General features: G+C 69.1%; 45 protein-coding genes. 15 read left to right on the top strand and 30 right to left on the bottom strand.

All coding sequences use genetic code 11. The features are described 5' to 3' along the window. A partial coding sequence (locus FJV41_RS16925; protein ID WP_181790697.1) for a PPC domain-containing protein occupies positions 1-330 on the top strand: 330 nt, incomplete at its 5' end. A gap of 145 nt (positions 331-475) precedes the next feature. Here the strand turns inward: FJV41_RS16925 and FJV41_RS16920 are convergent. Further along, positions 476-2,485: a serine hydrolase gene (locus FJV41_RS16920; protein ID WP_246137245.1), complete on the bottom strand. Its 2,010-nt coding sequence runs from the start codon at positions 2,483-2,485 to the stop codon at positions 476-478. A 153-nt stretch (positions 2,486-2,638) separates the two neighbouring features. Between FJV41_RS16920 and FJV41_RS16915 the strand changes: the two genes are divergently transcribed. Then, positions 2,639-3,676, top strand: coding sequence for a PA0069 family radical SAM protein (locus tag FJV41_RS16915; protein WP_141643529.1), 1,038 nt, complete (start codon positions 2,639-2,641; stop codon positions 3,674-3,676). Between the two features lie 21 nt (positions 3,677-3,697). On the opposite strand, the gene FJV41_RS16910 is transcribed toward FJV41_RS16915, so the two are convergent. The 3 genes from FJV41_RS16910 to serC form a co-directional block, all read right to left on the bottom strand. Next, positions 3,698-3,949: a GlsB/YeaQ/YmgE family stress response membrane protein gene (locus tag FJV41_RS16910; protein ID WP_141643528.1), complete on the bottom strand. Its 252-nt coding sequence runs from the start codon at positions 3,947-3,949 to the stop codon at positions 3,698-3,700. Between the two features lie 185 nt (positions 3,950-4,134). Next, a complete protein-coding gene (locus tag FJV41_RS16905; protein ID WP_141643527.1) occupies positions 4,135-4,695 on the bottom strand; it encodes a chalcone isomerase family protein in 561 nt (186 codons plus the stop codon). 40 nt (positions 4,696-4,735) lie between these two features. Further along, on the bottom strand, positions 4,736-5,824 hold the full coding sequence (gene serC / locus FJV41_RS16900) for a 3-phosphoserine/phosphohydroxythreonine transaminase (RefSeq protein ID WP_141643526.1): 1,089 nt from the start codon (positions 5,822-5,824) through the stop codon (positions 4,736-4,738). Between the two features lie 165 nt (positions 5,825-5,989). Here serC and FJV41_RS16895 point away from each other — a divergent pair, with 165 nt between their 5' ends. The 4 genes from FJV41_RS16895 to FJV41_RS16880 are packed head-to-tail and all read left to right on the top strand — an operon-like array spanning position 5,990 to position 10,138. After that, positions 5,990-6,565, top strand: coding sequence for an RNA polymerase sigma factor (locus FJV41_RS16895; protein WP_141643525.1), 576 nt, complete (start codon positions 5,990-5,992; stop codon positions 6,563-6,565). A 6-nt stretch (positions 6,566-6,571) separates the two neighbouring features. Beyond that, positions 6,572-7,384 carry a hypothetical protein gene (locus FJV41_RS16890; protein WP_141643524.1) on the top strand — a complete coding sequence of 271 codons (813 nt, stop codon included), beginning with the start codon at positions 6,572-6,574 and terminating at the stop codon, positions 7,382-7,384. A gap of 10 nt (positions 7,385-7,394) precedes the next feature. Then, a complete protein-coding gene (locus tag FJV41_RS16885) occupies positions 7,395-9,041 on the top strand; it encodes a caspase family protein (protein ID WP_141643523.1) in 1,647 nt (548 codons plus the stop codon). Next, the gene (locus tag FJV41_RS16880; RefSeq protein ID WP_141643522.1) at positions 9,041-10,138 is read left to right on the top strand and encodes a carboxypeptidase-like regulatory domain-containing protein; all 1,098 of its coding nucleotides are present in this window, start codon (positions 9,041-9,043) and stop codon (positions 10,136-10,138) included. The genes FJV41_RS16885 and FJV41_RS16880 overlap by 1 nt, the downstream gene beginning before the upstream one ends. Positions 10,139-10,163: 25 nt before the next feature. On the opposite strand, the gene FJV41_RS16875 is transcribed toward FJV41_RS16880, so the two are convergent. The 6 genes from FJV41_RS16875 to FJV41_RS16850 all read right to left on the bottom strand — a co-directional run bounded on the left by FJV41_RS16875 (position 10,164) and on the right by FJV41_RS16850 (position 14,936). Then, entirely contained in the window at positions 10,164-10,889 is a 726-nt protein-coding gene (locus tag FJV41_RS16875; protein WP_141643521.1) for an HvfC/BufC N-terminal domain-containing protein, read from the bottom strand. After that, on the bottom strand, positions 10,886-11,731 hold the full coding sequence (bufB, locus tag FJV41_RS16870; RefSeq protein ID WP_438616744.1) for an MNIO family bufferin maturase: 846 nt from the start codon (positions 11,729-11,731) through the stop codon (positions 10,886-10,888). Before bufB ends, FJV41_RS16875 begins: the two co-directional genes overlap by 4 nt. A 117-nt stretch (positions 11,732-11,848) precedes the next feature. Beyond that, entirely contained in the window at positions 11,849-12,118 is a 270-nt protein-coding gene (locus FJV41_RS16865) for a hypothetical protein (protein ID WP_141643519.1), read from the bottom strand. Between the two features lie 194 nt (positions 12,119-12,312). Then, the gene (locus tag FJV41_RS16860) at positions 12,313-13,734 is read right to left on the bottom strand and encodes a M61 metallopeptidase family protein (RefSeq protein ID WP_141643518.1); all 1,422 of its coding nucleotides are present in this window, start codon (positions 13,732-13,734) and stop codon (positions 12,313-12,315) included. A gap of 66 nt (positions 13,735-13,800) precedes the next feature. Further along, on the bottom strand, positions 13,801-14,400 hold the full coding sequence (locus FJV41_RS16855; RefSeq protein WP_141643517.1) for a TetR/AcrR family transcriptional regulator: 600 nt from the start codon (positions 14,398-14,400) through the stop codon (positions 13,801-13,803). Positions 14,401-14,411: 11 nt separating this feature from the next. After that, positions 14,412-14,936 carry a PaaI family thioesterase gene (locus tag FJV41_RS16850; protein WP_141643516.1) on the bottom strand — a complete coding sequence of 175 codons (525 nt, stop codon included), beginning with the start codon at positions 14,934-14,936 and terminating at the stop codon, positions 14,412-14,414. A gap of 195 nt (positions 14,937-15,131) precedes the next feature. Here FJV41_RS16850 and fabF point away from each other — a divergent pair, with 195 nt between their 5' ends. From fabF to FJV41_RS16835, 3 genes are all read left to right on the top strand, one after another. Next, complete coding sequence (gene fabF, locus FJV41_RS16845) at positions 15,132-16,376, top strand: beta-ketoacyl-ACP synthase II (protein ID WP_141643515.1); 1,245 nt, start codon at positions 15,132-15,134, stop codon at positions 16,374-16,376. Positions 16,377-16,706: 330 nt separating this feature from the next. After that, positions 16,707-18,338 carry a helix-turn-helix domain-containing protein gene (locus FJV41_RS16840; protein WP_141643514.1) on the top strand — a complete coding sequence of 544 codons (1,632 nt, stop codon included), beginning with the start codon at positions 16,707-16,709 and terminating at the stop codon, positions 18,336-18,338. Positions 18,339-18,340: 2 nt separating this feature from the next. Beyond that, positions 18,341-19,213 carry a tetratricopeptide repeat protein gene (locus FJV41_RS16835; RefSeq protein ID WP_141643533.1) on the top strand — a complete coding sequence of 291 codons (873 nt, stop codon included), beginning with the start codon at positions 18,341-18,343 and terminating at the stop codon, positions 19,211-19,213. Between the two features lie 34 nt (positions 19,214-19,247). On the opposite strand, the gene FJV41_RS16830 is transcribed toward FJV41_RS16835, so the two are convergent. The 3 genes from FJV41_RS16830 to FJV41_RS16820 all read right to left on the bottom strand — a co-directional run bounded on the left by FJV41_RS16830 (position 19,248) and on the right by FJV41_RS16820 (position 21,537). Continuing rightward, positions 19,248-19,757, bottom strand: coding sequence for a hypothetical protein (locus FJV41_RS16830; RefSeq protein WP_306440885.1), 510 nt, complete (start codon positions 19,755-19,757; stop codon positions 19,248-19,250). Next, the gene (locus FJV41_RS16825) at positions 19,736-20,518 is read right to left on the bottom strand and encodes a sulfite exporter TauE/SafE family protein (RefSeq protein WP_141643513.1); all 783 of its coding nucleotides are present in this window, start codon (positions 20,516-20,518) and stop codon (positions 19,736-19,738) included. The genes FJV41_RS16830 and FJV41_RS16825 overlap by 22 nt, the downstream gene beginning before the upstream one ends. A gap of 125 nt (positions 20,519-20,643) precedes the next feature. After that, positions 20,644-21,537, bottom strand: a complete 894-nt coding sequence (locus FJV41_RS16820) for a hypothetical protein (RefSeq protein WP_141643512.1) — start codon at positions 21,535-21,537, stop codon at positions 20,644-20,646. Between the two features lie 134 nt (positions 21,538-21,671). Here FJV41_RS16820 and FJV41_RS16815 point away from each other — a divergent pair, with 134 nt between their 5' ends. Further along, on the top strand, positions 21,672-23,264 hold the full coding sequence (locus FJV41_RS16815) for a leucyl aminopeptidase (protein ID WP_141643511.1): 1,593 nt from the start codon (positions 21,672-21,674) through the stop codon (positions 23,262-23,264). 205 nt (positions 23,265-23,469) lie between these two features. Here FJV41_RS16815 and FJV41_RS16810 read toward each other — a convergent pair whose 3' ends face one another. From FJV41_RS16810 to ruvB, 6 genes are all read right to left on the bottom strand, one after another. Then, positions 23,470-24,099, bottom strand: a complete 630-nt coding sequence (locus FJV41_RS16810; protein WP_141643510.1) for a hypothetical protein — start codon at positions 24,097-24,099, stop codon at positions 23,470-23,472. 57 nt (positions 24,100-24,156) lie between these two features. Next, a complete protein-coding gene (locus FJV41_RS16805) occupies positions 24,157-25,392 on the bottom strand; it encodes a DUF4388 domain-containing protein (protein WP_141643509.1) in 1,236 nt (411 codons plus the stop codon). A gap of 25 nt (positions 25,393-25,417) precedes the next feature. Then, complete coding sequence (locus tag FJV41_RS16800; RefSeq protein WP_371745506.1) at positions 25,418-26,506, bottom strand: thioredoxin domain-containing protein; 1,089 nt, start codon at positions 26,504-26,506, stop codon at positions 25,418-25,420. A 61-nt stretch (positions 26,507-26,567) separates the two neighbouring features. Further along, positions 26,568-27,512: a UDP-3-O-acyl-N-acetylglucosamine deacetylase gene (gene lpxC / locus FJV41_RS16795; RefSeq protein WP_141643507.1), complete on the bottom strand. Its 945-nt coding sequence runs from the start codon at positions 27,510-27,512 to the stop codon at positions 26,568-26,570. A gap of 484 nt (positions 27,513-27,996) precedes the next feature. Then, complete coding sequence (locus tag FJV41_RS16790) at positions 27,997-29,493, bottom strand: hypothetical protein (protein WP_141643506.1); 1,497 nt, start codon at positions 29,491-29,493, stop codon at positions 27,997-27,999. A gap of 12 nt (positions 29,494-29,505) precedes the next feature. After that, positions 29,506-30,537, bottom strand: a complete 1,032-nt coding sequence (gene ruvB / locus FJV41_RS16785) for a Holliday junction branch migration DNA helicase RuvB (RefSeq protein WP_141643505.1) — start codon at positions 30,535-30,537, stop codon at positions 29,506-29,508. A gap of 261 nt (positions 30,538-30,798) precedes the next feature. On the opposite strand from ruvB, the gene FJV41_RS16780 reads away from it, so the two are divergent. Continuing rightward, positions 30,799-31,878, top strand: a complete 1,080-nt coding sequence (locus tag FJV41_RS16780; protein WP_141643504.1) for an MBL fold metallo-hydrolase — start codon at positions 30,799-30,801, stop codon at positions 31,876-31,878. 2 nt (positions 31,879-31,880) lie between these two features. Here the strand turns inward: FJV41_RS16780 and FJV41_RS16775 are convergent, their stop codons facing one another. The 5 genes from FJV41_RS16775 to FJV41_RS16755 all read right to left on the bottom strand — a co-directional run bounded on the left by FJV41_RS16775 (position 31,881) and on the right by FJV41_RS16755 (position 36,790). Next, positions 31,881-33,389 (bottom strand): ELWxxDGT repeat protein, encoded by a 1,509-nt coding sequence (locus FJV41_RS16775; protein ID WP_141643503.1) that lies wholly within the window; start codon positions 33,387-33,389, stop codon positions 31,881-31,883. A 277-nt stretch (positions 33,390-33,666) separates the two neighbouring features. After that, positions 33,667-34,275, bottom strand: coding sequence for a Holliday junction branch migration protein RuvA (ruvA, locus tag FJV41_RS16770; RefSeq protein WP_141643502.1), 609 nt, complete (start codon positions 34,273-34,275; stop codon positions 33,667-33,669). After that, positions 34,272-34,847, bottom strand: coding sequence for a crossover junction endodeoxyribonuclease RuvC (gene ruvC, locus FJV41_RS16765; protein ID WP_141643501.1), 576 nt, complete (start codon positions 34,845-34,847; stop codon positions 34,272-34,274). The genes ruvA and ruvC overlap by 4 nt, the downstream gene beginning before the upstream one ends. A gap of 23 nt (positions 34,848-34,870) precedes the next feature. Then, positions 34,871-35,620, bottom strand: a complete 750-nt coding sequence (locus FJV41_RS16760; protein ID WP_141643500.1) for a YebC/PmpR family DNA-binding transcriptional regulator — start codon at positions 35,618-35,620, stop codon at positions 34,871-34,873. A gap of 57 nt (positions 35,621-35,677) precedes the next feature. After that, the gene (locus FJV41_RS16755; protein WP_141643499.1) at positions 35,678-36,790 is read right to left on the bottom strand and encodes a response regulator; all 1,113 of its coding nucleotides are present in this window, start codon (positions 36,788-36,790) and stop codon (positions 35,678-35,680) included. A 105-nt stretch (positions 36,791-36,895) separates the two neighbouring features. On the opposite strand from FJV41_RS16755, the gene FJV41_RS16750 reads away from it, so the two are divergent. Next, on the top strand, positions 36,896-37,609 hold the full coding sequence (locus FJV41_RS16750) for a hypothetical protein (protein WP_141643498.1): 714 nt from the start codon (positions 36,896-36,898) through the stop codon (positions 37,607-37,609). A 1-nt stretch (position 37,610) separates the two neighbouring features. On the opposite strand, the gene FJV41_RS16745 is transcribed toward FJV41_RS16750, so the two are convergent. The 3 genes from FJV41_RS16745 to mutM all read right to left on the bottom strand — a co-directional run bounded on the left by FJV41_RS16745 (position 37,611) and on the right by mutM (position 40,550). Then, a complete protein-coding gene (locus FJV41_RS16745; RefSeq protein ID WP_141643497.1) occupies positions 37,611-38,984 on the bottom strand; it encodes a sigma-54-dependent transcriptional regulator in 1,374 nt (457 codons plus the stop codon). Between the two features lie 8 nt (positions 38,985-38,992). After that, on the bottom strand, positions 38,993-39,235 hold the full coding sequence (locus tag FJV41_RS16740) for a hypothetical protein (protein ID WP_141643496.1): 243 nt from the start codon (positions 39,233-39,235) through the stop codon (positions 38,993-38,995). Between the two features lie 460 nt (positions 39,236-39,695). Continuing rightward, a complete protein-coding gene (mutM, locus tag FJV41_RS16735; RefSeq protein WP_141643532.1) occupies positions 39,696-40,550 on the bottom strand; it encodes a bifunctional DNA-formamidopyrimidine glycosylase/DNA-(apurinic or apyrimidinic site) lyase in 855 nt (284 codons plus the stop codon). Between the two features lie 396 nt (positions 40,551-40,946). On the opposite strand from mutM, the gene FJV41_RS16730 reads away from it, so the two are divergent. Continuing rightward, on the top strand, positions 40,947-42,815 hold the full coding sequence (locus tag FJV41_RS16730) for a S8 family serine peptidase (RefSeq protein WP_220137867.1): 1,869 nt from the start codon (positions 40,947-40,949) through the stop codon (positions 42,813-42,815). A gap of 190 nt (positions 42,816-43,005) precedes the next feature. Here FJV41_RS16730 and rtcA read toward each other — a convergent pair whose 3' ends face one another. Continuing rightward, the gene (gene rtcA / locus FJV41_RS16725; RefSeq protein ID WP_141643495.1) at positions 43,006-44,022 is read right to left on the bottom strand and encodes an RNA 3'-terminal phosphate cyclase; all 1,017 of its coding nucleotides are present in this window, start codon (positions 44,020-44,022) and stop codon (positions 43,006-43,008) included. 186 nt (positions 44,023-44,208) lie between these two features. Continuing rightward, positions 44,209-45,444 (bottom strand): RtcB family protein, encoded by a 1,236-nt coding sequence (locus FJV41_RS16720; protein WP_141643494.1) that lies wholly within the window; start codon positions 45,442-45,444, stop codon positions 44,209-44,211. A gap of 144 nt (positions 45,445-45,588) precedes the next feature. On the opposite strand from FJV41_RS16720, the gene rtcR reads away from it, so the two are divergent. Together rtcR and FJV41_RS16710 are read left to right on the top strand one after the other, a co-directional pair. Beyond that, positions 45,589-47,235, top strand: a complete 1,647-nt coding sequence (gene rtcR / locus FJV41_RS16715; protein WP_141643493.1) for an RNA repair transcriptional activator RtcR — start codon at positions 45,589-45,591, stop codon at positions 47,233-47,235. A gap of 127 nt (positions 47,236-47,362) precedes the next feature. Beyond that, positions 47,363-48,265, top strand: coding sequence for a hypothetical protein (locus tag FJV41_RS16710; protein ID WP_141643492.1), 903 nt, complete (start codon positions 47,363-47,365; stop codon positions 48,263-48,265). A gap of 7 nt (positions 48,266-48,272) precedes the next feature. Here the strand turns inward: FJV41_RS16710 and FJV41_RS16705 are convergent, their stop codons facing one another. Next, complete coding sequence (locus FJV41_RS16705; protein ID WP_141643491.1) at positions 48,273-49,610, bottom strand: M24 family metallopeptidase; 1,338 nt, start codon at positions 49,608-49,610, stop codon at positions 48,273-48,275. Between the last annotated feature and the right edge of the window lie 396 nt (positions 49,611-50,006).

The raw sequence follows: 50,006 nt of genomic DNA, 5'->3' as shown, positions 1-50,006 counted from the left end.
CCTCCTCCCCCACCGCCCTGGGACCCGATCATCAATATCGCGGACAGCATCGTCGGCCACTTCAACTACTGGACGGTCGATGTCCCTTCGGGCCAATCGGCCGTGACGTTCGCGCTCAGCGGAGGCACGGGTGACGCGGACCTCTATGTCAACTTCGGCACGGCCCCGACGACGACGGCCTACCAATGTCGGCCCTATCTCGGCGGCAACACCGAGACCTGCACGTTGACGGCGCCGACGGCGGGCACGTACTTCGTCGGCCTCCGCGTGTACTCGGCGTACTCGGGCGTCACGCTGACGACATGGACCGGGCTCGGCCACTCGGAGTGAGCGGGCCGCCGGCTCTTGCTCCCCGGTCTTGACCTTGGCCGCGGACTATCGGACGCACCGACGGGAGGAAGGTCCTTCCCGCGGGACAGCGCACCAACGGACCGGCGGAGGCGCTTGCGAGCCCCGCCGGTCCCACGAGCCGTGATTAGAACAGGTCGTGCGCGGGCCAGGCGCTGACGCCATTCACGACGCTCCACATGAGGCTGTCGAGGTTGATGTCCGACGTGCCCGAGCCGGCCCTGTTGTTGGAGTTGGTCATGGCGGACCAGGTGAACTCCTCGGCGCGGTTCGGCCCATAGCGGTCATCGGTCCGCACCAGCAGGGCCAGGGTGCCCGGGACATAGCCGCCGTGCCACCAGTTGGGGAGGCTGTTCACGGACCAGCCCTTCGCATAGTTGACGGGGTTGCCCAAGGTATCGGGCGCCGTCGTGCGCGTGGTCATCGTGGTGAGCGAGCTTGTGCTCAGCAGGTCCGGGACGGTCGAGTACCCATCCGCTCGAACGGAGACGCGCAGCAGGTCGATGGGCGTGACGACCCAGCCGCCGTGCGCATCCATGCGACGCACCGGCATGCCGTATGGATTGAAGGCCCCCGCGCCAAGCTGGTAGTAGGCGACCTCGTTCGACAGACGCGCGGCCAGTGTATCGCCTCCGACGGCGAAGCTGGTGGCGCCGCTGGGCGTGAACACCTGGCTTTGCATATAGGCGTCATAGGTCATCCCCGTGACGCGTTCGATGATGCGACCCAGGACGCTGTAGCCGAAGTTCGAATACTGGTACGTCGTCCCCGGCGCGAACTCGAGCGACACGTTCTGCAACACCCACTGGATGAGCTGCGCGTGCGTCATGCTCGTGTTCATGAACATGGGGTCACCCGTCCCATCCGCGCCGTCGTTGTCCCAGCCGCCCGCGGTGTGCTCCAGCAGTTGCTGGACCGTGATGTTCAGGACGCGGCTGTCCCGGTAGGTGCCCTGCGCGCCGTACGTCTCACCGAGCAATCCGCCCCGGCCGAAGACGCGGTCCGTCAGTTGAATCTGGCCGTTCTCAATCAGTTTCATGATGCCGATGGAAGTCATCGGCTTGGACACACTGGCGACGCGGAAGCGGTGGGAGGAGTTGACCGGGGTGCTGTTGGCCTGGTCGGCCAGGCCATACCCCTTGGCGAACACGAGACGCCCGCGGCGCGTGATGGCCAGCGACAGGCCGACGGTGTTCGTGTTGGACATCGCCTGCTGGACGGTGGTGTCGATGTGCCGCAGGTCCGCCGCGCTGAACGTCAGGTTCTGCCAGACCAGCGCGAACTCGGGCTGGCTCCCATTGTTGTGCGCCGCCACCACGACGGGGCGGTATCCCTGGTTCTTGAGGTCCGTCGCGGCCTGTTGGTAGCCAGCGGAGGTGAGGCCATGACGCGCGGCAATCGGAATCCCCGCTGACGCATGGAAGATGGCCGCATACCGGTCCGTGCCGCCCACGTTGTAGCTGCTGACCTTCGCGACCTGGTAGCCCTGGGACGCGTTGGTATTGAACGTGGACTGGTACTGGGCCGCTGTCAGCCCGTGATAGGCCCGCGCCGCCGGCCCGCTGGTCTGCTCCCAGACGGCCGCATAGCGCTCAGCGCCACCGGACGTGTAGCCACTGACGTGCACGAGCCGGTAGCCCTGCCCGGTCCAGGTGTTGAACTCCGTCTGGTACTGGGCCGCGGTCAGGTCGTGGCGGGCCACCCACGCGGCGACCCCGTCCGAATGGAAGATGACCGCGAAGTAGGCGACGCCTCCGACGCTGTAGCCGTTGACCACCACCGGGCGGTATCCCTGCGCGTTTTGATTGACGGCGGTGGTCTGATACTGCGCGGAGGTCAGCCCGTGGAAGGCCCGCCAGGCCGGGCCGCTCGTCTGCTCCCAGATGGCCGCGTAACGGACACTGCCTCCGTCTTCGTAGCCGCTGACATAGGAGAGGCGATAGCCTTGCCCGGTCCAGGTATTGAACTCCGTCTGGTATTGGGCGGCGGTGAGCGCGTGGCGGGCAACCCACGCATCATAGGGTCCGGCCAGGGCCTGGGACGTGGAACCAGGAGAGACGTGGGACGCTTCCTCCGCAACCCCGCATCCCACCAGGGAGACCACCAGCACTGACAGGACTGTCAGAAGCGGCTTCATTCCAAGAGACTTCATGCTCGAGAGCTCCTGCTTGACGTTGATGCTACCGACAGGAAACGGACCCGGAGCGCATTCCACCTCAACCGCGACCAGAAAAAATCGTTCGCTCTTCTAGCCCTTGACTGAACGGAATTTCAGCCCCACCCTGTGCGCGTGAAGGCGCGCCCCATCGACAATCCGCCCAACCCGTGGGCGAGCACCGCGGTGGAGTACCTCGACGAGATTCCTCCGTCGCGGCTGGAAGTCTTTGAAGACCACAGCAAGCAGGTCGTCTCGCACAACGACAGCCCGGACGTGGGCTTCAGTTGGAGCGTCAATCCCTACCGGGGCTGCCTCCATGCCTGCGCGTACTGCTACGCGCGGCCCACGCACCAGTACCTCGACTTCGGCGCGGGCACCGACTTCGAGACGAAGCTCGTCGTGAAGCCCCGCGCGGCGGAGTTGCTGCGCGAGCACTTCGAGCGCCCGTCCTGGAAGGGCGAAACCGTCGTCTTCAGCGGCGTCACCGACTGCTACCAGCCGCTCGAGGCCTCCATGCGCCTCACCCGCGCCTGCCTGGAGGTCTGCGCCGAGTACCGCAACCCCGTGGGCATCATCACCAAGGGCGTGCTCATCGAGCGGGACCTCGATGTGCTCCAGCAAATCTCGCGCGATGCCCGGCTCTGGGTCAGCATCAGCCTGCCCTTCCACAACGCGGAAGTCGCACGCGCCATGGAGCCCTATGCGGCCTCCCCCCAGCGGCGGCTGCTCGCGATTCGCCGCCTGGCCGAGGCCGGCCTCAACGTGGCCGTCTCCGTGGCCCCCATCATCCCGGGGCTCAACGACGAGGACATCCACCGCGTGCTCACCGCCGTGCGTGAAGCCGGCGCCAGCCGCGCGCACTTCACCCTGGTGCGCCTGCCCGGGCCCGTGAAGGACGTCTTCGAGGAACGCCTGCGCGCCAAGCTGCCCCTGCGCGCCGAGCGCGTCCTGCACCGCATCCGGGAGATTCGCGGTGGGGAGCTCAACGACTCCCGCTTCAAGCACCGCATGCGCGGCGAAGGCCTCTACGCGGAGACCATCCACCGCCTCTTCGACACGACGGCGCGCAAGGTCGGCCTGCGCACCTCCTACATCACCGAGGACGCGCCGGACACCTTCCGGCGTCCGCCGCGCAAGCCTCCGCCGTCACCCCAGCTCAGCCTCTTCTGAAGGCGTGAGGGGCCCCGGCCGCTATTTGCGTATCGCCTGGACGATGCTGATGAGGATGACCGCCCCCACCGTGGCTACCGCCAGCGAATAGAGGTTGAGCCCCGTCACGCCCCGGCCGCCCAGCAGGCTGAACAGCCAGCCGCCAATCATCGAACCGACCACGCCGGTCGCGATGTTGGCGAAGATTCCCATCTTCGCATTCGTGCCCTTGATGATGCTCGCCAACCAGCCGGCGATTCCACCCAGCACCAGCCACGCGCAAATACCACCCATGTCGTCCTCCTGACCGGCCGGTTGCTATCAGACCCGGCGTCGCCGTGCAGCCGGGCACGTTCCTACTACGCGCCACGCATCCACGTATTTCAAGCGTCACCCAGGGCGCCCGAAAACGCGAAGACGCCCCGTGCCTCTCACCGAGACACGGGGCGCCCGAGGTGACGCGAGGAGTGACGACTCGCTCAGTCCTTGCCGAGCATTCCGTCCTTCAGGCCGCCATCCACCGGGTCCTTGCCCAGCCACACCGAGAAGAGCGCGTCCGCGAAGTCCTTGCCCTCCACGGAGATGTCCTCGCCACCCTTGGTGCTCTTCACCTCGGTGCCCTTGCCCGGCACGTAGGTCAGGATGAGCTCGTCACCCTTCTTCAGGTCCGGGATGGACGCGTTGAACGAGTCCAGCTTGGGCTGGAGCGCGGGGAGCTTGGCGCCCGCGTTCTTCTTGAAGCCGTCCGAGATGGCCTCGGTGATGGTCTTCTTGTCCAGGTCACGCAGCATGTACATGCGGACGCGCTTGGTTTCGTCCGCGGCGATGATTTGCGCCGCGTCCTTCGACGGCGTCTCCAGATACAGCCCCACCGTGTAGACCTTGAAGACGACCTTCTTGCGAAGGCCCACACCGTTGAGCTTCAGCTCCTTGTCGCCCACCTTCGCGGTGTCCGGATAGTTCACCCCGGCCACTTCCTTGGCGAATGCGGGCACGGCGAACAGCAGGCAGAGCGCGACGGCGGGCAGCGTGGCTTTCATGAAACCCTCCAGATGAGTTGTTCCGCGAGTTCGACGGAGACTACCCGCGGGTCTTCACGAAATGTTCCATGAAGGTGACAAGGGTGCGCACATTCTCCACAGTCACGGCGTTGTACGTGGAAACCCGGATTCCGCCCGCCGTCCGGTGCCCCTTCAGCCCCACCATTCCTTGCTGCTTCGCGTCAGCGACGAAGGCCGCGTCGAGTTCCGGCGTGGGCAGGTGGAACACGACGTTCATCACCGAGCGGGACTCGCGCTCCACCGGCGCCCGGTAGAAGCCGGAGAGCCTGTCGAGCGCGCCGTACAAGAGCTCCGCCTTCTGGCGGTTCCACGCTTCCACCTGCTCCAGGCCGCCCACGCTCTTCATCCACGCGAGCACGTTGCGCACCAGGTAGATGGCCAGGGTGGGGGGCGTGTTGTAGAGCGAGTTGTTCTCCGCGTGGACGGAGTAGCGGAAGATTTTCGGGATGTCCTTGCGCCCTCGCGCGATGAAGCCCTTGTCCGCCACCACCAGCGTCACGCCGGAAGGTCCCAGGTTCTTCTGCGCGCCGGCGTAGACGAGCCCGAAGCGCGACAGGTCCATCTTCTTCCATAGGAAGTCGGAGCTCATGTCGGCCACCAGCGGGACGGTGCCCACGTCCGGCGGCGTGTGCCACTGGGTGCCGTAGATGGTGTTGTTGCTCGTCAGGTGGACGTACGAGGCCTGGGGGTCCAGCTTCAGCTCGTCCTGGCGGGGGACCCGCGTGTAGTGCTTGTCGGGCCGCACCGTCGTCACCGCGACGCGGGCCTTGCCGTAGTACCTCGCCTCGTCGAGCGCCTTCTCGCTCCACACGCCCGTCATGAGGTAGTCCGCGCTCGTGTCGGGGGTGAGGAAGTTCATCGGCACCTGGGCGAACTGCTGCGACGCGCCGCCGGTGAGGAAGAGCACCTGGTGGGTGGACGGCAGTCCCGTCAGCTCGGTCAGCAGGGCAATGGCCTCGTCGTGGACGGCCTCGTATTCCCTGCCCCGGTGGCTGTGCTCCATCACTGACATGCCGGAGCCCTGGAAGTCGAGCAGCTCGTCCCGGGCGCGCTCCAGGGCGGGCAGGGGCAGGCCGGCGGGGCCAGGGTTGAAGTTGATGACGCGCATGGCGGGGTCCTTCGCGAAAATGAAACGGCGGGGTGCATTCTTCTCTCCAAGCCCCCCCTGGGAGCCAGTAGGAAGCGGCCCGCCCCGCCCGCTTCCTGGAGTGGCCAGGGGCCAGTCGAGCCAGTCGCGTGGCCACCGGACACCGCCGGGGGTCTTGGAGGACAGGTGGGTTCCACGGAGGGACTGGCGGAGTGGGTGCGGCGCGCGGCGAGTGGGGAGACTTCCGCCTTCAGTGAGCTGTACCGGCGCACTCGCCCCCTCGTGGCGAGGCTGATGGCGGGGTTCGCCCCGCTGGACCCGGACGAGGTGGAAGACGTCATCCAGGAGACCTTCGTCCGGGCGTTCCGAGCCCTCCCCCGACTCAAGGAAGCCGGGGCCTTCGAGGCGTGGCTCCTGTCCATCGCACGCAACCGGGCCCGGACCCGGCTGGAGCGCAAGGCGAGCGTGCGGCGCCTGGAAGACGACATCGCGGACCCGGAACCGGAGACAGTCCCGGCCCTTCCGGAGGCCCTCCAGCTCGAGCGCGACATCGAGGTGGTCCGCCAGCTGATTTCCGAGCTGCCCGAGGGCGAAGAGAAGCGGACAGTCCAGCTTTTCTATATCGAAGGAGAGCTGTCCGCGCGCGAGATTGCCGAGCAGTTGGGCGTGGGGAAAAGCGCCGTGACGATGAGACTCGAGCGCTTCCGGGGCCGTATCAAAAGAGAGTTGCTGCGGCGAGTGCTCGCCGGTCGGTGGGAGTGAGAGGTCATGAGACACCTGGATGACGAGGCGCTACACGCTCTTGCCCGTCGTGAGCCGGACGCGGTGAAGTACTTCCGCGAGCACCTGGCCACCGCGTGTGAGGCGTGTGAAAGCTTCCTCGCCACCCACTCCGGCCCCGACGTCCTGGATGGACAGGTGGACGCCGTGCTCCTCGCCCTGGCCCCGCCCCGGAGCGACGCGCCGCTGGACGAGGTGGGCTTCGCCCGGGTGCGACGGCGGCTGCGCGCGCCCCGGCTGGACACCCGAAAGTGGGGCCTCATCGCCGGGGCCGTGGCCGCGGGCCTGCTCGCGGTGGTCGTGGTGCCCCGGCTGCGTCAGGGAGGCACCGGGGTGGAGGTGGGGACCGCGTCCCAGGAGCCCGGGGTGAAGGGCCAGGTGGGGCGCATCGCGCTGGAGCTGGCGGTGGTGGTTCGGGGCGCGGATGGCAGCCTGCGCCGGTTGGACCCGGACACCCAGGTGGACTCGCGCGACGTGCTCCTCCTTCGCTACCACGCCACCGAGGCGGGCACCGCCCTGCTCTTCCAGCAGCGCGCGGGCGAGGAGCCCCAGTTGCTCGGACCGTTCGCGCTGGAGGCGGGAACGCATGACCTGCAGGACCCCCAGGGCCTCTCCGGCGTCAGCCTGGAGGGCGAGTCCGGCCCGCTGACGCTGTGGCTGGCCGCCTCCCCCACGGGCCTGCAACCCTCGGTCGACGAGGTGAAGCGCGTGCTGGTGGGAGAAGGTGAGCGATGGGAACAAGGCATGCTGGCGGTGACGAGGTTCGACGTCCGCGTTCGAAGCAGCCAGAATCCCCGCTGATCAGGTGAATGTGAGGCGCCTTCTTCCCATCCTGCTGGCCGCGCTGACGGCGTGCGCGGGTCCTTCGTCCCTGGGGACGGAGAAGGGCGGACTGGTGCCGCTGCGGCTCGACGAGGAGGCCCTGTCGAGCGCGTACACGCCCCGGCGCATGGCGCTGCTGGTGGGCATCTCCGAGTTCGACGACCCCCACTGGCGAGGCCTGCGCTACCCCGCCAAGGACGCGACGGACCTGGCGGCGGCGATGTTGGACCCGGCGCGCGGGCGGTTCGACCAGGTGCGCGTGCTCACGCGGCCCGAGGAGACGACGCGCGCGGCCATCCTCGCGGCGCTGCGGGAGCTGCGAAAGCAGGCCCACCGCCCGGACGACGTCGTCGTGGTCTACTTCTCCGCGCACGGCACCCTGGCCCGGGATGCCACGGGCGAATTGCGCCGCTTCCTGGTGACGAGGGACGCTTCTTATCGCGCCATCGCCCAGACGGCGTTGTCCATGGATATGCTGAAAGCGGAGTTCGACGCGCTCTCCAGTCGGCGCCGGTTGCTGGTGCTCGCCTCCTGTCACAGCGGCAACGGCAAGTCGCTGTTGCCCAAGGAGCTGGAGAAGGAGCTGTCCGGGGTCAAGTCCGGCTTCTACGCGCGCCCGCTGGAGGAGTCCTCGCGAGCATCCATGGTGTTCGCCGCCTGCGACTGGGGCGAGACGGCGCGCGAGGACGAGGGGCTGCGCAACGACATCTACACGCACTTCCTCGTCGAGGGGCTGGGCGGGGGCGCGGACCGCAACACGGACGGCGCCGTCACCGCGACGGAGGCCCATGACTACGCGCGCCGGCGCACCTTTGCCTTCACCGAGGGCCGTCAGCGCCCCTCGGCGGAAATCCTGGAAGTGGGCGCGGACCCGGTGGTGCTGTCGGGAACCATCGCCCGAACGGGCCGGCCGGAGCTGTTCTCCTACAACCCCCGGCTGGACGGCTTCACGCTGAAGGTCGACGGGGAGGCGCGCACGGAGCTGCCCGGCGGCGCGGCGGTGGTGCCCGGCAAGCGCACGGTGGAGTTGACCAAGGGCGACGCGGTGCTGATGCGCCGCGACGTGGAGGTGAGCGCGGGGGAGCGGCTGCCCCTGGAGCAGCTCTTGTCGGAGGCGTTCCCCCGGCGCTCGCTGTCGCTGCTCGGGGGAATGTTCACCTTCGCGGACGCGCGCAGCCGAGCGGAGCTGCTGCCCCTGGCGCCGGAGGTCGCCGTGTCGCTGCGGTTGGAGGACCGGCCGCTGCGCGATTTCGGACTGCTGTTCGATGTGGGCTTCAGCACGGGCCGGCGCGCGCTCCAGCTCCAACCCGGGGACGAGGTGCCATTTCGCTACACCACCTTCTCCGCGGGGGTGGCCCTGCCCTACCTGTGGAGATGGGAACGATTGACGCTGTTCGCCGGTCCCCGCGTGGCCGCCCTGTACCTGGGGCGGTCTTTCGATGTGGAGACCTTCCCCGGCGGCCAGCGCTTCTTCACGGTCAGCCCTGGCGTGGTGGGAGGCATGGTGGTGAGGGTGGGTGAACGTCTGGAACTGATGACCCAGGCGCAGCTCATGCTGACCTACGTGGTGGTGGATGGAGAGGGACAGGCCGTGGGATTCACCGGCGGCTGGGCCGGTGTGGGGTATCGCTTCTGATGGGCTCGAGACAACACATCGCGTTGGGTGTCTTCCTGGTCCTGGGCCTGGGAGCGTGCGGCAATCTGGAGAACGCTCCGTTGCGCGTGGGGACCATCGAAGGCCAGCTCACGGAGTTCGACCCGGAGGTCGCCGTGGTGTCCCTCGTCGGGGCCCATGAGGTGCGCTCGGCGGTGGATGCGGAGGGAAGGTTCAAGCTGGAAGGCGTGCCCACCGGGCCCGCGGAGCTGTTCGTGGTCGCCACGGCGGAGAAGGCGACGCGGGTTTCGGTGAAGGTCACCGGCGGCCAGTCCGTGAAGCTCCAGCGCGTGGCCCCTCGGGACGCGGGCTTCTTCGAGATGCGGGTGAAGTCCTCGCACGGCGAGCGGGTGGCCGGCGTGCAGGTGTCGGTGCGGGACACGCCCTTCGAGCGGCTCGTCCTGGATGGCGCGGGCCGACTGCGCGTGGGCCCCCTGCCGGATGGGTGCTACGCGCTGAGCATCGCCGGGGTGGGCTTTCCGGAGGTCCAGGCCGAGGCGTGCGTGGGCTCTGGCGAGAAGAAGGAGCTCAAGGTCCAGTTGGAGGCCAACGAGGAGCTGCTCAACCGCTGCGGCCTGACGGGCTGCGCGGACGGCCTGGTGTGTGGCCCGGGCGGAAGCTGCGTCGAGTGCGTGCTGGATGGCCAGTGTGGCGCGGGGATGATGTGCAAGGGCTTCCGCTGTGCGGCGGCCGGGCCTCGCTGTGGCGCGTGCCAGGACGACGGGAGCTGCCAGGTGGGCGCCGCGTGCCAGCCCCTGGCCGAGGGCGGCGTCGCCTGCGTGAAGCAGTGCAGTGAGTCGGTGAACGAGGAGGACATCGCGGCGAACCGGTGTGAGGCGGGCTTCACCTGCCAGCAAGGCAATTGCCTGCCGGACCCCGCGCGCTTCGTGGGGTGTGGGGCGCTGCTCCAGTTGGGCGCGGAGTGCGCGGACGACGTGCGCTGCCAGAAGCTCGGCCTGTCAGGCGGGCTGTGTCTGGAGGGCCAGTGCACCGTGGCGTGCACCCAGGACCAGGAGTGCCCGGGGGTGTCGCGCTGCGAGGACTCCGCCGTCGGACAGGTGTGCTCGGTCCGCAACTGAGTCGCACCGAGGCCCCGCGACGGAGTCACGCGTCGGGCGACAGCACCAGGCCGTCTCGCGACAGACGTGCCACCGCGCCCAGGATGTCGGCCTCCGGCATCCCCGTGGCCACCGCGACGTCCGACGCGGACAGCCCCTCCACCGCCATCTTCAGCACCAGCAGCGCGTGCGGCGTGGCCTCCTGGTAGTACGTCACCAGGTGCGCCGGATGACGCCACAACAGCGCCAGTTCGTCACCGGCTTGGGGCACCACGACTGCGCCCTTCGCGCGCACGTAGGCGCAGATGCGGTACGGCTGCTCCAGCACCAGCAGCGTGGGATTCGGCGTGAGGCGCTCCACGCGCTCGGGTGATTCCGCCTGGGACGAGAACACCGCGAAGTCCGACCACTCGAACCGCGCCAGCGCGGGGGCATGGGGAGGAAGTCCGCGCGACGACACCCCGTCCGCGACGAAGGCCGGGAAGCCCTCGCCCATGTGATTCACCTCGTGGTGCCGCGCGGGCCGGGTCAGCGTGTAGTCCTCCACCAGCGCGTTCCACGCCTCCGCGCCCACCGCGCCTCGCAGCATCGGGAAGAGCTTCTCGAGCGCGCTTCGTACATGGCCTCGCACGAAGTCGCCGTAGAGGGACACGCGTGAGGAGGGCGCGCGCCACTCCGGATGCGCCGTGTACAGCTCTTCTAGCGACTCGCCGCCCGGGCGCGCCAGGTAGGTGCCCATGCTGTCGAAGAAGTGCTTCAGCGAAGGCTTCATCGCCCTGCCCCTTCCCGCAGCGCCGCGCGCGCCAGGTCCGCCTCGTCCAGCACCGCCTCCATCGACGGGATGTCCTGGTCCCACTCGATGAGCGTCGACACCGGGCCGGTGCGATCCAGCACATAGCGATACAGCGACCACACGTCGTCGCAGACGCGGTCGCCGTGCGTGTCGATGATGACGTCCGGGTAGATGGTGTGGCCCGCGAGGTGGATCTGCGCCACGCGTTCGAGAGGCAGTGCGTCCATGAAGGCGCGTGCGTCGTAGCCGTGGTTGCGCGCGTTGACGTAGACGTTGTTCACGTCCAGCAGCAGCCCGCAGTCGGCCTCCTCCACCACGTGCCGCAGGAAGTCGGCCTCGGACAGCGTGCCTCCGGGCATGTTCGCGTAGTAGCTCGGGTTCTCCAGCAGGAACGGCCGGCCCACGCGCGCCACGACTTCACGCACGCGGGGCACCACGTGCTCGACGACGGCTTCGGTGAAGGGCAGCGGCAGCAGGTCATGCAGGTACACGCCGCCCAGCCGCGAGTAGCACAGGTGGTCCGAGAAGAACGGCGCGTCCACGCGCTTCACCAGCGCCGCGAGCCCCGTGACGTAGTCCACGTCCAGCGCATCCGGCCCGCCGATGTCGAGCCCCACGCCGTGCGGCAACACCGGCCAGCGCTCCCTGCACGCGTCCAACGCGCGCTGAGGGCGGCCTCCGAGCGACAGGAAGTTCTCCGGGATGATCTCCACCCAGTCGAGCGCCCGTTCGGTGCGCGGCAGCTCCTCGTAGAAGCTCCTGCGCAGGCCAATGCCCACGCCCAGGGGCTGAAGCCCGTGTCTTCGCGCGTACGTCACCACCACGGCCAGCCACCTCCTGGGAGACAAATGAACCGGGCGGCGGGAGGTGCTCTTCCCACCGCCCGGAAGTCGGCGCGAGGAGGCAGGTGTCGTCACCCGCCTCCGGTGCGCCGCGGACTACTTCTTCTGGCCGTTGCAACCGCCAGCGCCGCAGCCGTGCTCGGCGCCCTTCTCAGGGGTCGCGGCGGGGGCAGTGCCCTCCTGCTTCTGCGCGCCGCAGCCCGCCTCGGCGCCCTTGCCGTCGGCCTTCGCCGCGCCACAGGAGCCCTCGGCGCCCTTCTCGGCGGCGGCCGGCGTGGCCTCCGCGGACTTGGTGGACGCACAGCCGGTGGCGAGGGAGGCCAGGGACAGGGTGCCGACGATCGCCGCAAGAGCCTTCGCGTTCATGGTGTTGCTTCCTTTCGGTGCTGCGTTGAGGGGGAACTACAGGTTGAACTACATGAAGCCCCAGACCCCAGGAGCGCGACAGGCACCCACGGGGTTCTGGATGTGGCGGACCTCATTTACGGATGTCAGGGGTTCGCGGATGCATCCGGTACGCAACATCCTGCCCACCGGTTACATCCCGCGAGCCGCGCCACTCACCGCGACACATCGCGGATACGCCGACCCTCCATCGCCTCACGCAACGAGCTGTCCCGGGCAGACACCAGCTCGATGCCCTCGGCTCCCGCTGTCACACCCAGCGCTTCTAGCAGACCTTCCTGCTCCGCAAAAGCCACGCGCCGCAGGTGCCGCGCGAGCAACGCGTCGAACAGCGGCTGCCCCGCGACGGCGTCCACCGCCACGCCAAAAGCACCGAACGTGGAAGTGGGCCCCCGCTCCGCGAGCAACTCCAACACATCCTCCAGGTGGCGCCGGTTTCCAGTGACACGGCGGATTTCCACATCGAGATGCAGCGCGAAGAGCGCGCCCGTCCAATAGGTGCCGAGCGCGAAGTCACCGTCGGTGACGACCTCTTCCATCGTGCGGGCTCCCGCCACGCGACGACCTCGCGCGAAGCCGTCCACCAGTTCCTCCCATGCGCGCTCGGCGCTCTGCCGTCCCGAACGCGCGCGGGCCAGCTCCGTGAAGTAGGTGGCCAGGCCCTCGGACAGCCAGGGCACGCGCGGCAGGAACGCGGGATGCGTCAGGTGGAGCATCTCGTGGAGCACCACCCAGTCCCTTTCGAAGGAGGCCGCGCTCGCGTCCTGGCCCACGAGCAGGGAGATGCTGGGCGGGGAGCTCCAGAGCACCATGCCGAAGAGGCTCGGACCTTCGCGTCCGGGCACGGGGATGACCCGCACGGTGACGCGCGGATACGGAAACGCGCGGCGCACGGTGCGAACCTCCTCCGCGGCCTGCTTCAACCAGGCACAGACCTGGGTGTCGTCCACCGAGGTGAAGTGGCCGAGCACCGCCACGTCCAGCACCGCATCCGGCGACACCACCTGACAGCGGCGCCCCCCAAAGCCATGGAACCCGGAGTCCACCAGGTCCTCGGCGCGCAGCCGATACAGGCCGGTGTCATCGGGCTGCCACGGGAGCAGCGCCTCCGTGCCCTCGACGACCAGCTCCACGCGAAGGTCGGGCGGCGCGAGGTTGGGACGGATGAGGTACGCACGTCCGGCGAGGTGCCGCGCGTCGCCCTCTCCCCCACCCGAGAACAGGTCGGGTCCACGCGCGCCGATGCGCGCATCCAGCTCATAGCGATAGCGCAGGAAGCGGATGTTCGAGGGAAGGAGGACCTGTCCATCCTTCACGCTCAACTCGAGTCGCTCGCCATCCTCGCGGAACGCGCTCACGGTGTGCACGCCGCCCGGCTGGGTGAAGCGGAACGCGCGCGGCGTGCCTCGCACCAGCACCACCTCGACATCGAGCGCGTGCGTGGGCTCGCGCACGTAGGTGATGTTGTAGCGCAGCGCCGCCGGGTCCTTCGCGGGGCGCGGGCGCGGAACACCCAGGCAGGACAGCGCCACGAGGGCGAGCCCCCACAGCATCGGACGGCCGCGCGCGAAGGACATCGCCACCTCCACCCCGGCCCGAAGGCAAGGTGATGGGAGGCGAGCACCACGCGCGCCCCCGCGCCCTCAGTGTCGCTTTTTCGGAGGCGGCGCGCCCCCCGCCAGCAGGAAGGCTCGCGCGGCCTCCAGGATTTCATCCGAGAGCGGCAGGTGCTTCGTCACCCGCGCGAGCGTCATCGCGCCGAACAGCAGCGCCACCGTGGCGAGCGCCCGTTGTCGGTCGCTGACGCCCTCTCCACCCGGGACATGGTCCCCCAGCTCCTCCGCCAGGGTCTCCAGGCCCTGCGCGAGCGCCTCGCGAGCCTCCGGTGTCCCGCGCGTCAGGTCCGACAGCACCGACGGCATGATGCAGCCCGTCTCCATGTTGTCGCGGATGTGCGGGTTGAGGTAGCGCCGCACGAAGAGGTCGAGGAACTCCGCGCCGCGCAGTTTCTCCAGTCCGCTGAACCAGCGCACCTGCTGGTTCCGGAAGAACACGCGCACGGACTCCTCGAGCAGGGTCTCCTTCGAGGTGAAGTGGGCATAGAAGCCTCCCACCGTCAGGCCCGCGGCCCGCATGACGCGCTCCACGCTCGCGCCCGCGAAGCCCTCCTTCCGGAAGAGCGTCTGCGCCGCCGTGAGGATTCGCTCGCGAGTGGCCTGCTTGTGCTCGGGTGCGTACCGCATCGTCGCGCCCTCTACTCCCGGCCGCCCGGAACCGGGGGCCGGAACACCATGCACGTCGTGGTGCCGTGCGCGTACAGCTTGCCGTCCGCGTCCGTCAGCCGGGCCTGCGCCGTCGCCACGCGGCCTCCCACGTGGATGACCTCACCCGTACACGTCAGCAGACCGGTGTCATGGGAGATGGCGCGCACCATGTTCACGTGCAGCTCCAGCGTGGTGTAGCCCGCCCCCACCGGCAGCGTGGAGTGCACCGCGCACCCGAGCGCCGAGTCCAGCAGCGTCGCCGCCAGGCCCCCGTGCACGGTGCCAATCGGGTTGTAGTGGTGCTCCCCTGGCTCCACCACGAACACCGCTCTCCCCTCCGACACCTCCACCGGTGCGAAGCCCATCAACGCCGCGATGGGCGCCCCAGGCACCTCGCCCCGGACGATGGCGCGCAGGTACTCCAGTCCCGACAGCGACTTCGCCGCCGCCACGCCCTCCAGAGGATCTCTCCACGTCACCGTCCTCGTGCGCGTCTCGGCCTTCCCGTCGCTCATGGGCCTCGCTCCTCCCTCATGCAGTGGTGGACACCATCATCCGGATTCCAGATATTCCGTACTGCTGACAATCAGGCTTGCCAGATGGGATGATGCCCATAATACAAAGGGCCATGCAGCGCACGCCACGAAAAGGAAGGCGCACGAGCGGCCGGGCCGTTCGTCTTCCTGGCGTGCCATCCAAGGGAGCGGCGGATGCAGAAGCGGCGCGTCGTGGTGACGGGAATGGGGCTCATCAGCCCCGTGGGAACGGGCGTGGAGAAGAGCTGGGAGGCGCTCGTGCGAGGCCAGAGCGGCGTGGGGCCCATCACCCTGTTCGACGCCAGCGCGCTCGACTGTCAAATCGCCGGCGAGGTGAAGGACTTCAAGGTCGACGACTACATCGAACGGCGTGAGTCGCGGCGCATGGACCGCTTCGCCCACTTCGCCGTGGTGGCGGCGGACATGGCGCTGGAGGACTCCGGCCTGAAGGTGACGCCGGAGAACGCCGAGCGCATCGCCACCATCATCGGCTCCGGCATCGGCGGCATCGCAAGCCTGGAGGAGACCCACCGCCGCACGTTGGAGAAGGGCCCGGACCGCATCAGCCCGTTCTTCATCCTCCAGATGATCATCAACATGGCGCCCGGCTACGTGAGCCTGCGCCATGGCCTCAAGGGCCCGTCCTGGGCCCCCAACTCCGCGTGCTCCACCAGCGCGCACGCCATTGGCGAGGCGATGCGCGGCATCCAGCGCGGAGAGTTCGACGTGGCGGTGGCCGGAGGCGCCGAGGCGCCCATCTCCCTGCTCGGCGTCGGCGGCTTCGCGGCCATGCGCGCTTTGTCCCTGCGCAACGACGCGCCCCAGGCCGCAAGCCGCCCCTTCGACAAGGACCGCGACGGCTTCGTGCTCGCCGAGGGCGCGGGCATGCTCATCCTCGAGGAGTTGGAGCACGCGAAGGCCCGCGGCGCGCGCATCCTCGCGGAGCTGACCGGCTACGGCGCCAGCTCCGACGCGTACCACATCACCACGCCCGCCCCCGAGCACGAGGGCGCCCAGCGCAGCATGCGTGCCGCCCTCAAGGACGCGGGGCTTTCCCCGTCGGACATCGGCTACGTGAATGCGCACGGCACCTCCACCGACGTCGGCGACCTGATGGAGACTCAAGGAATCGCCCGAATCTTCGGCGACGCCGCCAGCACCGTGGCCGTCTCCTCCACCAAGTCCATGACGGGCCACATGAACGGAGCGGCGGGCGCCGCCGAGGCCGTCATCAGCGTGCTCGCCCTCACCCGAGGCGTGCTGCCGCCCACCATCAACCTCCAGCACCAGGACCCGCTCATCACCCTGGACTGCGTCCCCAACACCGCGCGCGAGGCCCACGTCGACGCGGTGATGAGCAACTCGTTCGGCTTCGGCGGCACCAACGTCTCCCTCATCTTCCACCGGTTGATCGCCTGAACCGGAGCCGGCTCTGCTCTGTAAACCGTGAATGCGGGTTTACCAGCACATGAAGCGGGCTTGGCGCGCCGCGGCGGTAAACTTTTGACAACGTGCGTCGAACACCGTCCGGAACGCACATCCGCGCGCGGATAAAGCGCAGCGATTACATGTGGTTGCACATACCCAGAGGCCAATCGCCCTGTGGACGACGACCGTTCCGTCGCCCGCCACACAGGGAGCGGCCTCAAGAAAAACGTTGATTGCAAATCGGTAAATCGATTTGCAGAGTGGTTCAGAGGGGCGAGGGCGCAAGAGGCCAGGCGCACTCCGACGGGACCCGACTCAGCCATGAACGACAACGCACTGAACGCCAACGTGGGCCTGAAGCTCCGGGGCCTGCGACTCGCCCGCAACATCAAGCAGGCGGACGCGGCGAAGGACTTGGGGGTCTCCCCCGCGTATTTGAACCTCATCGAAAAGGGCAAGCGGGTGATGCCCTTCCCGCTGCTCTGGAAGGCGCTGCGGTATTTCGATCAGGACCCCGAGCAGTTCATGTCCACGCTGGGCGAGGGGCGCGTGGACGAAGCGCTCGCGAAGCTCCTGGACGAGCCGCTGCTCAAGAGCCTGGACATCGACCCGGAGTCGCTCCAGTCGCTGTCCGCGGAGCCGAAGCTCGCGGGCACCGTGGCCGCGCTCTTCAACCTCTACAAGAACACGCGCACGCAGTTGGAGAACGTGCTCGCGCAGCTCAACGTGGAGGAGCGCACGCGGACGCAGGGCGGCAGCGCGGGCAACGGCACCGTGCCGGGTGTGCGCTTCGACTACTCACCCTTCGACGAGGTGAGCGATTTCCTGGAGACGCACCGCAACTACTTCCCGGAGCTGGAGGAGCAGGCCGAAGAGCTGCGGCGGGACATCAGCATCGAGCGCCAGCTCACCAGCGGCCAGTTGATGCAGCTATTGGAGAAGCGCTTCGGCTACCGCGTGCTCATCGACGCCTCGCCCAGCGGCTCGTCCGTGGTGCGCCGGTTGGATCCGGAGGAGCAGACCCTCACCCTGTCCCCGGACCTCACCGAGCAGCCGCTGAAGTTCCAGATCGCCGCGTCCATTGGCCTGTTGATGTTGGACAAGGAGAAGCTGGTGGAGCGCATCCTCGGCGCGGGGCGCACCCGACACGGGGAGACGACGCGCCTCATCAAGGTGAACCTGGCCAACTACTTCGCCGGCGCGCTGATGCTGCCGTACGGGGACTTCTTCAAGGAAGTGCAGCGCACGCGCTACGACGTGGAGCTCTTGTCGAGCATCTTCGGCTCCACCTACGAGACGGTGGCCCACCGGCTGTGCAACCTGTCGGACCCCAAGCGCCCGGGCATCCCCTTCCACTTCCTGCGCTCGGACATCGCCGGCAACATCTCCAAGCGCTACAGCGGCACCGGCATCCGCTTCGCCAGCGGCGGCGGGAGTTGTGGCAAGTGGGCCGTGCACCTGGCCTTCCTCAACCCGTCGCAGCTCACCCGGCAGTACTCCATCATGCCGGACGGCACGACGTACTTCTGCTTCGCCAAGGTGCAGCTCCAGCCCACCGAGGGCTCCATTGTCAAGGGCACCGCGTACTCCATCGGCCTGGGCACCCACGCTGAGAACGCCAAGTACCTGGCCTATGGCCTGCCCACCAATGACCTGCGCAAGGATGCCATCCCCTCCGGCATCTCGTGCCGCTTCTGCGAGCGCACCGACTGCAACCAGCGCGCGGCGGCCAGCTACCGCTTCGCCTTCTCCTTCGACGAGTACACCAAGAAGGACTGCTTCTTCTCCCCGCTGCTCGGCTACGAGCAGGCCGACAAGGTGGAGAAGGACCGGCACCACGCCCCGCCCCCCGCGGGCGCCGCCGTCCCCCCGGACGTCAATGGCACTGACCGGAGCGAGAAGCACGATTCGTTGGACAAGGCGGCCCGGCGCCGCAAGGGTGGCGACGCGTGAGCATGCACCCGCCCGACGACACCGAACGCGCCCACTTCCTCCAGGCGCTCCAGAAGCAGAAGAACGAGCTGGCCACCCTGCGCATCACCGGCTCGCCCACCCAGGTGGGTCAGGGCCTGGTGAGCCTGGCGGAGCTGCACGGCATGTTGGAAGACCATGCCGCCAGTCGCCAGTGCTACGAGGAGGCCCTCGCGATGTTCCAGGAGGCCGGCTACAAGCCGGGCCAGGCCCAGGCCTGCTTCGGACTGGGCGTGGTGAAGGCGAACTTCGAGGACCACCGGGGCGCGGTGGAGCTCATCGCCCAGGCCGCCCGGCTCTTCAACGAGACGAAGGACCGCGACGGAGAGGCCCTGTCCCGCGCCTGCATCGGTGAGTCCCTGCGCGCGCTGGGACAGCCGGAGGCCGCCGAGGAGAAGTACCAGGAGGCCCTCATCCTCTACCGCCAGACGCGCAACACGGAGCGCACCGCGCGGCTGCTGCTGGACATCGGCGACATCCGCATGGAGAAGGCCGAGTACGAGCCGGCTCGCAAGCGCTTCCTGGAAGCCCTTCCCCTGCTGGAGAAGGGCGACGACGCGGAGGCGCTCGCGCTGGGCCACCTGCTCTTGGGCGAGTCCGAGGGACTGCTCGGCGACCACGAGGGCGCGCGCACGCACCTCTTGCGCGCGGTGGAGCTGTACCAGGAGCTGCACGACCACGTGTACGAGGCCCGCGCCCGGTGGGATTTGGGCCTGTCCTGCTACTACTCGCAGGACCTGCCCGCGGCGCGCTCCCAGCTCGAAGCGGTGCTGCCGCTCTACGAGGAGCAGGGCCGCGCGGACGAGGTCGCCAAGGTGCGCAACATCCTCGCCCACTTCGCCGCGCGAGGCGCCTGAGGCGCCCACCCACCGCCCTGCCCCGGGCGCCGCATCACGCTTGGATGCCGGCGCCCACCGCCAGGGCCAGAAGCCCCAGCACTCCCGCGGCGATGACGGCGTAGCGCCATTCACCGCGCAGTCCCAGCAGCGTGCCCGCCACGCCCAGCCGCGCCACCGGCGTCACCAGCAGCAGCGACGCCGCGGCCTTGCGCAGTTGGTCGATGGCCACGTGCGTGCTCTCCGTGCCTGGCAGCGCCTCCAGACCCAGCGACAGCACGAACATGCCACCGCTCAGCACCGCGCCCACGCGCAACACCCGGGCAATCCACCGGTCTCCCGCGAGCGTCCTGTCGCGGACGCGCGTGACGCCTTGGGACGGTGCCTCGGCGAGGCCCGCGGTGACGGGCTCCGCCTCCAGCTCGGGCGCCTCGGCTTGTTGCGCCGGGGTCGCCACCATCGTGTTGGAACCCAGTGCCGCCGGGTCCGCCATCATCGCCGCGGAGACCCGCGGCGGTTCGGCGCCGTCCGGGTCCCCTTCACTCACTCCCACACGCTCGGCCACAGTCCCGCCCCTCCCTTCCACAACATCTGCCCCGCCACCGACAGCAGCACCAATGCGAAGAGTTTCTTGAGCACGGCCGTGGGCACCTTCGGCATCAGCCGGCTCCCGGCATACGCGCCGGCCAGCACGCCCACCACCAGCGGAGACACCAGGGCCAGCTTCAGGTGTCCGCGCAGCGCGTAGGCGGCCACGCTCGCCGCGCCCGTCACGCCAATCATCAGGTTGCTGGTGGCGCTGGCCACCTTGAAGGGCACCCGCATGCCGTAGCTCATCAGCGGCACCTTCAGCGGCCCACCGCCCACGCCCAGGAGCGCGGAGAGGCCACCCGCCACGAACGAGCCGGAGATGCCCAGCGGGTAGTTCGTCGGCTGGTAGTCGTCCAGCGTCGCGGGCTCACCTCGAGGCGAGCGCAGCAGCATCATCTGCAGCGCGACATAGAGCGTGAACAGGCCGAATACCACCGCCACCATCGCCGGTGCGATGAGCGCCGCCACCAGTCCTCCGGCGATGGCGCCGAGCACCGTGGCCAGCTCCAGCGTCAGGCCCAGCCGGATGTCACTCAAGTGGTTGTCGACGTAGCCAGCCGCGGCGGCGCACGAGTTGGCGACCACGCACATCAAGCTGGCCGGAACCGCCTCCTCCAGCGGCAACCCGAAGCCCAGCACCAGCGCGGGCACCAGGACGATGCCACCTCCGATGCCCAGCATCGCACCCAGTGCTCCCGCGAGCCCGCCCACCACCATGAGGAGAAGAACCGTCATTCCTTCACGAGAATAGGAGCGGGCCATCGCCGCGCCCAGCGCCATTCCCCTCTAGGAGACAGGCTCGGCAGGACGGTTGCTCTGCGCGCGAAAGAGCCCAGCACTTCAGGGCGATGCGCGGCGCGCTATGCGGCACGTACGCCCAGGTTTCCCTCTGGGAAGGCCTCCAGGAAGCGGGCACGCGTACGAGGTGTGAAGGTGCCCCTCGCCATGTAGCCGTGCAACCTCCGAAGGACTCCACGCGCCGACTCCAGCGCACCTTCGACCTCCTGGGAGAAGTCGAACGTGTCGTTGCGGTACAGCTCCTGGAAGGACAGGTGGGCGAAGGCGGGCAGCGCGCGCGTGCGCCCCATGGGGCTGGAGAGGAACAGGCCGGAGACATAGAGGCCGCGCACCCAGCCATCCACCTCCGCCTTGGACGGCGCCTGCCCCACGCGCTCCTGCGAGGACAGCCGCACCAGTTCGTAGATGCCCCGGCCAATGCCTCGCCACGGGAAGCCGGGACTCTTCACCACCTGACACTTCTCGCGCAGCCGGGGCGTGCCCAGCAGGTCCACGCCGTGCAACTCGCGCAGGTAGAAGAGCGTCTGGGCCCACTCGATGTCACGGTGCGCCGCCAGTGCCCGCTCGCCGCGACGCCGATGCCGCACCACCAGGTTGTCCACCACCGGGTGCAGCCGTCGGTCCAGGCACAGGTGCGTGAAGTAGCCGGCGAGCAGGGCCAGCCCTGGCTCGGTGCCCACCAGCGCGCCCGTGGCCACCAGCTCCGCCATCTTCAGCCCGAAGCCCACCGGCGCGCGCTCGTGATACAGCCTCGCGAACAGGGGCATCTCCCGCTCGGGCAGGAACGCGGAGAGGCCCCCTCGGACGCCCTCGCACAGCGGCAGGTCCGGCAGCGCCACTCCGAAGCGCGCGTAGGCCAGGTCTTCGGAGAGCGCGCGCACCCAATCCGCCGGCAGCTCTCCGGGGTTGGCGGCCAACCGTTCGATGGCGGTCAGATGCATCAGCAAGGTGGGCATTGCCTGACTGCTACCCAGCCCCCTGCTGCAATGCAACGCTCGAATGAAATCCAACGCTTTGCGTGCAACAGGGTGGGCGTTACAGTCCGCGCCCTCCCGTATTTCCCCTCTCCCGTTCAGGAGTTCATCGGCCCATGAATTTCACCTTCGTCTCCGGCGACGCCACCCTCGCGAATGGCGACCTGCTCGTCATTCCGCTCTTCGAGGGCGAGCTGGGTGAGGGCGCCCCGGCCAGTCTGGCTTCGGCGGACAAGTCCCTGGACGGCCGCCTGCGCGGGGCCGCCACCCAGGAGGGCTTCAAGGCGAAGGCCGACCAGTCCCTGGTGATGCACACGCTCGGCCGGACGACGGCGGGCCGCGTGTTGCTCCTGGGACTGGGCAACCGCGCGCGGTTCCACCCGGAAGTCCTGCGGCTGGCGGCGGGCCGCGCGGCGAAGACGGCCCATCGGCTCAAGGTGACGTCGCTCGTCGTGGCACTGCCCGCCACGAAGGCGCCCGCGGACGCGGTGCGCGCGGTGGTGGAGGGCCTGGTGCTGGGCGCCTACCGCTTCGACAAGTACAAGTCCTCCGCGCGCGAGGAGAAGGGCACGCCCAAGCCCGTCAAGGTCGCGCTGGCGCTGCCCGAGGGCACGGAGAAGTCGCGCGACGTGGAGGACGCCCTGGCCCTGGGCAAGCGCGTGGCCGAGGCCTCCAACTGGGCCCGAGACCTGGTGAACGAGCCGCCCAACGCGGTGACGCCCACGGTGCTGGCCGAGGCCGCCCGGAAGTCCGCGCGGGAGCACGGGCTGAAGATCACGATTGGCGGCAAGCGCGAAATCGAGAAGCTCGACATGGGCATGTTCCTGGGCGTCACGGCCGGGAGCACCGAGGAGCCCCGGCTCATTCACGTCGTCTACACGCCGAAGAACGCGCGCGACGCGAAGCGCCCGCCGCTGGCGCTGGTGGGCAAGGCCATCACCTTCGACTCGGGAGGCCTGTCGCTCAAGCCCACCGAGGGCATGGTGGACATGAAGACGGACATGGCGGGCTCGGCGGCCGTCCTGGGCGCCATGCAGGTCATCGCCTCCATCAAGCCGCCCTTCCCCGTGCACGCCTTCATTGGCGCGTGCGAGAACATGCCGGCGGGCAATGCGTACAAGCCGGGCGACATCCTCACGTCGCGGCTGGGCAAGACGGTGGAAATCACCAACACGGACGCCGAGGGCCGCCTCGTCCTGGGCGACATGCTCACCTGGGCCTGCGAGCACCAGCCGTCCGCGGTCATCGACCTGGCGACGCTCACGGGCGCGTGCATCGTCGCGCTGGGCAACTACATCGTCGGCGCCTTCGGTGACAACGACGGCACGGTGAACGAGGTCCTCCAGGCCGCGCGCACCGCCGGCGAGGAGATGTGGCGCCTGCCGGTGAGCGAGCTGCAGAAGGACGCGCTGCGCTCCGAGGTCGCCGACATGAAGAACTCCGGCGAGCGCTGGGGTGGCTCCATCAACGCCGCCCTGTTCCTCAAGGAGTTCGTCGGCGAGACGCCGTGGGTGCACCTGGATATCGCCGGTCCGTCCAACAGCCCCAAGGAGCGCGGCTACAACGCCAAGGGCGCCACCGGCGTGGGCGTCCGCACCCTGGTGGAGTGGGTGCGGCTGCGCACGGAGACGCAGGCCACCGAGGCTACCGAGGCCCCCGCGAAGCCCGCTCGCGCGGCTCGCGGCGCCCGGAAGTCCGCGCGGAGCTGAGCAGCACGCCTCCGCGGCCCGTCCACCGACGACGGGCCGCGAGAGGGCGCGGACAAGGCCCGCGTCCCCCCTCCCTGGGAGAGGACCCTGGCCGAGCAAGGGCGCGGACGAGGTCCGCGTCCCCTTCTCTAGGAGAGGACCCTGGCCGCGCGTATCGGGCCGAGGGTTCCGCTCGGAGCCAGTGGCCGAGCACCGGCCCTCCGGCTCAGGGCCGAACGGCCTGCGGCACCTTGCTCGGGACGGCCTTGCGATTTGGCAGCGGGCGGATGCCGGCGATGAGCGCATCCACGTTCTGGATGTCGCCCGCCACGGCCTGAGCGGGCCACGTGGCCAGCATCATCAGCACCCGGCCTTCCTGGCCCTCGCGCACGGCCACTCGGCCATGCACGTTGTCACCCACCTGGAAGTTGAAGCCCACCGCCGTATCGGACAGTGCCAGGGGCACGGGGTCCGTGGTGATGAAGCCCGGCTGCTGTCGCAGTCCCTCCGTGAGCCGCTCGGCGAACTGGGTGGGCGTGGCCACCGCGGGCGCCACCTGGAGCACCACCTGCGCACCTGACGGAGGGTGACGCAGCACCACCGGAATCGCGAGCCCCTCCGGCGTGCGCTCGTTCGTCGCGTCCAACTGCCAGTCGTCACTGGGCCGGATGATTTCGAACCCCAGCTCCTCGTCCACGTACGGTCCAGACACGGAGGCCTTCATCGCCTCCACCTGTCCCTGTCCCGAGCCGCCCGTTCCAGGCTGCGCCGCGTCCGCCTTCACGGCCTGACGCGAGCCGCTACACCCCGCGCTCACGACCAGGAACCCCCACGCCAGCTTCCGCAACACACCCATGACCATCGTCCCCCGACCACGAACGCCGTGGCCGCGAACGTGGGCATGTGCCGCCTGCTAGGCCAGCCCTCCCTGCAGGGTGCGGTAGGTGTTGGACAAGCGCTCGGCCACCTCGGACGGCAGGACGTTTCGCGCGGAGAACAACGCGTACGACACGATGGCGTCCAGCGCCTCCAGCGTCAGCGCCCGCGCCACCGCCTCGCCACCTCCGGACAGGTTGGCGCGCAGCCGCGCCACATCCACCCGGCCCTCCGCGCTCAACACCACGCCGGCATACGCATCCTCGAGCCCCGACGGCGGCGCATCGAGGAAGCCACGCAGCAGGTCCACGTCCTCCCCCGCGTCGCGCAGCGCGCGGTGGATGAGGGACAAGAGCAGGTTGTAGCGCTCCTCCGCGGACAAGAGCTCCCACGCCATGCCCTCCACGGCGGGCACGGGCGGCGCGGGAGGCGTGGCGGGCCGCACCGTCAGGTGGCCGCCCTGCACACACTCCTCCAGCCACGCGAAGAACGCGTGGTGCCCGCTCTCGCGCACCGTGCGCAGCTCGCCCAGCGTCGTGCCCGTGCCCAGCAGCCGGAAGAGGCGCTCCTCACCCGGGCGAGGCCCCTTCGGCCCGGTCTCCGCGCGCATGTCCTCCGGATAGCGCCGCCGCCACCGCGACAGCTCCTCCGAGCGCTTGATTCCGGTGAGCACCAAATCACGCGTGCGCTCCGGCAGCTTCACCACGTCCGCCATGGGCGCGGGGCCCTCGACGAAGAGGAAGCTGCCCTCCGTCAACTCGAAGAGGCTCAGCACCACCTCCCGCACCACGTACGTCATGGCGCTGTAGAGATGGGCCTCGGACACGAGTCCCTCGGAGGTGAGCACCTGGCCGATGCGCCGCGACGGCATCACGCGTGAGAGCGCCTGCGTGAGCTGCGCCTGCGTCACCAGCCCCAGCCGCACCAGCACCGCGCCCAGCCGCTCCCAGCGCTCCGTGGACGTGGCGAAGACGACCTGCCCGTCCCGGAAGGACACCGTGCGGCGGACGGCGCCGTGCTGCACGGCGAGCAACCCGCTGCGAATCCCCGTCAGGACGTGGGCGAAGACTTCCTCCACCGAGAGCGTCCCGAGCGTGCCGGCCAGGAAGCCAGCGAAGCCCAAGGGCTCCTGGAGGAGCACCATCCCCTCCGGCCCGTGGAACCAGGCCGAGAGGGGACGGGAGGAGGACAGGCCAGCGGCGAGCGACTTCTCCAAATCCAGCGAAGTCGCCTCACCGCCGACACGGGGCGTGGCCTTGGGTTTCTGGGCCACCGCCCGTGCCCTCCGAACCGCGTGATTACTTCTGCGCCGTCGGCTTCAGCTCGGCGTCGATGATGCTCTTGAACTCTTCGACGGGCTGCGCACCCGACAGCATGATGCCGTTGATGAAGAACGCCGGCGTGCCGCTGACGCCGACCTTCTGCGCGTCCGCCATGTCGCTCTTCACGGTCGCGGCCTTCTCACCGGAGTCCAGGCACTTGTCGAACTTGGCCTGGTCCAGCTTCAGCTCGCCCGCGTACTTCTTGAGGTTCTCCAGCTGGAGCGCGGACTGGCTGGCGAACAGCTTGTCGTGCATCTCCCAGAACTTGCCCTGGTCATTGGCGCACAGCGACGCCTCGGCGGCCTTCTGCGCCTCCTTGTGGAAGTCCAGGGGGAACTGGCGGAACACCAGCTTGATCTTCCCGTCGTACTCCTTCATCACCTGGTCCACCGCGCCAATGGCGCGGCTGCAGAACGGACACTGGAAGTCGCTGAACTCGACGATGGTGATGGGCGCGTTGTCCGGGCCCTTCGACGGGCCGACGGCGGAGACCGTCTTGCGCTCGGCGGGAGCACGCGGAGGCTCCGGCAGGGTGATCTGCACGTTGGCGTTCTTGCGCAGCTCCGCGAAGAGGGCCTGGGCGCGCTCCTGCTTGGGCTGCTGCGTGAGGAAGTCGAGGATCTGCGGCTTCATCTGCTCGAACGTCGAGCCGGGCGGCAGCTGGCCCTTGGCGCCGTCGAAGACTTCCTTGATCTTCTCCTCGGTCGGCGCGGGAACCTTGTCGTCGATCTCCGCCTTGAGGAACTGGTCCTGCGTGATGCCGCGCTTCTTGGCCTCCGCATCGACCAGCTTCTCCGTCACCATGCCCTCGAGGCCGCGCTTGCGAAGCTGGAACTTCTGCTTCTCCAGGTTGGCGATCGGCTCCTGGACGCGGTCGTTGAGCTCCTTGTAGGTGATCTTCTGGCCGTCACCGAAGGTGGCGACCACGGTGTCCGGGGTGGGCTCACCCGCGGGGGCCTGGGCGGCGGCGGGAGCCTGCGCGGTGACCGGCGCCTTCTCCTTGTTGCAACCGGCGGTGAACGAAGCCGCCAGCAGCGCGGCGAGGATGACGTTGGTTGGACGCATGGGCATGAGCCCGCGACTTAGTCGAGCCAGCCCCGACCTGCAAGGAAATGCCAAACCAACATCAGGCGACGAGCGGCTCCAGCTCCAGCGCGCCGGCCAATCCTGGCAGGCCCAGCTCCAAGCCTTCCACGTCGCGACGACGCGCGGGGACAATCTCATAGCAGCTCGGGTCTGAAAGGACCTTGCGAACCAGCTTGTGATTGAGCGCGTGGCCCGTCTTGTAGGCCGTGAGGTGGCCAATGACGGGACGGCCGAACAGAGACACGTCACCGATGGCGTCGAGGATCTTGTGACGCACGAACTCGTCGGTGAAGCGCAGCCCTTCCGGGTTGAGGATGGACACCTCGTCCACGACGATGGCGTTGTCCAGCGAGCCGCCGCGAGCCAGGCCCAGCTTCTTCAGCTTCTCCACGTCACGCAGGAAGCCAAACGTGCGCGCGCGGGAAATCTCCCGGGAGAAGTCCCGGTCGCTGAAATCCAAATCAAACGCCTGACCCTGGATGACGGGGTGCTCGAAGTCGATGGTGCAGCTGATGCGGAAGTGGCGCGACGGGGTGAGCGAGGCCTGCTTGTCGCCATCCACCACGGACACGGGCTTGCGGATGACGAGCAGCTCCTTGGGCGCGTCCAGCTCGCGGATGCCCGCGTCCTGGATGAGGGCCGCGAAGGGAGCGGCGCTGCCGTCCATGATGGGCACTTCGGGGCCGTCCAGCTCCACCCGGGCGTTGTCGATGCCCAGGCCCGCCATGGCGGACATGAAGTGCTCCACCGTCGCCACCTTCACGCCGTCGCGGCCCAGCGTCGTCGCCAGCGCCGTGTCCACCACGTACTCCGCCAGCGCGGGGATGCTCACCGGGCGAGGCAGGTCCGTGCGCACGAAGACGATGCCGTGCCCCGCGGGCGCCGGACGCAGCGTGAGCGTCACCTTCGCGCCCGAGTGGAGCCCGATGCCCTGGAGGCTGGCGGTCTTCGAGAGGGTGCGCTGGTTGTAGGAAGACGGGGGCATGTCGGTGTCGCCTCGTGGCTGCTCGTGCTGCGGGACTTCCGAACGGTCATCTGGCCAGATGGCGCCGGAATCGTTCAACAGTGGTCTGACGCGACGCGCAGATTCAGCAAGTGGCATGCCACGACAGCGTGACATCCCGCCTTCCGTGGTGGGGGGTTCGAGTGACTCGAACCCCTTGGAACGGTTGGATTTTTTCTGACATCGCGGTGGGTGCCCATCGTGGCCAGCCACCCTCCCCCCGTCCGAGGGTTGGTGAATTCACCCGAAACCGTGACATTGGTGTCCGGGAATTCTTCACCGCCTCACCCGCCGCCCTGCCCCGTGACGCGCTTCGCAACGAAGCGTGTCTTCCATGCAACACGGGGGCGTCCATAGCGCAAGGAACTGGCTGGAAGCAAACACGCCCCGTACGAGCACACCCCGTGGGGGGTTGCGTCATACGGGGCGAGTGGGCGTGGGTCGATTTTCTCCCCCCACGTGAGGGTCAGCGAGTCGGGACCGCGACAAAGCGATCGCGGAGCGCCTCGGCCTCCTGGCGGTCGAACCCCCTGCCCTGGAGGAGGGTGCGGCGGCTGACGGAGTGGAAGGTGGACTCCAGCGTCTGGCTGAAGCGGCGCAGGTCCTCGGCGAGCCGGCTGCGGATGCCGGGGCCCTCGGGCGGCCAGGGCAGCTCCACCAGGAGCGCGGTGAAGCGGTCGAAGGCGTCGTAATCCGAGTAGCGCAGCAGTTGGTAGCCGCCGTCGTGGAAGTACGCGAGGAAGGTCTTCAGCGCGTCCAGGGAGCGCTCCGCGGCGGGCACGTCCTCCGCGCGCAGGAACCCCTCCGCGGAGCGGCACAGCTGGGCGTACACCCACAGGTCCTTGCGCAGCCGCAGCGCGGCGTCCTGGGGACTCACCAGCGCGTCGAAGACGTCGTCGGACAGGCCGCCATTGGGGGCCAGGGCCTCCACCAGCGCGACGACCTGGGTGCGCAACAGCGACCTGAAGGCGGCGGTGGCGCGCGCGGGCGCGTCAGGCTCCTTGTCCACGTGGGCCAGCACCTCGCGGCCGATGCGCTCCGACTCCTTGGCCAAATCCCGCGCCGTCCGCAGGGCCGCGGCCTGGAGCGCCTTGGAGCCCGCCTTGGGCGACAGCTCCGCGTGCAGCCATGTGGCCAGCGCGTGCGTCTCACTGCGCACCAGCGCCAGCAGCACGCGCACCCGCCGGGGCACGGGCGGCGTGCCTTCCGCGTCCACGTAGGCCAGGTAGTGCAGCAGCCGGAACAGCCCCAGGAACGCGGTGGAGAAGCCGGCGCGCTGCTCTTCCGGCATCCCCACGAGCAGATCCAACAGGCGCACCGAGCGCAGCCGGTCGTACTCGACGCGGAACTCCAGCGGCCGGAAGGGCCGGAAGTAGCGGTTGAGGACGATTTCCTTCAGGGCCAGCTTGCCCAGGTCCTGGAAGAGGTTGAGCCGCGCGGTGGGCAGTTGGAGCAGGTGGTCCAGCAGGTTGCGCAGCGCGTCCAGGTCCTCGCGCAGCACGAAGAGGCTCTCCGACGGCGTCTCCTGGTCCAGCTCCTCCTCGATGAGTGCGCGACGCACCCGGTCATCCGCGAGCTGGGTCTCCACGTACTTGCGGAAGACCATCTTCTGGTCGCTGTCCGGGTCCTGGAGGTGACGTGCGACACGGATGGCGCGGTCCATGGCGTCGCGCACGTCCACCAGCTCCTCGTGGAAGTCGCGGGTGACGAGCGGCCGGTCCTTGGCGTCCACCACGGCGGTGAGGTTGAGGTAGCGCTCCACCGCGCGCAGGAGCATCTCGAATTCGAAGAGCAGCTCCTCCCGGCCGTCCACGGGGACGCCGCGAAGCCAGCGCTCACGCTCGGCGAGGAAGCCCGCGCGCGACGTCTGGGAGGCCCGCATCAGGTCCGCGTAGAAGTCACGCGCGACGCGGAGGGTGGTGGGTCCGGAAGCGGGAGACGCGGGGGAGGTGGCCTGGCTCATGGCTCGCGGGTTTCAGAAGAGGCTGCCCTGGGGCGTGGGCGGTGGCTGCTTCTTGAAATACTGGTAGGTGCGGTGGGTGGCCATCCGGCCCCGGGGCGTGCGCTGCAGAAAGCCCTCCTGCATCAGGAAGGGCTCGTACACGTCCTCGATGGTATCGCGTTGTTCGCCCACGCTGGCGGCGATGGTCTCCACGCCCACCGGACCGCCGCCGAACTTGTCCAGGATGGTGAGCAGGATTTTGCGGTCCATGGAGTCCAGGCCGCTGGCGTCCACGCCCAGCCGGTCCAGGGACTTCTTCGCCAGTTCCAGCGTGATTTTCCCGTTGCCCTCCACCTCCGCGAAGTCGCGCAGCCGGCGCAAGAGCCGGTTGACGATGCGGGGCGTGCCGCGCGAGCGGGTGGCCACCTCGTGGGCGGCCTCCTTCTCCAGGGGGATGCCGAGGATGCGCGCGGAGCGGTGGAGGATGAGCTCCAGGGACGCGGCGTCGTAGTACTCCAGCCGCTCCTGAATCTGGAACCTGTCACGCAAGGGCGAGGTGAGCAGGCCCGTGCGCGTCGTCGCGCCGATGAGCGTGAAGGGCGGCAAATCAATCTTCATCGCCCGGGCGGCCGGCCCCGTGTCGATGGTGATGTCCAGCCGGAAGTCCTCCATCGCCGGGTAGAGGTACTCCTCCACCGCCGCGTTGAGCCGGTGGATTTCGTCGATGAAGAGGACGTCGCGCTCGTTCAGGTTGGTGAGCAGGCCCGCCAGGTCGCCCTTGCGCTCTAGCGCGGGACCGCTCGTCACGTGGATGCCCACGCCCAGCTCGTTGGCGATGATGTGCGCCAGCGACGTCTTGCCCAGGCCCGGGGGGCCGGAGAACAGGCAGTGGTCCAGGGCCTCGCCCCGACTGCGAGCCGCCTGCACGTACACCTTGAGCTTCTCGACGACGAGCCCCTGTCCCACGTACTCGTGGAACGAGCGCGGACGCAGGGAGGCCTCGAGCCGGACGTCCTCCGGGAGGACCTCTTCGGAGAGAGTGTCGGACTTCCTCGCCATGACCATGGGACCCTATACAGGAAGGCCGCGCGTGTCGCCCACATCCTCGGGCTGGACTCGGGGACGCCCAGCAGGCCAGGGAGCACCCACCGTCATGACGGGCTTCGACGCCGCGTTCCCTGGTGCCTGGGCAGGCGTGTGGACTGGCGGACGCTCGAGTGAAACACGCCGACGTTGCCTGGCATCCCCGCCACCGGGCCGGAGAACATGGCCCGTGCGCTCCGTTCGTCGCGCCGGTCTTCGACCTCTCGCTGTCACGGTGAAACCATGAGCCAGAGCCCCGCGTTCCGCCCCCTGCCCTTCCTCGCCGAGGCCCACTCCGAGCCCCTGCCGGGCCTGCGTCTGCAGAGGCTGCGCCGCGCGGCGCTCGAGGCCCGCGAGCGCTTCGTCCAGGAAGGTCCCGTGGCGGCGGTGGCCACCTGCGAGCTCGTCACGTTTCCCTATCCCGCGCAGTTCGCCTTCAGCGGGGCGGCGCTGTCACCCGCGCCGTACGTGATGATGACCAACCGCATGCAGGTGGTGCAGTTCGTCGACGCGAAGGGCGAGCGACGCACGCTGCTCTTCAACCCGTCCGACTACGAGCGGGGCGTGGCCGCGCCGTTCTACCACGCGCTGCGCGAGCGCTACGGCGGCTTCGTCTCCGACAAGCTCATGTCCACCCGGCACGGCACGGTGCAGAGCCACCTGGCCTCGCTGGGGCTGACGCCCGCGGACGTGGACTACCTGGCCTTCGACCATCTGCACATCCAGGACCTGCGCGGGTGGCTGGGGGGAGACGGCGTGTCGGCGTACTTCCCCCGGGCGAAGCTGCTGGTGCAGCGCGCGGAGTGGGAGATGGTGAAGGACCTGCACCCCATGCAGACGGTGTGGTTCGTCCCCGGTGGCGCAGACATCCCCGCCGAGCGCGTGGTGCTGCTCGACGGGGACACGTGGCTGGGCGTGGGCGCGGCCATCCTCAGCACGCCGGGCCACACGCGCGGCAACATGTCGCTGGCGGTGGCCACTTCGCGCGAGGTGTTCGTCGTCAGCGAGAACGGCGTGGCCACGGAGAGCTACACGCCGCTCCTGTCCGCCATCCCCGGCGTGCGCCGCTTCGCCGAGCACATGGGCTGGGAAGTCGTGCTCAACGGCAACACGCGCGAGGACTCGCTTTCGCAGTACTCGTCCATGGTCGTGGAGAAGCTCTTCGCCGGGCACTCCGCGGTGGAGGGGGCGTTCATCAACTTCCACCCCTCCTCGCTCCTGACCTCGCACCTGCTCTCGCCGGGGCTTGCCCCCACCATCGTCCTGCCCGCGCCCAACTTCGGCGACGTGCGGCCCACGCCCGCCAGCCGGCGCGCGGCCTGACGTCAGCAGCCTCGCGCGTCCGAGGCCGCCCCGTTAGCGCAGGGCCAGGCGGGACGCAGGGGCACCGCCCACAGCGCCTCGTCCGCCGGCGCCTCTCCGGCCAGGAAGAAGACCTCCGAGCCCGAGCGCACGAACGAGCGAGGGTCCGACGACGACGTCCCCGGCGCGATGTCCGTCAGCCGGCGCGTGCGCCACAACCACCCATCGCTGGACCACGCCTCGCGCCCGTGGAGGGCCGTCTTCGCGGAGAAGAACAGCCAGCCGTTCTCCGCCACCAACTGCTCCGGCTCGCTGCCCTCCGGGCCCCACTGGAGGTCCCACACCATCCACGTCCCCAGGAGCGTGCCGTCGCTGCGCCACAGCTCGCGCCCGCGCCAGCCGTCATCCGCCGCGAAGTACAGCACGCCATCCATCACCACCAGGTGCGATGGCAGCGAGCCCTTGGGCCCCGGCCAGATGTCGCGCACCAGCCGCGTGCCCGACACAGTGCCGTCGCTGCGCCACAGCTCGCCCCCGTGGAGCGTGTCGCCCTGCTCTCCGAAGTAGCCATCCGCGCCGGCCAGGAAGAACACCGAGCCATTCATCGCCGTGAGGTACGAGGGGAACTCTCCGGTGAAGTCCCGCACCCGCGTCGCGGAGCCCGGCCGCTCCGACGTCACCCACAGCTCCGCGATATCCATCCCCGTGTCCCGCAGGAAGAACAGGCGCCGCTCCGACGCCGTCAGCGACAGCAGCACCCCCACCGCCGACTGGTAGAGCACGCGCGCCTGGCCATTCGCCTCCACCACCCACAGCACCGCGGCCTCGGGCGAGTACGACACCAGGGCGAGGCGCTTCCCCCACGCCGTCAGCGACACCAGTTGGAGCGAGCCGGGCCCCGGGACGAACTCGTGCACCAGCCGCGTGCCTGACTCCGTGCCGTCCGTGCGCCACAGCTCCAGGCCGTGCTCGAAGTCCTCCGCGGTGAAGTAGAGCCAGTCGCCCACCCTCGTGAGCGCCCGCGGGGCCGAGCCGCGCTCGCCGGGCAGCAGGTCCTTCACCATCACCGTGCCCGCTTCCGTGCCGTCCGTGCGCCACAGCTCGGGCCCGTGCTGGCCGTCATCCGCGACGAAGAGCACCCACGGCTCCAGCGGCGTCAGGAAGCGCGGCACCGAGCCCATGGTCCCCGGACGGATGTCCTTCACCACGCCCGCGCAGCCCGAGCGACCCGGACTGCTCCACAGCTCGCGCCCCTGACCCACCGCCTCCGCGCTGAACAACAGCCGCCCGTCGCCCCGCGCCAGCCACTCCGGCTTTGAACCCGGCGGCCCCACCGGGTCCGTCCCACAGGCCCGACGCGCCGTCACCTCCGCGTCCGCCTCCTCCGGCGCCGCAGCCACCGAGGCCCGGGCGGACGCCACGCGCTCGATTCCCCGTTCGTCACTCGACTCGAAGGCCGGACCACACCCCACCCCGCCCAGACTTCCGACGAGAACGGACACGAGCACCGGGACGCCACGCCATGCCTTCATGTGAGCAACTCCTTGTCCTGGGTGGGGCACTCGGCTCCACCGCTGTGACTGGAAAGTGTCACCGTCGATGAAACTGGCTACCCACTGCGGGTAGGGGGCGGCCCAGGCTGTCCGGCATCCTGCGACGGGCGCCGACACTTGCCGCCGAGCCGACACAGGGCCCGTCGGACCCTGGACCGTTTCGATTTCTCAGAGGAAAGAAGCTTGTGCGGGCTGGTCAGGGAGGTCCGGATTTGGCCACCCGACTACACCCGCGACGGCGGACGTTCAAAAGACATCAGGCGCCTGCCCTGAGGGACTTGAGGGCCTCGCGGAAGAGGACCTGGAAGGACGCGTCGGCACCCAGCCTGCTGGTGGCCAGCTCCGCGGCCTTTTCCGCCTGCGGGGGCTTGTAGCCAAGGTTGAGCAGGGCGGAGACAAGGTCGGATTGAGGCCCGCTCACCGGAATGGGCGCCGTCCCCCGGGAGACTGCCTCCAGGTGGACGTTCTTCATCTTGTCCTTCAGCTCCAGCACCAGTCGCTCGGCGGTCTTCTTTCCCACGCCGTGGATCTTCGCCAGGCGCGCCACCTCACCGCGAGACAGGGCCGCCACCAGCTCCGGCACCTCCATGCCGGACAGCACGCCCAGCGCCATGCGCGGCCCCACGCGGGAGACGCCGTTGAGCAGCAGGAAGAGCTCTTCCTCCGCCCGGGTCAGGAAGCCGAACAGGTCGAAGGCGTCCTCGCGCACCACGGTGCGCACGCGCACGTCCACCGTCTGGCCCTCCGGCGGAAGCTTCCCCAGAGCCAGCGTGGAGAAGTTCACCAGGTAGCCCACGCCCTGCACGTCGATGACGGCGCCCTCGGCATCCTTCTCCAGCACCACGCCACGCAGCCGAGCGATCATCCCGCCTCCGGGCGCCGATAGGACGGCGCCAGTCTGTCCGCGAGCAGCGCCGCGGCGCCCTTGCGCTTCTTGCCAGCCGTGCTCGCCGTGGGAACGGCGGCGCGACCATGGTTGAGGTGACACAGCGCCACGGCCAGGGCGTCACTCGCGTCCGCGCGCCCCAGGTCCTTGGCTTCCAGTTGCAGGAACGTCCGCACCATCCGCGCCACCGCGTCCTTGCCGTCCGCGCCGCCGGCGCCCACCGACTTCTTCACCTTCGCGGGCGCGTACTCGAAGACGGGCAGCGACACCTGGGCCGCCGCCAGCAGCGCCACGCCGCGCGCGTGCCCCAGCACCAACGCGCTCCGGGCATTGCGGAAGGTGAACAGGCCCTCCACCGCCACCGCCTCCGGACGGAAGATCGCGAGCTGCGCGCTCAGCCCGGCATGCAGCTCCTTCAGGCGAAAGGCCAGGGGCGCTGATTCATCCACCTTGATGACGCCGTGGCCCACATGCACCAGTCGGCCTCGCTTCTCTTCCACCACCCCGTAGCCCATGAAGCGGCTGCCAGGGTCTACTCCGAGAACGCGCACCGTTCGCTCCGTTCGCCCCGCCGCTACTGCGACAGGGACTCCATCAGGGACTCGTCGATCTCGAAGTTCGCGTGGACGTTCTGCACGTCATCGTTGTCCTCGAGCGCGTCCATCAGCTTGAGCATCTTCTTCGCATTATCGCCGTCGAGCTGGACGGTATTCTGCGGCAGGTACGCCCACTTCTGCTCGCCCACCGGCAGGCCCCCGGACTCCAGGCCCGTGGCCACCGTATGCAGGTCCACTGGCGCGGTGCGAACTTCAAAGCCGTCCGCGCCCTGGGGCACGACGTCCTCGGCGCCCGCTTCCAGCGCCTTCTCCAGCACCGCGTCCTCCTCGGGGCCGGGCTTGACGGTGACGATTCCCTTCTTCTGGAACATCCAGGCCACCGCGCCCTCGGCGCCCAGGTTGCCGCCGTGGTGACCGAACGTCGAGCGCACGTCGGCCGAGGTGCGGTTGCGGTTGTCGGTGACGCACTCGACGAGGACGGCCACGCCGCCGGGGCCGTAGCCTTCGTACATCACCTCTTCGTAGCGCTCCCCTTCCAACTCGCCGGTGCCCTTCTTGATGGCACGCTCGACGGTGTCTTTGGGGATGTTGGCTTCACGGGCCAGGCCCAGCGCCACACGCAGACGCGGATTGCCAGCGGGGTCTCCTCCCCCGAGTCGCGCGGAGACGGTGATCTCCTTAACGACCTTCGAGTAGAGCTTGCCCTTGGTCGCGCCCATCGCGGCCTTCTGGCGCTTGATCTTCGACCACCGATTGTGACCGGACATGGAAGGTGTCGCCTCTGGGCGGCCTTGTCTCCCAGCCCGGGGCGCGGAGTCAAACCCTCAGTCCGCATCTCCTCGCGACACCCCGGGCACCGGGTCCACCGAGGGCACGGGCTCGAAGAAGCCAGGCACTCCCGAGCCTCCGCGCGCGCGCTCCCGCTCCTCGATGAAACACGCGGGCACCAGCACGCCCAGCGCGAACAGGCGCGTGGATGCCTCGTACGCCACCGCCTCCGGGTAGAGGCACTCCAGCAGCACGGCGCGCACCGTGCGTCGCCCATCGAACAGACGCACCACCTCGCCCACGTCCTCGGGCAGCGCGGGTAGCTCCTCCGCCAGCCTCGCGAAGTCCACCGTCAGCCGCGAGGCCAGCGGCAGGCCGCGCGCCCTCAGCGCCTCGAAGCGCTCCAGCGCCGGCAACACCGCCTCGCACAGGTGCGCGCGGTCCATGGTGAACGAGCCCTTGTGCAATTCGGGCCCCAGCGCCACCGCGTACGCGCCGCTGGCGAAACCCAGCAGCCGGCGGAACGCGAGGCTGCCGCGCTCGCCATGAAACATGGCGTCCACCACCAGGCCATGGCGGAAGGAGAACCAGCCCTCGCCCTCCGCGAGGACGAGCCGCCCGGAGCGCACGCCCGCCAGCAGCGCCCGTGTCACCCTCGGCAGGGCCAGCCTCGCGGTATGTGACTCGAACGTCGCCGCGCCCGTCGCATACCCCGACTTGAGCCGCGCGAGCGACACCACGTCCTCCACGTCCAACGGGCGCGTCAGGTAGTCGTCCGCGCCCACGCCACCGGCCAGGTCGCGGTGGAAATCCTCCTCGCGCCGCGCCAGCAACAACACCGGCAGGTGCGCGGTGCGCACGTCCGCGCGAATCTGTCCGCACAGACTGAAGCCATCGCCATCCGGCAGCTCCACGTCCGCGATGACCAGCCTCGGCAAGGGGCCGTCTGGAGCCAGCGCATCCAGCGCCGCCTGCGCCCCACCCACCAGCAGCGCCTCGAAGCCCGCCTCCACCAGCGCCGCCGCCAGCGCCGACTGCGCGCCCGCGTCCGAGTCCACCAGCAGCACCCGCGCCCGACTCCGCCCCCCTCGACGACGCGCGCCAACCTCCGACGGCACCGACGCCGTCGGGTCATTGCGCGCGGAGAGCTGTGTAAGCGCGGGAGTCATGGATACCGAATTATTCCAGCGAAGCTTGATAGATTGGCAACCTGGACACAAGTCCTCGGAATCGTTGAGTTTCGGTAACAAACAGGTCGCGGTAGGGTGCGCGGCATGACGCGCTCGGTCTCTTCCTGGCTCCTGGTGTCCGCGCTGTTGCTGACCTCCGCCTCCGCCGCCCAGCAGGCGACGGCCGCGCAACCCGGAGAGGAGGGGCGCGTCACCGTCGAGCAGGCGCCCGTCTCGTCCGAGGAGGATCCGCTCGGGGCCGTGATTGCGCCGGTGACGCTGCCGGCCGGGACGACGGCGCTGTACGGCTACGCGGGTGCGCCGGAGATTGGCGTGGGGTTTCGCCAGGGCATCTCCAGCTTCGAGCTGGAGGCGCGAGCGCGGCTCAACTGGTTCCAGCTGTCCGCCGCGCTGGAGCTGGTGGGGCGGCTGAAGGTGCTGGAGCGGGGCTCGGTGTCGCTGGCGCCGACGCTGGGGTTGGGCGTGGTGTTCAACTCCGGCTCCACGTACATGGACGACCAGAACTTCTCGGGCGTGATGCTGCGACTGTCTCCGGGGCTCATCGCCGGCTGGCGGGTGGCCGAGACAGTGACAATCCTGGGGCTGGTGGACCTGCCCCTGGACATCGGCATCTCGAAGTCGAAGTCGCTGCGCTTCCAGGCGCTGGGCGGTGGCGGCGTCGAGGTGTACCTGGGCAACAACGTGTCCGTGCTGCTCGCGGGGCAGTTGGGCACGGAGACCTTCCAGGAGCGCGCGGGCCTCTCCGACACGAGGCTGGGCTGGGCACTGAAGGCGGGCCTGGGCGCACGCCTCTTCTGACTCACGTCAGCCCGAAGCGCTCCAGCTTCTTGAGCAGGCCCTGTCGCGACAATCCCAGGGCCTCCGCGGAGTGCGTGCGGTTGCCACCGAAGCGTTTCAGCGCGTCCTCGATTTCGCGGCGCTCCAGCGCCTCCACCTTGGCGGCCAGCGTGGTGGCGCCCGGGGTGCTCGCGCGAGGACGCTCGCTGCCGGTGAAGGACAGGTCCTCGGGCTGAAGCTCGCGGCGCTCTCCGGCCAACACCGTCGCGCGCTGCATCTCGTGACGAAGCTCGCGCAGGTTGCCCGGCCAACCGTGCGCGGCGAGCGACTCCGCGGCGGCATCCGACAGCAACCTCGCCCGGCCATCCGGACACAGGTGCGCGCACTGGTTGAGGAAGTGCTTGGCCAGGAGCGGCAGGTCCGAGGCGCGCTCGCGCAGCGGCGGCAGGCGGAGCTCCACGCCCTTGACGCGCCAGTAGAGGTCCTCGCGAAAGGCGCCCTCCTGGAGCATGCGTCCCAGGTCTCGATGAGTCGCCGAGATGAGGCGCACGTCCACGTGCACGGGCAGGTCCGCGCCCACCGGCAGGATGTCTCCTGTCTCCAGCGCGCGCAGCACCTTCACCTGGAGCGACGGCGTCATGTCCCCCAGCTCGTCCAGGAACAGGGTGCCTCCGTCCGCCTCCGCGAAGAGACCCCGATGATCTCGCGTCGCACCGGTGAAGCTGCCCTTCACGTGGCCGAAGAGCGCGCTCTCCAGCAAGGTCTCCGGCAGCGCGCCGCAGTTGACGGGGATGAAGGGGCCCGCATGGCGCCGACTCTTCTGGTGCACCATGCGCGCGAGCAGCTCCTTGCCGGTGCCATTCTCACCGGTGACGAGCACGGGCAAGTCACTGGCGGCCACGCGCTCGGCCAGGGAGAGGGCGGCGAGGAACGAAGCGCTCTGCCCCACCATGGCCGCGTCGCCCGCGGCCCGCTCCAGGGACGTGCGCAGCGCCTCCACCTGGCGCTCCAGCGCCACACGGGCCAGCGCGCGCTGCACGACGACGAGCAGCACGTCCGGGTCCACGGGCTTGGTGAGGAAGTCGTACGCGCCCAGGCGAATCGCCTCCAGCGAGTGGCGCGTATCGCCCACCCCGGACACGACGATGACCTTGGTGCCCGGCCGAGCGTCGAGCAACGCCGCCAGTCCCGCCAGGCCCGAGGAGACGCTGCCATCCGGAGGCAGCATCAAGTCGAGCAGGACGAGGGGAAAGGGCCGCGCATCGAAGGCGGCGCGGGCGGAGGGACGGTCCGCTGCCTCCACCACCTCATAGCCCGCGTCGCGCAGCAGGCTGCCGTAGACCTTGCGAAAGGCGGCGTCGTCGTCGACGAGCAACAGCGGAGGGGCGGAAGCCATGTGTGGACTCAGTCCGGAAGAGGGGCCTGTCGCGGTGTGCCCAGAATCTCCAGGGTGCGCAGCGCCACCTGGATGAGCGTCTGGGCGCACGGCTCACAGCCGCCGCCACAGCACCGGGGCCAGCGGCCCTCGGGGTTGCGCAGCAGCGGGCGCACACAGGACTGGTAGTAGCTGGGCAGGCCCAGCTCCTCACTGGCGCGGGCCAGCGCGGAGTCGAGCGGCGACGGTGTGGACTCGGTGACGTCGGACACACCTGCTTCATAACAGCGGAGCGGTGGGGAGTGCAGCTGGGGCCGCGCACGTCCAAGGCGCCTCTTCCGCGCGAGAGAAGCGGCGCCGATGGCCCCCAGCGAGTCTTCTGGGGATACACTCGCAAGGAGACCGCTCAAGCCGATTCGGTTCACGCCCCATGAGTCGACCTACGCAAGAAACCCTCACGGAGGAGGGACTCACCGAGCTCGCCTTCAGGGAGCTGCGCCTGAGTCGCCATCAGTGGCTCATCGAAGTGATCCTTCTCCGTGACTGGGTGGGATTGAAGGTTCGGCGCCCTGGCCGTGTCGCGAAGCGGAGCACTGCCTTCACACGGAAGACGACAGCCACAGAGCGGACGCGGGCCTTCCTGGAGCAGGCCAGGTCCGCCGTGGCGGAGCTGTCATCCGACCCCGAATGACCGACTCGCGCCGCAGGCTCTGCCACACCGTGGCCCCAGTGTCACAGCAACACCCCCTGCGTCGGTCCCGAGGGTGCCCCTGACTCGGGTTGACACCGGACGCACCAATGCGTGTTCCGGCCGCCGACCCGAGCGTGGGTAATCGGCGTGCCGCAACTGGGACACGGCGCGCCGGTGCGCTCGAAGACATTGCGCCGGTGCTTCGCCTGTCCCTTCACGCCGAACAAATCCCGCTGCGTGCCCCGGAGCGACAGCCCCTCTTCGAGCACCACGCGCATGGCACGATGCAACCGCATCACTTCGTCACGAGAGAGGGAAGCCGCCAGGCGACGCGGATCCAACCCCGCCTTCCACAGGCTCTCGTCCGCGTCCCGATTCCCCAGCCCCGCGACGACACGCTGATTGAGCAGCACCGTCTTGAGCGGGCTTCTGCGACGTGACAACCGACGCGCCAGGTGGTCCGAGGTGAAGTCGTCGTCGAGCACCTCCGGTCCCAGCTCCTCGAGCTTCAGGCGCGAGGTCAGCTCGGCGGTGCGGGCCACCGCCACACGCGCATACCCCAGCGTGTCCGTGAGCCAGAGCGCCTCCTCCCCATCAAGTGTCATGACAACCAGACTCTCGGGTGGCGACTCACTTCCCACGGGCCGCAGCGACAACGTGCCCCAGAGCATGAAGTGCAACGCGAGCGTCTGTCCGTCGTCCAGCGACAGCAGGATGAACTTCGCCCGACGACGCGCACCGGTAATGCACCGACCCCGCAGCGAGGCGATGAACTCCGGCGGCGACGGGAAACGAACCGCCTCCGGGAGGAGCACTTCGACGTCAGTGATTCGGCGCCCCACGACTGCCTGTCGCAAGTCCCGGGCGATGATTTCGACTTCGGGAACCTCGGCCATCTTGGGTTGATGCCTCCGCGCATCCCCTGTCGCGCGGCCAAGGCCCCGAGCCAGCCAGGACCGCTTCATTCCCGCATGCCCGGCAGGGCTTCAGGCGAGCGCGTCCCCTGGGCGCAAGCGCTCACTCACCACCCCAGGAGGCTGGGAAATGCGAGCCACGCGACACCGAGGATGTGTCTCATTTCACGACTGACGCGTCAGTGTTCACCACGAGCCCCAGGAATGACGCGTCCATTCGGGATGACGCACGTCGCGCCAGGCGTGAGCACGCGCCAAGCACTTACAATCCCTCGCACGCGAAACCGCGCGCCGCATGGCCCGGGACTTGGAATGCGGAGTCTCCGCGCGAGCGCGGCTCGGCTCGCGTCAACCCGCACCCCATTGGATTGACTCGCCATGCTGCTCTCGTTTCGACAGGCATCCTCGCGTCTCATGCTGGGGGCCATGCTGGTCACCGGCACCCAGTTCCACGACTGTGACCCATCGCCGCCCACCCATCCACCGCCCCCCATCGTCCGTCCCGCCAACGCCATCGCGGGCCAATACCTCTTCTTCTTCGACCCAACCCTGGTGACACCCGACCAGGTCCAAACCGTGGCGCAATACCTGACGCAACGCTTCGGTGGCACCATCCTCGCCTACTTCGACGCGGGCTCACTCGGCTTCTCGGCCAACGGATTGACCGACGCCTCCGCCACCGTCATCGCCAGCGACCTGCGCGTCATCGCGCTCGGCCAGGATGGCTATGTCGACGTGGAGGCCGTGCAGACCAATGCGCCCTGGGGCCTGGACCGGCTCGACTCCCATCCTCTGGCGTTGGACCAGCGCTACGAGCAGACCACCACCGGCCAGGGCGTGCACGTGTACGTCCTCGACACCGGCATCCGAGCGTCACACGCGGACTTCGGAGGCCGTGTCAGTGGAGGCATGACGGCCATCGCGGATGGGAACGGCACCAATGACTGCCAGGGCCACGGCACCCATGTGGCGGGCACCATTGGCGGCATGACGTGGGGCGTCGCCAAGAATAGCCGGCTGCACCCGGTGCGGGTGCTGGCCTGTGACGGCCGAGGCAGCTACAGCGGCATCATCAACGGCATCAACTGGGTGACCAAGAACCACCAGAAGCCGGCGGTGGCGAACATGAGCCTCGGCGGTGGCGCCTACTCCCTGCTGGACGACGCCGTGCGGGCCTCCATCAACGCGGGCATCACGTATGTCCTCGCGGCCGGCAACAGCGATGCGGATGCCTGTCAGTCGAGTCCGGCCCGCACGCCAGAGGCCCTCACGGTGGCGGCCTCCGACATCCAGGACCGGCGCGCCACGTTCTCCAACTGGGGTGCCTGCGTGGACCTCTTCGCGCCCGGCGTGGGCATCCGGTCCACGAGCAACACGTCCGACACCGGAACGCGGGACCTCAGCGGCACCTCCATGGCGTCGCCCCATGTCGCGGGCGTGGCCGCGCTCTATCTGGAGAAGAACCCCACCGCGACACCCACGCAGGTGTCGCAGGCCGTGCTGAATGGAGGCACGGCGAACGTCATCCAGGACGTGAAGGGCTCGCCCAACAAGATGCTGTATTCGCTCATCGTCCCGCCCGATTCGGAATATGTGGTCATCCCGGCGCCGCCGCAGACGACGCCCAAGCAGGTCGCCGTGGGCGCGTCGAACATCGTCTGGCTGCTGGACACCACGGGGCGACACTGGAAGTGGGATGGCTCGACGTGGGTCAATCAGAGCTGCTGCGTCACCGAACTGGCCGCCGCGGCCGATGGTGAACTGTGGGCCACCAACCCTCCGGACGGCATGCGGGTGTTGCGATGGGACGGCACGCGGTGGACCTTCAACATCCCGGCTGGGATGAAGCAGGTCACCATCGCCAATGCGAACACGGTGTGGGGCCTGGGCAATGACAACACCCTGTACCAATACACCGGCTCCGCCTGGTCCCCGAAGCGCTGCTGCGTGGAACGCATCTCCGTCGGCACCGATGGCGAGCTGTGGGCCACCAATCCTCCGGATGGCCTGCGCGTGCTGCGCTGGAACGGCACCGAGTGGACGTTCAACATCCCGCCCGGGATGAACTACGTCTCCGTCGGCAGCGCGTCCGTCATCTGGGCCCTGAACCCCGCGGGCAATGTCTTCCAGTGGAGCGGCTCCGCCTGGACGCCCAGGACCGGCACCTTGAAACAAATCTCGGCGGCCTCGGACGGCACCGTCTGGGGCATCTCGAGTCAGAACGAAATCGTCCGCCGACGCCCCTGACGCATCGGGCCCCCCGGGTGAGTCACCGACACCCGGGGTGCCCTTCCCCACGAGTCCGCGTGGGCGGCCTTCACCGGCATGGAGTTTCTCTCCCAGAGCCGGGAGCACTGCCACGGCGTCGACATCACTCACGTGGCACGCGCGTCCTCCAGGTGCGGCCGGAACCTGGAGGACGCCTTCGACGGAGGGCTCAGCCGCGCACCACCACCTCGCGCACCTCGCGGGACACCTCGCGCACGTCCACCTTCACGTCGAGGAAGTGCGCCATCGTCTCCAACTGCGTCACCGAGTGCCCGTCCAGTGGCAGCGTGCGGAACTCCCCACCCCGCGCCAGCGCGAACAGCAGGAGCAACTGGTCGCACAGGTGCTCGCCCACCGGGACTTCCGCGTTCAGATAGCGCTTCACCTCGCCGGCCGCTTCCTCCGCCACGACCTCCGCGCGCTTGCCTCGCTCTCCGAAGGCCGTGAAGACCTCGGTGACGTGCTCGCTCTCCACCTCCACCACCAGCGCGTTGCCCGGGCCCGTGGTGCGCTTGAGCTCCTCCACCCGCAGCTCGTCCGGACGCCACTTGAGCAGTGCCCCCGCCGTCTCCATCTCCCGCTTCGCCACGTCGAAGGGAATCATCGCCACCACCGCCTTCGCGTCGCGGCGCAGCACCCGCCCCCGCTCCAGCAGCGAGAGGGGCTTCATGGGCGCCGGCCGCACGTCCACGTGGAACTTCCCGCCACCCGCCGGGAAGAAGCCGGGACGCTCCAGCGTCGCCGTGACGGTCGGCCCCAGCTTGCGCAGAATCGGCAGGTACGCCCGGGCGAGGAAGTCGAACGGCGGCGCCGCCGGGTTGTGCGTCCCGCCCTCCAGCCTCAACGTGGACGGCTCCGTCGCGGCCAGCAGCGCGGGCAGCACCGTCTGCAGCACCAGCGTCGCGCTGCCCGCCGTACCCACCGCGAAGTGGTAGCTGCCCGCTGCCAGCGCGCGCGGACGGAACGTCAGCTCCTTCGAGCCCAGCTCCGCGCCGGACACCTCCGCCGCGCCCACCGCCTCCGCGGCCTTCACGCCCGTCAGGTGCTGGCGCAACAGGCCCGGCTTCGCGCGGCCCGCGCGGATGTTCGTCATCGTGAAAGGCGTCCCCGTCACCAGCGACAACGCCAGCGACGTGCGCAGCACCTGGCCGCCGCCCTCTCCCCTTGAACCATCGATGCGCAGCATGTGTCTCGTCTCCTGCTTTTCCCACGCCTCACGGCTCCGCCCAGGCATTCTGACACCCTTCCCAAAATAGCGGCGCCCGCTCCCCCACCACTGGCGGCCTTTCGGCCTCTTGGGGGGAACGGGCGCCTCGGTGTCGTCATCCCGGCATGGCCACCTCGCGTGTTGGGGGTTGTCGTGGTCCTTCGGCTACCCCTTCACACAGACGACCTGCTTGAGCGTGTGGACCACTTCGACCAGGTCCGACTGCGCCGCCATCACCGCATCGATGGGCTTGTACGCCGCCGGCGTCTCGTCAATCACGTCCACGTCCTTGCGGCACTCCACGCCCGCCGTCGCCTTCGCGTGGTCCTCCAGCGTGAAGCGCTTCTTCGCCGCCTCACGCGACATCACCCGGCCCGCGCCGTGGCTGCAGGAATGGAAGCTGTCCGCGTTTCCCTTCCCTCGGACGATGTACGAACGCGCCCCCATGCTGCCGGGGATGATGCCGAGGTCACCCTCGCGCGCCCGCACCGCGCCCTTGCGCGTCACGAAGCAGTTCTTCCCGTAGTGGTGCTCACGCGCCACGTAGTTGTGGTGGCAGTTCACCGCCGACTCGGACAGCGAGAACGGAGGCAGCTCACCGCTCAACTGCAGGGCATCCACCGCGCCTCGCAGCATCAGCTCGCGATTCATCGCCGCGTAGTCCTGCGCCCAGCTCACCGCGAAGACGTAGTCATCGAAGTGCTCCGTCCCCTCCGGCAGGTACGCCAGGTCCGCGTCGGGGAGGTTGATATGCCAGCGGCGCATGTCCTCCTTCGCCAGCTCGATGAAGTAGCTGCCGATGCGGTTACCCACGCCACGCGAACCGGAGTGCAACATCAGCCACACGCCATCCGACTCGTCCAGGCACAGCTCGATGAAGTGGTTACCCGTCCCGAGCGTACCGAGGTGCGCCAGGTCCGGCCCACGGCCGATGCGAGGGTGCTTGGCGACGACGCGGTCATACCCCTCCATCAACCGCGACCACACCTGCTGATGCGAGGCCGGAGCCACGCGCCACGCGCCGACGTCGTTACGGCCACCGTTATCCGAGCGGCCATGCGGCACCGCGCGCTCGATGGCCGAGCGAACCCCACGCAGCGAGTCCGGCAACTGGTCCGCGCGCAGCGTGGTGCGCACGGCGATCATCCCGCAGCCGATATCCACCCCCACCGCCGCCGGCACCACCGCGCCCACCGTGGGGACGACGCTTCCCACCGTCGCGCCGTAGCCGCGGTGCACGTCCGGCATCACCGCGACCCACTTGTGGATGAAGGGCAGGCCGCGCAGGTTCCGGAGCTGCTTCTTGGCCTCGTCCTCGAACGGCACTCCCATCGTCCACGACTTGATGGGGCGACCCGCCTCGTCCGACAGCACCTCGTAGCTCACCTTGTTGCGCTCCATGGCCTTCACCTTTCGGTCGTTCGCCCGGGCTCTGTTTCCCGGGCACGGAGGGACGTAGAGCAGCCGGCGTGCCAACCCTTTCTCCGAGGGAAGCGCCCCGAGGCGGCTGGTCATCCATATCCCTTGGGATAAAGTCCTATTCGAATGGCGAAGACACGGGCGAAGCAGACGGTGGTCCTGGGGATGCTCGGGACGACGCTGGACACGGGGCAGGGCCCCGGGCGGTGGACGAAGTGGCGGCCCACGGTGGCGCTGTGCCAGCAGGACGACCTCGTCGTTCACCGGCTGGAGCTGCTGCACCCGCCTGGAGCGGCGGCGCTCGCGGGCACGCTGGTGGGCGACATCCGCCAGGTGTCTCCGGAGACGTCCGTGCGCGCCACGCCGCTGGACATCAAGAACCCGTGGGACTTGGAGGAGACCTACGGCGCGCTGCTCGACTACGTGCGCGCCTACCCCTTCAACCCGGAGGAGGAGGACTATCTCGTCCACATCACCACGGGCACGCACATCGCGCAGATCTGCATGTTCCTCCTGGTGGAGAGCCGGCTCATCCCCGGCCGACTGGTGCAGCTGTCACCGGCTGGGCGGGACAGAACTGGCACGGGCGCGGGCACGCACACGCTCATCGACCTGGACCTGTCGCGCTACGACACGCTGGCCACGCGCTTCCAACAGGAGCAACGCGAGGGCCTGTCCTTCCTCAAGGCCGGCATCGACACGCGCAACGCCGCCTTCAACCGCATCATCGAGCGAATCGAGCAGGTGGCCACCCAGTCGCGAGCGCCACTGCTCATCACCGGCCCCACGGGCGCGGGCAAATCCCAGCTGGCCCGGCGCGTCTACACGCTCAAGAAGACTCGCGGCACCGTCAGCGGGCCGTTCGTGGACCTCAACTGCGCCACCCTGCGCGGTGACGGCGCCATGTCCGCGCTCTTCGGCCACGTGAAGGGCTCCTTCACCGGAGCGCTGCAGGACCGGCCCGGCCTGCTGAGACAGGCCCACGGCGGCGTGCTCTTCCTCGACGAGATTGGCGAGCTGGGCGCGGACGAGCAGGCCATGCTGCTGCGCGCGCTGGAGGACAAGCGGTTCCTGCCCGTGGGCTCGGACCGGGAAGTGGAGAGCGACTTCCAGCTCATCGCCGGCACCAACCGGGACCTACAGGGGGACGTCGAGCAGGGGCGCTTCCGGGAGGACCTGCTCGCGCGCATCAACCTGTGGACCTTCCGGCTGCCCGCCCTGCGCGAGCGTCCGGAGGACATCCCGCCCAATCTCCTCTACGAGTTGGACAAGGCGTCGGAGGCGATGGGCGCGCGCATCACTTTCAACAAGGAGGCCCAGGAGCGCTTCCTGCGCTTCGCCACGTCGCCCGATGCCCGGTGGTCCGGCAACTTCCGCGACCTCAACGCCGCCGTGCTGCGCATGGCCACGCTCGCGCCCGGAGGCCGCATCACCCGCGACGTGGTCGACGAGGAGCTGGAGCGACTGCGCGCGCAGTGGCGCACGGGAGGCTCGCGCCCCGGGCCTTTGCAGCCCGTGGGTTCCGCAGACCGCGTCGCCGAGGTGCTGGGTGAAGCGCTGGCCCAGGAGCTGGACAGGTTCGACCGCGTGCAGCTCGCGGACGTGCTGGGAGTCTGCCAGGGCGTGCGCTCGCTGTCCGAAGCCGGGCGCGTGCTGTTCTCCCAATCCCGCGCGAGGAAGGCGAGCGTCAATGACGCGGACCGCCTCAAGAAGTACCTCGCGCGCTTCGGCCTCACCTGGGCCGACGTCAGCGGGGCGGCGGGCCCGGACTGATGAAGCCGAGGGCGGCGCGGAAAAAAGCACGCCCATGCGTCAAGGGTGGTGACGCTCGGCGTCTTCATCGGTGTTCCACGAAGAAGGGGGGCCGTGAGCCGGACGGGCCTTCGACGGGACCACCGCCATGCCTACGCCTCACCGCACCCTCGTGCTTCACCGCTGGAGCGCCGCGTGGCTCGTCGCCACCGCCCTGCTCCTGACCGGGATGCGCGCCGGGGCGCAGGTGCGCGAGCCCGACAACTTCCTCGCCACCTCCGTCACCTTCTCCTCCGCGCCCCGACTGCGGCACGTCTCCACGCGCCACGTCTCGCCCACCCTCGCCGCCGGCTTCCGTGTCTCCGAGCACGGTCAGCTCCGGCTCGACTGGGGGCTGCCCTACACCGCGCTGAAACCCGAGGGTGGCGTGGAGGGCACGACGAGCCACGTTGGCTCGTCCAACCTGCTCGTGGGCCTGCACCATGTCCGCACGTTCGCGGATGACAGCCTGTTCGTCCGCATCGGCGCGGGCGTCGCCCTGCCCCTGGCCCGCCATGAGGACGCCGACATCATCGGCTCCCGGAGGGTCGAGACGGAGGGCGTCAACTACGCCACCGCCGCCGCCGTGCGGGGGCTGGCGGACCCGTGGCTGTGGGCGCTCGACACCACGTCCGTGGTGCTGCCCATGGCCGTGGGTGTGGACCTGCCCGGCTTCCAGGCCCGCGCCGACGTGGCGCTCGGCATGCTCATGCCCGTGTCCCGCTCCGCGCGCGACACCCACTTCGTCGCGCAGGCCAGCGTGGAGGCCTCGCTCGGCCTTGGAATGCTCGAGCCCGGCGTGCGCGCCCAGGTCGTCTCGCCCCACCTCACCGAGGCGACGTGGGACGGAGAGGACTCCCAGCTCTCCCTGGAGCCCTTCGTCCGCGTGCGGCTCGGCCCCGCGTTCGCTCGGGCCGGCGTGCGCATCGATTTGGGCGCTCCCGAGTCGAGCCCCGCGCCCAGCGCCTCACGCATGTGGGCACTGGGGATGGGGTTGGGCGTGGCGTTCTGAAGCCCCTCTACTTGATGAGGTAGAAGGCTTCCTGCCGCGGCACGAAGAACTTCCAGCCTTCCTGCGTGAGGTAGGCCGGGTCCTCCTCCATCACCGCCACCTTCTGTCCGTCCCACTCCGGCACGGGCGTGGCCGTGTTCAGCTCGATGGCGATGTATGAGCCTTCTCGCAACGGCTTCGGTGTGTCCTTGCGCGTGGACGAGCGGAAGTCGATGGAGGCGCCCAGCGCGTGGCCGTGGTTGCCCAGGGGATGGCTGTACACCTGCGCCTCGATGCCACGCGCCGTCATCTCCGCCATCGTCTCGTCATACACATCCGCGGACGAGCGGCCCGGCCGGGAGGCCCGCACCATCAACACGTCCTGGAGCGCGTTCGTGTTCGCCAGCGCGTTCTTCAGGCCCTCGGGCGCGTCCGTCTCACCGTCGCGCAGCACATAGGCCATCTTCTGCCAGTCGGTGTGCAGCCCCAGGTAGCTGATGCCGAAGTCCACGTGGATGAGGTCGCCGCGCTCGATGACCAGTTCCTCCTTCGCCACCGCGAGGAAGCCTCGGGACTTCGCGGGGATGCCGCCCTTGCGCTGCACGCGCATGTCCGGCTGGAACCACGTGCCCACGCCCAGCGCGCCCAGCCTGTCGTAGAGCCAGCGGCGCACGTCCCCCACCGTCGTCTTCCCCGGCACGATGACCTTCGAGGAGAAGGCCTCCTTCACGATGGCGTCCGTCAACTCCACCATCCCCTTGTAGGGCTCCCACTCCTCGGGCAGCCGCGTGTCCAGGTACTCCTCGATGAGCGGCGCCGCGCTCACGAAGCGCGCCTCCGCCTCCGCGCCAAACGCGTCCAGGAGGTAGGCATAGCCATCCTTCGTCAGGCTGCGCGTCACGCCCCGCTTGCCGCCGATGCCCAGTGCAATCGCCTTGGGTTGGTAGCGCGAGTCCAGCGACTTCAAGGCCTCGGGGGCGGACTGGCCCTCCTCGGGTGCCTCGAAGAACTTGAGGATGGACTCCTCCGCGTAGCCCGTCAGCGCCACGCGCTTCAGGCCCTCCGCTCCCGCATCCACGAAGACGAAGATGTCCCGGTTGCCCGCGTACGGACGCGGCGGTGCCACGAACTGCGTCAGCGGATCATCGTTGAACTCCTCGTTGACGATGATCCACATGCCCACGCCGTGCCGCCGCATCATCTCCAGCAGCAGGCCATGGCGCTTGTCCAGCCAGTCCTCCCGCAGCGCAATCTGCTGGGACAGGGACAACAGCTGGGGCGTTTCAGCTTTCTGTGCCGCGCACCGCGGTCCGGTACAGGCGGCCAAGAACAAGAGCGGCAAGGCCGCCCACTTCAGCAGGGTCATGGGGGACTCCGAGTCGAGCTGGAGTCACACCCTAGCTCCCGTCCCTCCAACGCCGAAGTCCCCCACCCCCGGAGCCCTTGGAGACTCCGGAGGCGGAGGACCTGGGGCGCGTCCTGCCACCTGCTCCCTCGTCCGCCGCACCTGGCCCTCTTCGGATGACGCCCCCCACGACCCACTTGGTCCTGCGCGTCGTCTCCCCCACCACTACGACGCCATCCGATTGAGGTGGATGGTCGTCCCCCGACGCCATCCGCCAGCATGATGCGTTTCCCCGAACCCTCGCGCCGTGAATCTCAATAACTGGCGATCTGGAAATCCAGGTCGTCACCCAGGAGGAGCTCGGTCCGCGCCTCCTCCTGGTCCTGCTCATCCCCCCCAAAAACTGTCTCTTATACA

Origin of the sequence: Myxococcus llanfairpwllgwyngyllgogerychwyrndrobwllllantysiliogogogochensis, from assembly GCF_006636215.1 — a bacterium.
GTDB lineage: Bacteria > Myxococcota > Myxococcia > Myxococcales > Myxococcaceae > Myxococcus > Myxococcus llanfairpwllgwyngyllgogerychwyrndrobwllllantysiliogogogochensis.
The sequence above is the reverse complement of the archived record's forward strand: the minus strand, read 5'-3'. Positions and strand labels throughout refer to the sequence as shown.

Coding starts and splice junctions, on each gene's coding strand:
- FJV41_RS16825 (WP_141643513.1), bottom strand. CDS start 20,518: ATGACGGTTCTTCTCCTCATGGTGGTGGGCGGGCTCGCGGGAGCACTG.
- FJV41_RS16850 (WP_141643516.1), bottom strand. CDS start 14,936: ATGAGCGACGGGAAGGCCGAGACGCGCACGAGGACGGTGACGTGGAGA.
- FJV41_RS16910 (WP_141643528.1), bottom strand. CDS start 3,949: ATGGGTGGTATTTGCGCGTGGCTGGTGCTGGGTGGAATCGCCGGCTGG.
- FJV41_RS16775 (WP_141643503.1), bottom strand. CDS start 33,389: ATGAAGGCATGGCGTGGCGTCCCGGTGCTCGTGTCCGTTCTCGTCGGA.
- FJV41_RS16855 (WP_141643517.1), bottom strand. CDS start 14,400: ATGCGGTACGCACCCGAGCACAAGCAGGCCACTCGCGAGCGAATCCTC.
- lpxC (WP_141643507.1), bottom strand. CDS start 27,512: ATGCCCCCGTCTTCCTACAACCAGCGCACCCTCTCGAAGACCGCCAGC.
- FJV41_RS16905 (WP_141643527.1), bottom strand. CDS start 4,695: ATGAAAGCCACGCTGCCCGCCGTCGCGCTCTGCCTGCTGTTCGCCGTG.
- FJV41_RS16880 (WP_141643522.1), top strand. CDS start 9,041: ATGGGCTCGAGACAACACATCGCGTTGGGTGTCTTCCTGGTCCTGGGC.
- FJV41_RS16750 (WP_141643498.1), top strand. CDS start 36,896: ATGACGCGCTCGGTCTCTTCCTGGCTCCTGGTGTCCGCGCTGTTGCTG.
- rtcR (WP_141643493.1), top strand. CDS start 45,589: ATGGCGAAGACACGGGCGAAGCAGACGGTGGTCCTGGGGATGCTCGGG.
- FJV41_RS16860 (WP_141643518.1), bottom strand. CDS start 13,734: ATGTCCTTCGCGCGCGGCCGTCCGATGCTGTGGGGGCTCGCCCTCGTG.
- FJV41_RS16780 (WP_141643504.1), top strand. CDS start 30,799: ATGAGCCAGAGCCCCGCGTTCCGCCCCCTGCCCTTCCTCGCCGAGGCC.
- FJV41_RS16840 (WP_141643514.1), top strand. CDS start 16,707: ATGAACGACAACGCACTGAACGCCAACGTGGGCCTGAAGCTCCGGGGC.
- FJV41_RS16865 (WP_141643519.1), bottom strand. CDS start 12,118: ATGAACGCGAAGGCTCTTGCGGCGATCGTCGGCACCCTGTCCCTGGCC.
- FJV41_RS16755 (WP_141643499.1), bottom strand. CDS start 36,790: ATGACTCCCGCGCTTACACAGCTCTCCGCGCGCAATGACCCGACGGCG.
- FJV41_RS16875 (WP_141643521.1), bottom strand. CDS start 10,889: ATGAAGCCTTCGCTGAAGCACTTCTTCGACAGCATGGGCACCTACCTG.
- FJV41_RS16820 (WP_141643512.1), bottom strand. CDS start 21,537: ATGCCCACCTTGCTGATGCATCTGACCGCCATCGAACGGTTGGCCGCC.
- FJV41_RS16790 (WP_141643506.1), bottom strand. CDS start 29,493: ATGAGCCAGGCCACCTCCCCCGCGTCTCCCGCTTCCGGACCCACCACC.
- FJV41_RS16760 (WP_141643500.1), bottom strand. CDS start 35,620: ATGTCCGGTCACAATCGGTGGTCGAAGATCAAGCGCCAGAAGGCCGCG.
- FJV41_RS16730 (WP_220137867.1), top strand. CDS start 40,947: ATGCTGCTCTCGTTTCGACAGGCATCCTCGCGTCTCATGCTGGGGGCC.
- FJV41_RS16800 (WP_371745506.1), bottom strand. CDS start 26,506: ATGCGTCCAACCAACGTCATCCTCGCCGCGCTGCTGGCGGCTTCGTTC.
- rtcA (WP_141643495.1), bottom strand. CDS start 44,022: ATGCTGCGCATCGATGGTTCAAGGGGAGAGGGCGGCGGCCAGGTGCTG.
- FJV41_RS16890 (WP_141643524.1), top strand. CDS start 6,572: ATGAGACACCTGGATGACGAGGCGCTACACGCTCTTGCCCGTCGTGAG.
- FJV41_RS16810 (WP_141643510.1), bottom strand. CDS start 24,099: ATGGGTGTGTTGCGGAAGCTGGCGTGGGGGTTCCTGGTCGTGAGCGCG.
- FJV41_RS16835 (WP_141643533.1), top strand. CDS start 18,341: ATGCACCCGCCCGACGACACCGAACGCGCCCACTTCCTCCAGGCGCTC.
- fabF (WP_141643515.1), top strand. CDS start 15,132: ATGCAGAAGCGGCGCGTCGTGGTGACGGGAATGGGGCTCATCAGCCCC.
- FJV41_RS16745 (WP_141643497.1), bottom strand. CDS start 38,984: ATGGCTTCCGCCCCTCCGCTGTTGCTCGTCGACGACGACGCCGCCTTT.
- mutM (WP_141643532.1), bottom strand. CDS start 40,550: ATGGCCGAGGTTCCCGAAGTCGAAATCATCGCCCGGGACTTGCGACAG.
- FJV41_RS16710 (WP_141643492.1), top strand. CDS start 47,363: ATGCCTACGCCTCACCGCACCCTCGTGCTTCACCGCTGGAGCGCCGCG.
- FJV41_RS16815 (WP_141643511.1), top strand. CDS start 21,672: ATGAATTTCACCTTCGTCTCCGGCGACGCCACCCTCGCGAATGGCGAC.
- ruvB (WP_141643505.1), bottom strand. CDS start 30,537: ATGGTCATGGCGAGGAAGTCCGACACTCTCTCCGAAGAGGTCCTCCCG.
- FJV41_RS16920 (WP_246137245.1), bottom strand. CDS start 2,485: ATGAAGCCGCTTCTGACAGTCCTGTCAGTGCTGGTGGTCTCCCTGGTG.
- ruvA (WP_141643502.1), bottom strand. CDS start 34,275: ATGATCGCTCGGCTGCGTGGCGTGGTGCTGGAGAAGGATGCCGAGGGC.
- FJV41_RS16720 (WP_141643494.1), bottom strand. CDS start 45,444: ATGGAGCGCAACAAGGTGAGCTACGAGGTGCTGTCGGACGAGGCGGGT.
- FJV41_RS16705 (WP_141643491.1), bottom strand. CDS start 49,610: ATGACCCTGCTGAAGTGGGCGGCCTTGCCGCTCTTGTTCTTGGCCGCC.
- serC (WP_141643526.1), bottom strand. CDS start 5,824: ATGCGCGTCATCAACTTCAACCCTGGCCCCGCCGGCCTGCCCCTGCCC.